Origin of the sequence: Mycobacterium sp. DBP42 (genome assembly GCF_005924235.1) — a bacterium.
Lineage (GTDB): Bacteria > Actinomycetota > Actinomycetes > Mycobacteriales > Mycobacteriaceae > Mycobacterium > Mycobacterium syngnathidarum.
Map to the genome: position 1 here is coordinate 228,564 of NZ_VCMY01000004.1, position 55,701 is coordinate 284,264.

Here is a 55,701-nt window from a genome sequence, read left to right on the forward strand (position 1 = left end):
GTCACATGGTGCGACTGCTGCGGCACGTCTACAACGTGTCGGGCATACCGCGACTGACCTCCGACGCAGACACCGGGATCGACGTCAACGTGGCGTCCACCGGGAACCTCCACGATCGACTCACCGCACTGGGGTACACCGCTGAGTGCGGCAACCGCTACGAGCGGGGTGAGCAAGCGGTCGACCTCTTAGTTCCCACCGCAGCCAAACCAGGCAAGCGGATCATCGGCGAACGAGCCTTCGACGGAGCGCCAGGGCTGCGGTTGGCGCTCGCCCTACCGCCGATCGAAGTCGCCGTCACAGCCCGACTCACCGACGGCGACACGGTTGAGTTCGAAATTCCGGTTCCCGACGTCGAGGCAGCATTCGTGTTGAAGATGCTGGCACGTACCGTTCGCGACTCCGAACGTGACCTCCAGGATATCGAGACACTACTGGAGATCGTCGCGTCACAACCCGATTACCACGCTTCGCCGTGGCGCCTGGGCGACCCCAAGATCACAAAGGCCGGCGAGCGCGGCGACGCTGCGCGTGTGGCAGCGCAGATGATCTCCAGTCCGCCGACGAGGGTGCCGGCCAGAGTGCGGGCGCTGCTCCGGCGCCATGTCGCCATCGTGTCGCGATGACGCACCAGCAGACAGTCGTTCGTTTCCGTGCGGCTACGCCGAGCGAAACGGTTTCGGTCTCGACGGAGCCGGCAAATGCTGAGCCGGAGCATTGACATGGCTGCTGGCTGCGCGGGTCCCCACGCCGGTGGCAATAACGGCTAGGTCGTTGTCGGCGGAGCGGCGTAGTCTAGTTACATGGATGTAGTTCCCGCGACGCCTGCCAACCTTGATAATGGTACGTCCTCGCCGGGACCTGGCGAATTCGCCGCGCAGGTCTATCCAGCAGCCGAGCGCGAGGCGGCTGGCCCGCGCCCCGAGCGCTTCCAGGTCCTCGCTCTCGATGGAGGGGGCGCCAAGGCGTTGTTCACTGCGCATGTGCTTGCACGTCTGGAGCAGGATCTGGGCGTTAGGATCACCGATTCCTTCGACCTCATTGCTGGCACGTCGGCGGGCGGCATCGTCGCACTGGGTCTCGGTGCGGGCCTCACGCCGAAGGAGATTGTCTCCCACTACGAAGAACTGGTCGAGAAAGTCTTTCCGGCGTCGAGGCGGCGAGGATGGCGCCGACCACGGCAGCTGAGATCGCCCATCTATGACGCAGAGGCGCTGCGGCAAGCGTTGACCGGCGTCCTCGGAGCCCGACTCCTTGGCGACAGCACGAAGCGACTCGTCATTCCCGCGTGGGATGTACAACGCGGGGCCGTGCACATCTTCAAGACTCCGCACCACACACGGCTGACCCGCGACTGGCGCATACCGATGGTGGACGTTGCACTGGCGACCTCGGCGGCGCCGCTGTACTTCCCCGCGGCGTACGTCGACGGACACAGGCTCATTGACGGCGGAGTATGGGCCAACAACCCGGCTGTCGTCGCGATCGCCGAGGCCGTCAGCATGCTCGGTGTTCCTCTCGACGCGATTACCGTCCTCAACGTCGGCACCATTGATCAGCTGACCGATCACCCCAAGCGCTTGGACCGCGGCGGACTCTTACACTGGGCAAGACCGATTGCCCCGCTGATCCTTAACGCCAGCAGCCGTGGCGGACAGGGCCTCGCCGAACACTTGATCGGCAAATCCAACTACACGCGCTTCGACGCTCTAGTGCCCGGCGGCCTCTACGCACTGGACTCGGCGGACCCAAAGGACGTGGCCGGCCTCGCTGCCTCAGTCAGCCGAGAACTCAGCCCTAGCTACACCGCGAAATTCGCTGACCACCAGGCGCCCGCATACACACCGGTGAACGGACGCCGACACCGCGACGATCCGGGCAGCATTTCACACACGGAGGCCCCCAATGCAACTCGCTGACCACTTCAACGTCTTGCTGAAAGACACGGTCAATCTCAGCCAGTTCAAACTGGACCTACTCAACCAGCGCGTCGAAGCCATCTACAAGGCACTCAAAGCCGACGTCGAAATCGGTGCGCTGATCACCGGCAAGACGCCGCAAGGCTCCTGGGCACACCGCACGATCATCAACCCCGTCGGTGACAACGAGTTCGACGCCGACTTCATGCTCGACATGAGCCAGAACCCGGACTGGGCCGACAACCCCAAGACCTACATCGATGAGGTCTACGCAGCCCTGCATCGGCACAGCACCTACGGCACCATGCCGCACTCACGTAAGTGCCGCTGCGCGCGGCTCGTCTACGCCAACTCCATGCACGTCGACATCGTCCCTCACCTCAACCTGGCCGACGGTCGAGAGGTCATCGTCAACCGCGACGACAACGAGTGGGAGCTGACGAACCCGCAGGGTTTCACCGATTGGATGAAGAAACAGGACTCTATCGCCAGCGGGAACTTACGCAAAGTGATCAGACTCATGAAATACCTTCGTGATCACAAGAATTCGTTCACCGGCACACGTTCAGTCCTGCTGACCACCATGCTGGGGGAGCAGGTAACAGACTTGCGCAAGCTCCTGGACCCGAGTTACTACAGCAACGTCCCCACAACTCTTCTTCATGTCGTGCAAGACCTCGACACCTGGTTGCAAGCGAACCCGATCAAGCCCTCCATCGCCGACCCGTCCGGTTCCGGCGTGACGTTCGACCACCGGTGGGGACCAGACCCCGAGAGCGCTCAGGCGACCTACAGCTACTTCCGTGACCGAATCCACGTGCATGCCGCCGACATCGAAGCGGCCTACGAGGAGAAAGACAAAGACCGCAGTGTCCAGCTGTGGCAGAACATCTTCGGCGACGGATTCAAGGCGCCGGCCACAACAACCGCTAGCGCGAAGTTTCCAGCAGCCACCTCTGCCGCGGACTCAACAGTGGGGCGCTCTGGTCGGGCAGGGTGACCAGACGCCACCAGCCCACGCTGACGGGCTGGCAGAAGCATCTCCTCGCCGAACTCAAAGCGCTAGCGCAACAACGTCCCAACGAAATCCAGGTCCGAGGAAGACCCACGCTCGACGCTAGCGGCGAGGCGTCGCTCCGCATCTCGCTACGCACGGCCGCCATCCCGCATCATCCGGGTGGCCTGCAACTTCAAGAGACCGAGGAGTTCATCCTTCAGCTTCGCCCCTCTTCGTACTCGCTACCGGCTATCGACGTTGATCACACTCGGTTTCTCGGCTACCCCCATGTGCTCGCGGGTCAACGACTATGCATCTATTTGGATCCTTCACGGGAATGGCAGCCGACGCTTGGTGTGGCCGGCCTACTCACCCGCCTTTGGGACTGGCTCGTCGACGCGGCCGCCGGAAACTTCGACGCCGCCACCGCCATGTACCACGCTGTTGGCGGAGTGCCGCATCAGGCACATGACACACCGACGATCGTTACCCGAGAACCCGGACCGGCGAAGCGCCACCAAACGGCTCACCTGATCGCCCGGTCAACGCACCGATACGACCTGACGTACTCGCCTGGAGCTGCCGGGCATCGCGTACCGGTAATTACCCTGGCCACCGCGCTGCCGTTCGGTGCCGCATCCACATTCGCGCTACTGCTTGCTCTCCTGGACGACCCCTACCTTGACCGCCTCGAAGGACGGGCTCCCCGGATCGCACCGCAATCGCCGGCGTTCCTCACCGCCCTCCTGGCGAGTGCGTTACGAAATCACCACGACGCCGAGCAATACTTCGTCCTCGCCGTGCCGCACCCCGCTGGAGGCCCACCCCACCTCTTGGGCGGACGGCTCCCCACCCCAACGGCGAATGCGCTCCGCGAGGTCGCGCAGCAACGGGGTGTGGGGGTTGTTCTCGACCCCGCGAAGATCAACACTGAAATCCCGATTGAGTGGTGCAGGATGTCCGACGAACGACCCGAAGTGACAACCCGCCGCGACGACGGCCGCCCCGTGAACGGATTTCAACGAAAGACTGTCCACATCTGGGGCTGCGGCGGGCTCGGATCATGGATCGCCGAATTCATCGCTCGCGCAGGAGCATCGGAGATCACCGTGTGCGACCCTGGCATCGTCACCGGCGGCTTGCTCGTCCGACAAAACTACGTCGAAGACGACATTGGCCGTTCCAAAGCCGAGGCACTCGCTGGACGGCTCCGCGCGATCCGTGATGACCTGACGGTCACCGTCGCAGAAGGGCACCTCCCAGAAGACCACACGTCATGCCTGGCAGCGGATCTCATCATCGACGCCACAGTGAACAACGGCATCACGAGCTGTCTCGATGCGTTGGCAACTGCGCCGACGCGAAAGGCATTGATCGCTCAGGTCGCCACAGACGCTCGCTCTGGCACGCTCGGCCTAGCCGTGCTGTGCGCCGCAAGCGCAACAGCGACAGTTTCCAGCATCGATCAAGACGCTGGCCGAACAATCCAGGGCGACAGCGGACTTGAGCTCTACCACACGCTGTGGCAAGAACCCAGCGATGACGAACTTATACCAACCAGGGGCTGCTCGGTCCCCACATTCCACGGCTCGGCAGCCGACCTCGTAGCGGTCGCAGCCACACTCGTCAACCTGATCGGAAGCCACCTCCAACAACCGGACTCCGCGGTTTCGGGCACACACCTCATCGCTCTGCCGCACGCGGCCAGCGGCCCCCGACACCACTTCCTCCCCGGTGTAACGCACCCCATGGATCACACAGCAGGGACAGAATGAGGGCAACGGAACGTCAACGCAATGCCCCATCAGAGGGCGTCATTGTCGAGCGTCTTCGCACCGAGGCAACCAACTGGATCAACGCCGTGGCGCTCCAATCAGGACGCATCGACCGACGCTTCAACAAGCGGCACGCCGACCACGTGGAACTCCAAACTCTTGAACGTGACCTGCACTTCTTCCTGTTAGCGGCGGTACGCCTGGCCGTGGCAGTCTGATTTGGCCCCAGGGGGACGGCTTGATTTGGCCCCGGTCGGGTGGTCGCGGGGTGTTGTTGTGACGGCCTGATTTGGCCCCACTTCGGTGACACGCCGTGTCGGTTATGACGGCTTGATTTGGCCCCACCTCAGCGTGGTCGGTGTCCGGATGGTCCGGATTACCGGTCGCGGAGGTCAGGCGTGCGAAGGGTGTCACGGGTGCAGCAGTTCGAGGCGATCCGGCGGGATCACCGGGTCGAGGGGCTTTCGATCCGGGGGTTGGCTGACAAGCACGGGGTGCATCGGCGCACGGTGCGCCAGGCGTTGGCCTCGGCGGTGCCGCCGGCGCGTAAGACCGCGGCGCGGGTGGCCCCTCGGTTGGAGCCGTTCAAGGCGGCGATCGACGCCATGTTGCTCAGCGATCTGGATGCCCCGAAGAAGCAACGCCATACTGCGCGGCGAGTGTTAGCCCGGCTGGTCGATGAGCATGGCGCACAGGGCTTGTCGTATTCGACGGTGCGTGATCATGTCCGCAAACGCCGCCCGCAGATCCTGGCCGATGCGGGTCGGCCCCTGGAGTTGGGGTATGTGCCCCAGACCTATGAGCCCGGCGCTCAGGCCGAGGTCGACTTCCACGACCTGTGGGTGATCCTGGCCGGAGTCAAGACCAAGACCACGTTGTTCACGATGCGGTTGTCCTACTCGGGGCGAGCAGCACACCGGGCCTCGATCACCGCCGGGCAGGAGGCGTTCCTGGAAGGCCACGAATACGCCTTCGCCCGGTTCGGCGGTGTACCGACCGACAAGATCCGCTACGACAACCTCAACAGCGCGGTCACGGCGGTCCTGTTCGGGCGATCCCGCCAGGAGAACGACCGCTGGATCGCGTTTCGCTCCCACTACGGGTTCGAGGCCTGGTACTGCCAGCCCGGCCACGAGGGCAGCCACGAGAAGGGCGGGGTTGAGGGCGAAGGCGGGCGTTTCCGCCGCAACCATTGCGTGCCGATGCCGGTGGTGGCCTCCATCGACGAACTCAACGCTGTGCTGGCCGCCGCTGATGAGGCCGATGACGCTCGCCGGGTCGGCAACCGGTCGACCAGCGTGGCCCAGGACTTCGCGGTGGAGAAAACCCTGCTGGGTCCGTTGCCCAGAGAGCCGTTCGATACCGCCCTGAGCCTGACCCCGCGGGTGGACCGCTACGCCCAGATCATGGTGCGCTGCAACCAGTACTCGGTGCCGGCCCGGTTCATCGGTCATCGGCTGCGGGTCAAGCTGTCGGCCTCCACGGTCACCGCCTATGACCGCAACCAGGTGGTGGCCCGCCACCAGCGGGCCATCGGTAAGGGCGCCAAAGTTCTTGACCTGGACCACTATCTGGAAATCCTGCTGCGCAAACCCGGCGCCCTGCCTGGAGCGACCGCGCTGGCCCAGGCCCGGGCGGCCAGGGTGTTCACTGCCACCCACGACCGGTTCTGGGCTGCGGCCCGCAGAGCCCACGGCGACGCCGCCGGGACCCGCGCCCTGGTCGAGGTGCTGCTGCTGCATCGCCGCTTGGACCACGCCGACGTACTGGTCGGGATCACCGCGGCCCTGGCCGTGGGTTCGGTCAACCCCGACGTCGTGGCCCTGGAAGCCCGCAAGGCCGCCGAGCACCGCGGCAGGACACCCAGCCCACACAACGATCAGGACACCGACGTGGTTGTCGATCTCATCCGGCGTCGCGCCGAGTTGCCCGCTGACACCCGGGCGCTGCCTTGCCTGGACAAATACGACGCCCTGCTCGGAAAGGAAAGCTCATGACCGCACGCCACGGCATGACCGAGTCGGCCGCGACCGCCGCCATCGACCAAGGCTGCCGCGTGCTGCGCCTGCCCACCATTCGTGAGCGCTTCGCCGAGATCGCCGCCACCGCCGAACGCGAACACCACACCTACCTGGGGTTCCTCGCTGAACTGGTCATCGCCGAATGCGACGACCGCGACCACCGCCGTGCCGAACGCCGCACCCGTGACGCCGGGTTTCCCCGCCCGAAACGGTTGGAGGACTTCTCTTTTGAAGCTAACCCCGCGATCAACCCGGCCCTCATCGGTCAACTCGCCAGCTGCCACTGGGTCAAGGCCGGCTACCCGCTCTGCCTGATCGGCGACTCCGGCACCGGCAAGAGCCACCTGCTCATCGGCCTCGGCACCCGCGCCGCCGAATCCGGCTACCGCGTCCGCTACACCCTGGCCAGCAAGCTGGTCAACGAACTCGTTGAAGCCGCCGACGACAAACACCTCACCAAACTCATCACCCGCTACGGCCGCGTCGACCTGCTGCTCATCGATGAACTGGGATACCTGCAGCTCGACCGACGCGGCGCCGAGTTGCTGTTCCAGGTACTCACCGAGCGAGAGGAACGCTCCGCGATCGCGATCGCCTCCAACGAGCCCTTCTCGGCCTGGACCAAGACCTTCACCGACCCCCGACTCTGCGCAGCCATCGTCGACCGTCTCACCTTCGCCGGCCAGATCATCGAAACCGGCAGCCACTCCTACCGACTGGCCCACGCCCGAACCACCCAGCCCCCCAAACCAGCCGGAGCCAAATCGAGCCGTCCTAGTGGGGCCAAGTCAAGTTGACATTGCCAGTACGCCTTCGCCGCTGTATCGAGCAGGTGTCTCGATACCAGTAAAGAAAGTTCTCACATCGCAGGTCAGCGACGGTCAGGCTATTGGTCCGGCCTGCCGCTCGCGGCGTCTCGATGCGGCGAGCAGCGAGGGCAGCTGCGCCTCGTCGTGATGCCAGCGCTGTGGCCTGCGACTTAGTTCCGGCGCCGGTCGTGGGTGCATGCATGCGTGGCGGCGGACGGAGGGCGGAGCGCAGGGAGCGGCGCGGACGGGAGCGCCAGCGGACGGGAGCAGAGCGAGCGTAGCGAAGCCTGCTGGTGGCCGCCGGTTCCTGCGGGTCGCGGGTGTCCAGGATCTGCGCCATCAGCCGCGACGGGGCTGCGGCATGGTGCTGGGGCTCGTAGGCTGGCGGTTGTGAGCGTAGTTTTGGCGCAGCGTGCACGGCGCGAGGCCGAGGCGCGGCTGGCTGAGCAGCCGCGGCGGTTGGCGCATGTCCGGGGGGTCGCGACGACTGCCGAGCGGTTGAGCCGGCGTTTCGATGCTCAAACGGCGGACTGTCTGGTCGCGGCGGGGTGGTTGCACGATATCGGTTACGCACCGTCGGTGCGCCGGACCGGTTTTCATCCCCTTGATGGAGCGGAGTTCGTGCGATCGGCGGGTTTCGGGGAGCTGGTCGCTTCCTTGGTGGCCTTTCATACCGGAGCGCACGCGGAGGCTGCCGAGCGGGGCTTGTCGGGTTTGTCCGCGTTCAGCGATCCGCCCAGCAATGTCCTTGATGCGTTGACTTTTTGCGATCTGACGACTGGACCTGACGGGGCGCCGATATCACCGCGAGATCGACTACGCGACGTGTTGGCGCGTTATGGATCCGAGGACCCGGTGCACCGGGCGGTCGACGCGGGCCGCGACGAATTGTTGGCGGCGGTCCGGCGAGTACGCGACTGGCTGTAGCCCAGCGGTCAGCCGAGGTAGGGGCTGTCGCGGCGTTGCAGGTAGTGCTCGACGCGCAGTCGCATCGACGGATGCATATCCAGGCCAGCGATGTCGTCGGGGGCAGTCCAGGCGATGTCGGTGCTTTCGTGGTCGATGGCGAGGGTCCCGCCGAGCACCGTGGTGGCGAACAGTAGCGAGAATTGTTGGCGCACTTCGCCATCGGTGAACGCGACCACGTGGTGGGGGTTGGTGTAGACACCGACCAGACCCGTGACTTCGACGTCGAGCCCGGTTTCTTCTTTGACTTCCCGCACGGCGGTGTCGGCGATGGTTTCGCCGATGTCGTGTCCGCCGCCGGGTAACGCCCACAGGGTGTTGTCGCGGCGTTTGATCAGCAGAATACGACCTTGTTCGTCGGTGACGATGGCCGAGGCGGACGGAACGACACTGTTGGGCGCCGGGGCGTTGGGGTCATTGTAGTAGTCGGTGCGCATCGGGGGTCAGCCTTTCGCGGTCAGCGGTCTGGCGCGGTTCCAGACCTGGGTGAAAGCGTCTTCGAGGGTGGTCCAGAGCCTTGGCTCATGGTGACGTGACAGAACCAGCACAGGGTTGTTGCGCCCGGGTGAGCCGTAGATGTGGAAGTTGACAATCATGGCGTCATCGACCCGAAAGATCGACGTGTAGAGCGCGGTGTCGTGGGTGCGAATGTCCAGCCCCGGGGTACAAGCGTGAGGGGCGAGCAACTCCACCGACGTGCGGCAGCGGGCGATGACAGCCTCGCCGATCCCTTCCTCCTCACCGCGCAAGATCGTGGTCGCAGTGTCGGGATCCCCGACGAGAAACCGCACCGACACACCGCGGGCGGCGGCGGCGAGCAGGGTGTCGAGGAATCCGTCGAGGGTGTCGAACAGGAACGTGGCCGCGAGCACGAGGATGTCGATGCCGGTGGTGGCGTCGGCGAAATGCTGCTGCCACGTCGTGATCGGCAGCTGAGTACGGCTGGCATACAGGGTCGCGGTGAATGGCCCACCCGCAGACGCTGTTGTCACTGCACGGGGGGTAGCGGCCGGGTACTGCTTGGGCCACAGGTCATGCGGAGTGCAGTCGAGCACCTCGCTGGCGCTGCGGGCGTTGTGTTCGCGAATTCTGTAGTCGCTATCGGCCAGCCAGCGTCGCACCGACTTGATATCGACACCCACCGCGGTGGCGAACCGCTGCGAGGACAGACCTTTGGCCTGTAGCCGCTGCGCGAGGCGATCGTTGGGAGTGATGGCGGCCTCGGTGCCGTCCTGCTCGTCCATCGTGTCAGCGCACATCTTCCCGTGTCGTCCGTATCCATCCTTCAGCGCGTGGTGTCTAGTTTGCCATGCGATTGCCGCCACCCTGCGGCGATAGTGTCGGTGTGATGTCCGTGGGTATGTCCGGCCGTGTCCGAAATGCCCGTGGATGTGTCGGAAATGTCGGCACATGTCTCTCGCAACGTCCGTGATGTCCACGTGAACTGAATCCAGCGCCGGACCGGCGTCAACATCTCACGAAAGGACTAGTAGGACAATGCGTTTGAGAATCGATACGTCTGGAACTCGTTTTATCGTCACCCGCGCTCCGGAGCCACGGCTGAACTTCGAAACCGGCGCCCCGAAAGTCGACACCGCCACCGGGATGCCGATGTACGCCACCCAGGTCCTCGCGCTGGATGACTCCGGCGGCGAAGTACTCAATGTCACCGTGGCAGGAGACCCCAAAGTTACAGTCACGCAGTCTATTTCGGTGGTTGGTCTGGTGGCCATCCCGTGGGCCCAAGGTGATCGCAGCGGGGTGGCGTTCCGCGCTGATGCCCTCACCCCCGCCACCGCCAGTGGTGCTGCGCCGAGTGAGCAGACACGCCCGCAGAAGTAACCCCAAGCGGGTGTGGGGTGCGGTGAACCGATCACCGCACCCCGCCACCCCGGGCATTGCTGTTGACCACACGCTCACGGAGGGCATCTCTCATGACATCGAACAATAAGAACACCACCAACAGTGGATCAGGCGATGACGACTGGTTCGGAGAACTGGTCATGTCGCTGTTCACCGCAGCCGGGTATGTGCTCTGGTGGGCGGTGCTGTTCCCGGCGATCAACGTGCCCATCATCGCCAGCCTCGTGCTTGCCATCAGCCACGGCCCACGCGTGGGCCTGATCTGCGCGATCGTGTGCAGTGCCGGGTATGCGGGCTGGGCCTGGCTCCAACCGGGGTCATTTCGCGCCTGGGTGACCGAACCGGTACGGCGGCGCTGGCTCACGTGGTCGCGCTACACCCGCACCTGGGAATCGACCTGCACCTTGCACGGCCTGACGGCCACACTCGGCGGCCGCACCCTCACTCCCACCCTGCGCACGGTGACAATCGGTAAAACCACCGATGTGCTGGCGGTGCGCATCGTCACCGGCCAGTCCGTGGCAGATTGGCATAAACAGTCCGACGCGCTGGCCGCCGCGTGGCGCGCCGACCGCATCAGCATCACCGCCACCTCGCCTGGCGAACTGCGCATCACTTTAATGCGGGCAGACGTGCTCGCTGAACCGATCGTCCTGCCCATGCCCGCCCCGGCAACCCCGGTGGACCTGGCGCTGGTGCGGGTCGGGATCACCGAAACGCGGCATTGGTGGCAAGTGCCGCTGCTCGGTCACCATGTGCTGATCGCCGGGGCAACCGGCGCAGGTAAAGGCTCAGTGCTGTGGTCGTTGATCGCCGGCATCGCCCCCGCGGTGAAGACCGGACTGGTGCGGTTATGTGTCATCGACCCCAAAGGTGGCATGGAACTCGGTGCCGGAGCACCCCTGTTCACCGTGTTCACCCACGACGCCACCGACACCACCCTGGAGCTGCTACGCCAGCTCGTCACGGTGATGCACGCCCGGGCGAATCGTCTGCGCGGCCACACCCGACTACACACTCCCACGACGTCGGAGCCGTTGTTCGTGGTAGTGATCGATGAAATCGCAGCACTGAGTGCGTATGTGACCGACCGCAAGGTCCGCACCGAAATCGAACAACTCCTGGGCCTCCTGCTCTCGCAAGGCCGCGCAGTCGGCATCAGCGTCGTCGCCGCGGTGCAAGACCCCGCCAAAGACACCCTGCCGTTAAGGCAGCTGTTCACGGTGCGGATCGGGTTGCGCCTGACTGAAGCCACCCAAACCACTATGGTCCTGGGACAGGGAGCACGCGATGCCGGCGCCGAATGTGACCGCATCCCCGACGCGACACCGGGTGTTGGCTACATGATGGTTGACGGCACCGCCTACGCCCAGCGGGTGCGGGCCTTCCACGTCACCGACCACGACATCACCGCGCTGGCCACTCGGTTCCGCCGACCCCCGAGCCGACCGAACAAGACCCACCATCCACACAACACCGATACCGGGCACACCGTGGGTGAGGGCAGCGGTGAATAGCTCCATGACATCGGCGCAGCTTGCCCTGCCGGGTGTTCCGGATACAGTTGATACCACCCGAGTGGTCGAGCAGATGGTGCGCCGGGCCGCGTCGATGGGATACCAATCCTGGTGGCGACGAGCAGAATCCGTCGGATTCTGCGCTCACCCCATCCAGCTGATCGGTACCGATGAGTACGGGCGTCAGCGGGTGGTGTGGACGCGGTGCAACAACCGTCGCGCCCACATTTGCCCGTCGTGTTCAGATCTCTACGCCCGCGACACCTGGCAACTCGTGCACGCCGGCGCTGCGGGAGGCCACCACGGCATGCCCACCGCGGTGGGCGATCATCCGCAAGTTTTCCTCACCCTGACTGCCCCCAGCTTCGGGGCCGTCCACACCGCCACGACGTCGGGGGACAAGAAAGCGCAGGTATGCCGAGACCAGCACCGGATCGGCGGCTACCGCCGCTGCCCGCATGGAAAACAATTGTGGTGCAGCATGTCCCATGATCATGGCGACGAGCGGGTCGGTCAGCCGCTCTGTCCGGAGTGCTACGACTATGCCGGGCATGTCCTGTTCGCCTGGCATCTTCCCGAACTGTGGCGACGCTTCACCATCACCATGCGGCGCACCCTCCGCAAAGAACTGAAAGCCACCGGTGTGGATCCGGATGCGGTGCGGGTGAGCTTCATCAAAATCGTCGAACTGCAAGCCCGCGCCATCCCACACATCCACGCCCTGATCCGCCTGGACCCCCAAGACGACCCCGATCAGACCGATTGGGAATCACCCATCGGTGCAGTCGAACTCGCCACCATCATCCAACACGCCGCCCGCACCGTCACGCTCACCATCGACGATCCGACCGCTGATACCGATGCGCGGACGATGCGTTTCGGCACACAGATCGACACCCAACCCCTCGCCGCATCCGCAAAACCAGTGAAAAGTGCTCCACCAGAACCAGAACCAGAACCAGGGTCAGGCTCAGGACGGTCCATGTCTGGCCGGCTGGTGGCACGCTATCTCGCCAAGTATGTCACCAAATCCTTGGTAGACCTCGGAATCAGCGCGCGCCGCCTATCTACGGAAGCCATACCCGACCTGGACGTGTCAGAGCATGTGCGGACCATCCTGACCACCATCAGCGATCTCGCGGACAAAGGACTGTCCGGCATCGGGCGGTGGTTGCACACCCTCGGATTCCGCGGCCACATCACCAGCAAATCCCGCCGTTATTCCACTACCATGACCGTGCTGCGCGAACAGCGCGCCATTTGGACGCGTGAAGAACGCTTGAAAAGCACTGCATACCAATACGATCCCAACTGTGACTTCGCCGGTCGCGATGATCTGGTGGCGTGGGAGTTCGAACGTGCCGGCCTCGGCAGCCTCGGCGATCGCAGTCTCGTCTATTCCGCGGCCCTCCAACGCATCCACTCCCGCCTCATCGGACTGGTAGAAGCACGTCGCCAAGCCCACAACGAACAATGGGATCCGCTAGGGGCAAGCGATGGCTGAAAGATGCCCGACTACGACACATGCTCGCTCCGAGTGTGACGTTCGAGTCGATGCTCCGAACATGTCAGAGGGAGGTGTTGAAATTGACCTGCCGAACCGGTATCGGCTCCCGCGCGAGGCCAACCGCGCGCTGGTAAACGTCATACTGGCTATGCGGGACCGGACGCCTAGATCAGGGAGGGGAGTGGCATGAGCCTCAGGTTCGCCTTCTATGGCCGAGTGAGTACCGAGGACGCCCAAGATCCGGAGGCGAGCCGCAGCTGGCAGAAACGTCGTGCCATCGATCTGATCAGTCCGCATGGCGGCGTCCTCGCCGCCGACTACTTCGATATAGGCCAGAGCCGGTCGCTTCCCTGGAAACGCAGGCCGGAGGCTTCACGTCTGCTCGCAGATGTCACTTCTCGTGGCCGTGGCTTCGATGCCGTCGTGATCGGGGAACCTGCTCGCGCGTTCTACGGACCGCAATTTGCGCTCACCTTCCCGGTGCTCACGCACTACGGGGTCGGCCTATGGGTGCCTGAAGTTGGCGGAGCGGTTGATCCCGGATCCGAGGCACACGACCTCGTGATGACGCTCTTTGGCGGAATGAGCAAGGGAGAACGTGCGCGAATCCAGATGCGCGTGCGTACCGCGATGTCGGCACTCGCGCAGGACACAACCAGATACCTCGGCGGTCGCCCACCGTACGGTTATCAACTCGTCGATGCCGGCCCGCACCCAAACCCCGCCAAGGCAAGTCTTGGGCAGCGTCTTCACCGCCTGGAGCCTGACCCCGAGACCGCCCCGACCGTCGAGCGGATCTATCGCATGTATGCCGATGGTGCTGGCTTGCGCTTCATCGCACAGCAGCTCACCGACGATGGAGTGCCATCACCGAGCCAATACGACCCGGCACGGAACCGGCATCGTGACCCACGTGGATGGTCCCATTCGGCGATCCGCGCCATTCTCGACAACCCTGCGTACCGCGGTATCCGTGTCTGGGGCAAGCAGGAGAAGTATGAGGTCCTTTTGAACCCCGATGATGTCGCCGCGGGATATGAGACTCGCATGCGGTGGCGCGATCGGGCCGACTGGATCGCACCCGATCGACGCACGCACGAAGAGCTGATCCCTGATGAGCTGGCGCAGGCTGTTCGTCTCCGGATGCAGGCGCGGCGTGGTCCCGGTCGCGTGTGCAGCAGAGAATCGACAGTGCCGTATGCGCTGCGTGGGCTGCTGTTCTGCGCCGCATGTGGACGGCGAATGCAGGGCGCCGCCCGGCCGGGGAAGCAAACAACGCGGATCCTCTACCGTTGTGAGTTCGGCAAGTCACGTTCTGTACCTGTGGACCTGAGTGATCATCCGCGCACCGTCTATCTCCGCGAAGACGCAGTGACAGCGCGACTCGACGAATGGATCGCCACTCTGGCCGATCCAGAAGACCTCGCACGCGGGCAAGACGTGGACCCGGCGGCCGGACCTGGCTACGCCGCCTTGCAGCGCCAGCTGAGCGAGGCGAATGCCAAAGTGGCTGCCTTGATCACCGCCGTGGAGTCTGGCGTGGCCGTTGAGGATCTAACTGCTGCGTTGCGTCAACGTACCGCCGAGCGCGACGAGCTGAGGGCACGCGTTGAGCGAGTGGAGCGGCCCCGCGCCATGTGTGCCGCCGAGATCAGTGAGTTAGTTAAGGAGTTAGGCGGACTGTCGGTCATCCTCGGCGCGGCAACCGGAGCTGAGCGCGCCGAGGTGTACGCAAGCTTGGGCCTGCGTCTCGACTACGACCCGCATCTTCGGCGAGTCACGGCGACTGCCGACCTGAGTCGTGTCGCCGGATGTGTCCGAGGGGGGACTTGAACCCCCACGCCCGTTAATAGGGCACTAGCACCTCAAGCTAGCGCGTCTGCCATTCCGCCACTCGGACCTGCCAGCCTCGCGGGCTGGGCGCCTAAGGTTATCGGATTGGGTGCCCAAGACCCAAACCGGTGCCCCGGAGTGAATCGGTGGTACCAATGGACTCTGTGACGGTCCCCGCCTCCAGCGCGGACGAGGTAGTCGATCTCGTCAGTGCGCTCATCCGATTCGACACCTCCAACACAGGTGACCCGGCAACCACCAAGGGTGAGGCCGAGTGCGCCCACTGGGTGGCCGAGCAGCTGCAGGAGGTCGGCTACGAGACCGAGTATGTCGAGGCCGGTGCGCCCGGCCGGGGCAATGTGTTCGCCCGGTTGCCCGGCGCCGACTCTGGCCGCGGCGCGCTGATGATCCACGGTCACCTCGACGTCGTGCCGGCCGAGCCCGCCGATTGGAGCGTGCACCCGTTCTCCGGTGCGGTCAAGGACGGCTATGTGTGGGGCCGTGGCGCGGTCGACATGAAGGACATGGTCGGCATGGCCATCGCGGTGGCCCGGCACTTCAAGCGTTCGGGCATCGTCCCGCCGCGTGAGTTGGTGTTCGCGTTCGTCTCCGACGAGGAGCACGGTGGTACCTACGGCGCGAACTGGTTGGTGGACAACCGCCCAGATCTGTTCGAGGGCGTCACCGAGGCGATCGGTGAGGTGGGCGGGTTCTCGCTGACCGTGCCCCGCAAGGACGGCGGCGAGCGACGGCTCTACCTGATCGAAACCGCCGAAAAGGGACTCTCCTGGATGCGGCTGACCGCACGCGGCCGGGCCGGGCACGGGTCGATGGTGCACGACGACAACGCCGTCACCGCCATCGCCGGTGCGGTGGACCGGCTGGGCCGGCATCAGTTCCCGCTGGTGCTCAACCCGGCCGTGGAGCAGTTCCTCACCGCGGTGGCCGAGGAGACCGGCTACGACTTCGACGTGAACTCGCCGGATTTGGACGGCACCATCGCCAAACTCGGTGGCGTGGCCCGGATCGTCTCGGCCACGCTGCGTGACACCGCCAACCCCACCATGCTCAAGGCCGGCTACAAGGCCAACGTCATCCCCGCCTCGGCGGAAGCCGTGATCGACTGCCGGGTGCTGCCTGGTCGCAAGGAGGCCTTCGAGCGCGAGGTCGACGCGTTGATCGGCCCCGATGTCACCCGCAGCTGGGAGCGGGACCTGCCGTCGTACGAGACCACGTTCGACGGTGACCTGGTCGACGCGATGAACGCGGCGATCCTGGCGCTGGACCCCGAGGCCCGCACGGTGCCCTACATGCTCTCGGGCGGCACGGATGCGAAGTCCTTCCAGCGGTTGGGGATTCGCTGCTTCGGATTCGCGCCGCTGCGCCTGCCGCCCGATCTGGATTTCGCGGCCCTGTTCCACGGCGTCGATGAGCGGGTACCCGTGGACGCACTGCAGTTCGGGGCCGGCGTTCTGGAACACTTTTTGCGGAACTGCTGACCGCACGACTAACGACGAGAGGGAACCATGAGCACATCTCCGTACGACAGCCTGCCGAAGCTGCCGACGTTCACCCTGACCTCCGAATCGGTCACCGACGGGCAGCCGCTGGCCAATGATCAGGTCAGCGGGATCATGGGGGCCGGTGGTTCGGATACCTCGCCGCAGCTGAGCTGGTCCGGTTTTCCGGCCGAAACCAAGAGTTTCGCGGTGACGGTGTACGACCCGGACGCCCCGACGGCCTCGGGTTTCTGGCACTGGGCGGTGGCCGATCTGCCTGCCTCGGTGACCGAGTTGCCCGCCGGCGCCGGTGATGGTGGCGACCTGCCCGGCGGCGCGGTCACGCTGGCCAACGACGCCGGCCTCAAGCGCTACATCGGTGCCGCCCCGCCGGCCGGTCACGGCCCGCACCGCTACTACATCGCCGTGCACGCGCTGCCGGTGGAGTCACTGGAACTGCCCGAGGGGGCCACCCCGGCCTACCTGGGCTTCAACCTCTTCGGGCAGGCCATCGCCCGCGCCGTCATCCACGGCACCTACGAGCAGAACTAGTCCCGAGGGCGCGGTGGAGGTCAGCGCGCAGCTGATCCCACCGCGTCGCTCAGCGATGCGAAGCCGCCGGCGCGCAACCGCTCGGCGATGCCGTCGTGGATCTGTTTGGCCCACAACCCGCCGCCGTAGATGAATCCGGTGTAGCCCTGCAACAGGGTGGCCCCGGAGGTGATCCGTTCCCACGCGTCGTCGGCGGTTTCGATGCCACCGGCGCTGATCAGTACCAGCTTGTCACCCACCCGCGAGTACAGCTGCCGCAGCACCTGCAGGGATCGGTGTGCCACCGGGCGCCCCGAGATTCCGCCGGTGCCCAGGTCGGCGACACCGGGTGTGGCCAGGCCCTCCCGGGATACGGTGGTGTTGGTGGCGACGATCCCTGCCAGCCCCAATTCGACTGCCAGGTCGGCGATTTCGTCGATATCGGCATCGGAGAGATCGGGGGCGATCTTGACCAGGACGGGCTTGTCGGTCTCGGCCTTGACTGCGGCCAGGATCGGCCGCAGCGATTCCACGGCCTGTAGATCCCGCAGTCCGGGGGTGTTGGGTGAGCTGACGTTGACCACGACATAGGCGGCCAGCGCGCTGACCAGCCGGGTGCTCTCGGCGTAGTCGGCCACCGCGTCGGAGGGCGGGGTCAGCTTGGTCTTGCCGATGTTCACCCCGATCGGGACATCGGGGGTGTGCTGGGCCAGCCGGATGGCCAGGGCGCCGGCGCCCTCGTTGTTGAATCCCATCCGGTTCAGCAGCGCGTGGTCTTCGGGCAGCCGGAACAACCGGGGCTCGGGGTTGCCCGGTTGAGGTTGCGCGGTGACGGTGCCGACCTCGGCATACCCGAAGCCCAGGGCACCCCAGGCCTCCAGCCCGCGGCCATCTTTGTCGAATCCGGCAGCCAGGCCCATCGGTCCGGCGAACCGGACGCCGAACACCGTGCTGGCCAGTACCGGATCGCTGGGCGCCAAGCGCCGCGCCAGTGCGCGGCGCAGGATCGCGGGACCGGTGACCGCACGCAGGACGGCGAAGACCCACAGGTGAATCCGTTCCGGCGGGACCAGAAAGAACGCCCGCCGCAAGGCCGCGTAGATCACAGCGAAGGCGCCTTGGGCGTGCCCGGCATGGATGACGCAGTTTTCTTGCGGCGCAACAGCACCCGTCGGCTCCCATCTGTGTATGCCCGCACCCGGGTCAGTTCCCAGCCGCGGTACTCGGCCTCGATCGACAAGCGGATCGAGGCGCTGATCCTGGTGACATCCGGCGGTAGCCGCAGCGGTATCCAGTCGTATTCCTCGGACAGATCCTCTGCGACGACTTTGTCCCATCCGGGAGGCATGCGGCCCTGCTGGATGGTGGTCATCGGCGACCCGATGCGGTGCGGATCACCTGCACACCGGCTCCCGAGCCGGACACCACGTAAAGGGTGTCCGTCTTGTCGTCGTAGGCCAGGGAGTTCGGTTGCTGCACGGTTCGATAACGCACCTTTTCCACCGGTATGCCGGTGGAGAGATCGTAACCAATCACGGTGTTGGCCGCGGTCTGCGACACCCAGGCCAACTGGGCGGATCCGGCCAGGCCGTAGGGGGCGGCGGGCACCGGGTAGCGCTGCCGCATGATCAGCGGATCGGCGCCGAACACGAGTAGCTCGTCGCCGCGGGTGTCGGCGACCAGGACGCGTCCGCGCGCATCGGCGGCCATGGTGGTGGCGCCTTCGCCGGCCCGCAAGGCTTGGGCGGCTTTCGTGCCGCTGGCGTTGACGGCCGTCACCGAAGTTTGTCCGCGATCCAGAACTACGGCGGTATTTCCTTGTGTGACAAGTGAATCCACCCGGGCGAAGATCTTGAGCCGGGCAGCCACGGTGTGGTCGCCGCCCAGGGTGTAGACAGCTCCGTCGGCGGTGCCGAGCACCGGATTGCCGTCGGCGCGCAGCGCGATCGCGGTGAAATCCACGCCCTGGGCGCCGTCCACATCGATCCTTGCGGGCTTGGCCGAGGCCACGTCGACCCGGAAGTATCCGCCTCGTGTGGACGCCAGGACGTTGCCCTTGCCGTCGACGCTGAGCGCCGTGGCCGCGGGCAGCAACGTCACGTCGCGCCGCTGTTGCCTCCCGGACAACAGGCTCAGGGTCGACTGACCTTCGGCCCCTGGGGTCAGAACGACCAGCGTTCCGGTTGCTGGGTCGAACACGGCGCCCGCGGCGTGCCCGCTCAATTCCCGGATCTCGCCGTCCGGGGTGGCCGCCACCGGCGGTGAAACTGCGGCCTGAGCGGGCTCGATGGTGGGCGGTGGAGCGTCGGCGGGGTTGGACGTACAGCCCGCGGTGAGCAGCAGGGCCAGCGCAAAAAGGCCGGCGCGAACTGGCTGACCTGCAGGAATTGGGCGCAACGGATGGCTCTCGATCGGAAACGGATATCGGTGACGTGCAGGAATCCAGTTTAGGCATGGCCGTCGGTCGGAAATGGTCGCGTCTGCAACCAATGCGGCATAAGTCGAGGTATGGTTCGACCATGACCCTCGCCGCAGACCGGGAACTCGACAACCGAGAGTTTGCTATGGAGGATATTTCCACTGGTGTACACGCTAGTGGGTTTGGCCAAGTTGGCGATGGCCGGAGTTTTTCGTTCCACATCGAGCGTCAGCAGCTGATGATCGAGATCTACCGCCCGCGGCTGTCCGGGCCGGTCCCGATCGACGACGATGTGGTTGCCGTGGCCACCCGCAAACTGACCGATATCGACCTGACTGATGAACGCAGTCTGTCGGCAACGGTGCGCGACGCGGTCGCCGACGCGCAGCCGGTTTCGCGCGCCGGTCGCTGAGGCATCCCTGGAGCACTTGCCACGGTACGGTCGTCGTCGTGACTGACGTCGGTGCCATGTCCTGGCTGCAAGTTGTCGTGTTGTCGATTGTCCAGGGGCTCACCGAGTTTCTGCCGGTCTCGTCCTCTGGGCACCTGGCGATCACCTCGCGGGTGTTCTTCGACGACGACGCGGGTGCCTCGTTCACCGCGGTCACGCAGTTGGGAACCGAGCTCGCGGTCCTGATGTACTTCGCCCGGGACATCGGACGCATCATCAAGGCCTGGTTCGCCGGTCTGACCAACGCGGCGCACCGGTCGGCCGACTACTGGCTGGGCTGGTGGGTGATCATCGGCAGCATCCCGATCGGTGTGTTCGGGCTGTTGTTCAAAGACGAAATCCGTACCGGCGCACGCAATCTGTGGTTGGTTGCCACTGCGCTCATCGTGTTCTCGGCGGTGATCGCCGTGGCCGAGTACTACGGCAGGCAGGTTCGTCGCGTCGAACAGCTGACCTGGCGTGACAGCATCATCGTCGGCCTGGCCCAGTGTCTGGCCCTGGTGCCTGGCGTGTCCCGATCGGGAGCGACCATCAGTGCCGGCCTGTTTCTGGGGATGGAACGCGAGCTGGCCGCCCGGTTTGGTTTTCTGCTGGCGATCCCCGCGGTCTTCGCCTCGGGCATTTTTTCGCTGCCCGATGCGTTCCACCCGGTCGGGGAGGGGATGAGCGCCAGTGGCGCCCAGCTCCTGGTGGCTACCGTGATCGCTTTCGTCGTCGGCTTCGCGGCCATCGCCTGGTTCCTGAAATTCCTGGTGTCGCACAGCATGTACTGGTTTGTCGGCTACCGGGTGGTGCTGGGTGCGGTGGTGCTGGCGCTGCTGGGTACCGGGGTGGTCGCCGCACAATGACGGAGGAGTCGAAATGACGGTGATTCTGCTGCGACATGGCCGTTCGACGTCGAACACGGCGCATACCCTCGCGGGTCGCAGCCAGGGCGTCGACCTCGACGAGCGCGGCGTCGAGCAGGCGGCCGGCGTGGTCGCGCGGATCGGGGAACTTCCGGTGACCGCGATCGTGCATTCGCCGCTGCTGCGCTGCGAGCGCACGGTGGCACCGCTGGCCGAGGCGCTCGCGCTGCAGCCGATCGTCGACGAAAGGCTCACCGAGGTGGACTACGGCAGCTGGACCGGTCGGGCGATCGGGGAGCTGGTCAAGGAGCCGCTGTGGGCGGTCGTGCAGCAGCAGCCCAGCGCGGCGGTGTTCCCCGACGGCGAGGGGCTCGCTCAAGTGCAGGCTCGCGCGGTTGCCGCGGTGCGGGAACGGGACCGAGCGCTGGCTCAGCAGCATGGCGCCGACGTGTTGTGGGTCGCCTGCACCCACGGCGACGTGATCAAGGCGGTGCTGGCCGATGCCCTCGGCGTGCACTTGGACGGGTTCCAGCGCATCACCGCGGACCCGGCGTCGATGAGCGTGATCCGCTACACCGAGCTGCGTCCTTTCGTGATGCACATCAACCACACGGGCACCCAGTTGAGCGCCGGGCTGGCGGCCAAACCCGCCACCGACGCGGTGGTGGGTGGGTCCACCAACTGACCAGTGAGACCGCTACCGGTATTTTGGAAGGTGTCATGGCCCGCGCAATTCATGTATTCCGCACTCCCGACCGTTTCGTCGCCGGGACAGTCGGCCAACCCGGCAACCGAACGTTTTACCTGCAGGCTGTCCACGACAAACGGGTGATCTCGGTCATCCTGGAAAAGCAGCAGGTGGCCGTGTTGGCCGAGCGGATCGCTGCCTTGTTGACCGAGATCAATCGCCGCTTCGGCACACCGATCCCGCCCGACACCGGCGAGGTGAGTGATCTGCTGCCGCTGGTCACCCCGGTCGACGCCGAGTTCCGCGTCGGGACGATGGGGCTGGGCTGGGATTCGGAAGCGCAGACGGTCGTGGTCGAGCTACTCGCGGTGTCCGAGGGGGAGTTCGACGCCTCGGTGGTGCTCGACGATGCCGAGGACGGCCCCGACGCGGTGCGGGTGTTCCTCACCCCGGAGTCGGCACGGGAGTTCGCCACCCGGTCCAACCGGGTCATCTCGGCCGGACGTCCACCCTGCCCGCTGTGTGATGAGCCGCTGGACCCCGATGGTCACATCTGCGTGCGTACCAACGGCTATCGGCGCGGTGAGGTGGCCGGGTCCGAAGATGACGCAGATTCCTGACGGCGACGACGGCTCGGTACTGGCCGACGGCGAACTGACGGTGATCGGCCGGATCCGGTCGGCGAGCAACGCCACGTTCCTGTGCGAGGCGACTTCCGGTGAAACCCAGGTGCACTGTGTGTACAAGCCGATCCGGGGCGAGGCGCCGCTGTGGGACTTTCCCGACGGCACCTTGGCCGGCCGTGAGTTGAGTGCATACCTGATCTCGTCCGCCTTGGGCTGGGATATCGTGCCCCGCACGATTATTCGGGATGGCCCAGCCGGTCCGGGGATGCTGCAGCTGTGGGTGGATCAGCCCGGGGACCAGGTGGGCGACGAGCCCGACGCCGGTCCCGATCTGGTGGATCTGCTCCCGGCCGGACACCTCCCGCCGGGATTCCTGCCGATCCTGCAGGCCTACGATTACGCCGGCGACGAGGTGACACTGGTGCACGCCGACGATCCCCGGTTGTTCCGCATGGCGGTGTTCGACGTGCTGATCAACAACGCCGACCGCAAAGGTGGTCACATCCTGGCCGGGCTCGACGGGGCTGTCTACGGGGTGGACCACGGAGTGAGCCTGCATGCCGAGGACAAGCTGCGGACCGTGTTGTGGGGCTGGGCGGGCAAGCCTGTCGACGATGAAACTCTGGCCGATGTCGCCGCGCTGCGCGCCGGTTTCGCCGGTCTGGCAGAGCAGTTGTGCGGTCACGTCACCGACCTGGAGATCGCCGCGTTGCGATCCAGAATCGTTGGGCTACTGCACAATCCGGTGATGCCGACACCCGATCGGCATCGGCCGATCCCGTGGCCGGCCTTCTAGCGGGCCCGGCCGAACCCTTCGAACGGATTCCACGACTGGCTACCGCGCACCGCGTGCAGGTAGTAGGCGTAGTTCGCCGTCGACATCGCCAGCGCGCCGATGGCTATTCCGACGGACCGCCCGATCGTGTCGCTGACATCGAGGACCGTCAGCACCACTCCCGCGGTGATCGCGATTCCCAACAGTGTCAAACCCTTGCGCCACATACCCTTTACGAAGAAATAGAGCGGGCCGAACAGGAACGCCAGGATGTTGGAGGTGAGCCGCAGCTTGGCCATGAAGCTGAGATTGCGGTACGCGGCCTTGGCCTCGGGTGAGGCGCTGGGCAGGCCGTAGGCGTTGAAGAAATCGAACTTCCAGCGCCACGAGTCGGACAGGTTGTCGACAGGGGTCTGCTCGGTCATGGATCTCCTCTGTAGCGGCGGCGGGACCTGACAATACCGGCGCAACCGGCCCCGCCAACGCACCAATTCGGTGCGCCGACGATACTTGGTCGATGCACGCGACCGACGCCGACCTGGCTGCCGCAGTGGCCAAGGAGGCCGGCGAGCTGTTGCTGGCAGTCCGCGAACAAGTCGGTTTCCACGATCCGTACTACCTCGGTGACGAAGGGGACCGCCGTTCCAACGCGCTGATCCTGGACCGCCTGGCCCAGGCCCGTCCCGGTGATTCGGTGCTCAGCGAGGAGGCGGTCGACGACCTGTCCCGCGTCGATGCCGACCGGGTCTGGATCGTCGACCCCGTGGACGGCACCTACGAGTTCTCCCTGCCCGGCCGTGAGGACTGGGCGGTGCACATCGCCCTGTGGCAGCGTTCGGTGGGCGCCGAGGGCGGCCTCTCGGATGCGGTGGTGGCCCTGCCCGCCCGGGGCGAGGTGTACCGCAGCGACACGATCACGCCACCCGGGCCGCGCCGGCCCGGCCCCTTGCTGATCACCGCGAGTTCGAACCGACCTCCGGCAGTGCTGTGGCGGATGCGTGAGCAGCTGGACTTTCGGATGGTGCGCATCGGCTCCGCCGGGGCCAAGGCGATGGCCGTGGTGCGCGGTGACGTCGACGCCTACATTCACGCGGGCGGTCAGTGGGAGTGGGATTCGGCCGCGCCCGCGGGGGTGGTGCTGGCCGCGGGCCTGCACGCGTCCCGGTTGGACGGCTCGGAGTTGCGCTATAACCGCGCCGACCCGTACCTGCCGGACTTTCTGATGTGTCGCAAAGAGCTGGCGCCGATCCTGCTGGAGGCGATCGGGGTGGCTCGATGATGCGGGAATGGAATCCAGGGCGGTGTTGTCTGACTTGGGAGAACTGTGTGGGACCGACCGGCGGGAGGCCGTCCTGAGCGAGCACCTTAGAGTCGAGGCCATGCGATCGTGGTCGGCACCGTCAGTCCCGGTGCTGGAGGGGAGTGGTCCGCAGCTGCGGCTGTACGACAGCGCCGACAGGCAGGTACGCCCGGTGACCCCCGGGTCGACCGCCACGATGTACGTGTGTGGCATCACGCCGTACGACGCCACCCATCTCGGTCACGCCGCGACGTATCTGACCTTCGATCTGGTGCATCGGCTCTGGCTGGACGCCGGGCACACGGTGCACTACGTGCAGAACGTCACCGATGTGGACGATCCGCTGTTCGAACGGGCCGACCGCGACGGGATCGACTGGCGTGACCTCGGCGACCGGGAAACCCAGCTTTTCCGCGACGACATGACCGCCCTGCGCGTGCTGCCGCCGCAGGACTACGTGGCCGCCACCGACGCGATCTCCGAGGTGGTCGAGCTGGTGGAGAAGATGCTGGCCTCCGGCGCGGCCTACGTGGTCGACGACCCCGATTACCCGGACGTGTACTACCGCGCCGACGCCACCGTCCAGTTCGGTTATGAGTCGGGCTATGACCGCGCGACCATGCTGCGGCTGTTCGGCGAGCGTGGTGGTGACCCGGACCGCGCCGGTAAGGGCGACGAACTCGATGCGCTGTTGTGGCGGGCGCAACGGCCGGGTGAGCCCAGTTGGCCCTCGCCGTTCGGCGCAGGCCGGCCCGGTTGGCACGTCGAGTGCTCGGCCATCGCGCTGACCCGTATCGGCTCGGGCCTGGACATCCAGGGCGGCGGCAGCGACCTGATCTTCCCGCACCACGAGTTCTCCGCCGCGCACGCCGAATCGGTCACGGGGGAGCGGCGTTTCGCCCGCCACTACGTGCACGCGGGCATGATCGGCTGGGACGGTCACAAGATGAGCAAGAGCCGCGGCAATCTGGTGCTGGTATCGCGCCTGCGCGCCGACGGTGTCGATCCGTCGGCAGTGCGGCTCGGGCTGTTCGCCGGGCACTATCGCAGTGACCGGTTCTGGAGCGACGAAGTTCTCGCCGAGGCCGACGCCCGGCTCAAACGTTGGCGTGCGTCCGCCGCGCTGCCGGCCGGGCCGGATGCCACCGACGTGGTGGCCCGGGTGCGTCAGTACCTGGCCGACGATCTCGACACGCCGAAAGTGCTTGCCGCACTGGATGGTTGGTGTAGCGACGCGCTGGCCTACGGTGGTCATGACACCGGCGCGCCGCGACTGGTGGCCGATACCGTGGACGCGCTGCTCGGCGTCGAACTCTAGGGCCTCGTCGCACGCGCCCCGGTGGGGTACGTTGCGGCAATGGGTTCTGTGAACGGCAAAGTCGTCTTCATCACCGGCGGAGCACGCGGTATCGGCGCAGAGGTGGCGCGCCGGCTGCGCACCAGGGGCGCAAAACTGGTGCTCACCGACCTCGACGAGGCACCGCTGAGCGCGTTGGCCGCCGAACTCGGTGCCGAGCATGTGCTGACGGCGCTGGCCGATGTGCGCGATCTGGCCGCCATGCAGAAGGCTGCCGACGCCGCGGTCGAGCGATTCGGCGGCATCGACATCGTGATGGCCAACGCCGGGATCGCCAGCTTCGGTTCGGTCATGCAGGTGGATCCCGAGGCGTTCAAGCGGGTCGTCGACATCAACGTGGTGGGGGTGTTCAACACCGTCCGTGCGACCCTGCCCGCGGTGATCAAGCGCCGCGGGTATGTGCTCGTGGTGTCCTCCCTGGCGGCGTTCACCTCGGCGCCCGGGCTGGCGGCCTACCACGCCTCCAAGGCCGGCGCCGAGTACTTCGCCAACACCTTGCGCCTGGAGGTGGCCCACCTCGGCGTCGACGTCGGCTCGGCCCACATGAGCTGGATCGACACCCCGTTGGTGCAGGACGCCAAGTCGGATCTGTCGGCATTCCGGGAGATGCTGTCCAAGCTGCCGCCACCGCTGAACCGGACCACCACCGTCGACGCCTGTGGCGCGGCCTTCGTCAAGGGCATCGCGGGACGCAAGAAGCGCATCTACAGCCCGGCGTGGGTGGGGGCGTTCCGCTGGATCCGGCCGTTCGTCACCACGCCGCTGGCCGAGCGCGACATCCTCAAGTTCACCCCGACGCTGCTGCCCAAACTCGACGCCGAGGCCGCCGCGCTGGGCCGGTCCACCAGTGCCCGCATCGAGGCGCTGGAGAAGCCGGAAAACTAGCGACCTCTACGCCGCAGATAGCGCTCGAATTCCGCGGCCAGCGCGTCGCCGTCGATCTTGCCGAGCGCCTCGTGCATGTCGACTTCGGCGTCGCCGCGCTGTTCCAACGAGGCGACGTACTCCGCGATCTCCTCGTCCTCGTCGGTCATCTCGGTGACGGCCTGCTCCCACTCCTCGGCGGCCGCAGGCAGGTCGGCCAGCGGCACCTCGACGTCCAGCACGTCCTCGACCCGGCGCAGCAGGGCCACGGTCGCCTTGGGGTTGGGCGGCTGCGAGACGTAGTGCGGCACGGCGGCCCAGAAGGTCACGGCCGGGATGCCGGCCTGCACGCAGGCGTCCTGGAACACCCCGGCGATCCCGGTCGGGCCCTCATAGCGGGTCTCTTCCAGACCGAAGAACTTCGCCGAATCGGCTGAATAGGCCGAGCCCGACACCGGCACGGGCCGGGTGTGGGGTGTGTCGGCCAGCAGCGCGCCCAGGATCACCACGGTCTGCGCGTTGAGTTTGTCGGCGATGGCCAGCAACTCGGCGCAGAAGGTGCGCCAGCGCATGTTGGGTTCGACGCCGTGCATCAACACCACGTCACGGTTGCTGCCCGGGGGACGGCAGTGCGAGATCCGCATCGACGGCCACACCAGCTCGCGGGTGACGCCGTCTACCTGGCGGATCACCGGGCGATTCACCTGATAGTCGTAGTACGACTCGTCGTCGATTTCGACGATCGGTTGGGCTTCCCAGATCGCATCCAGGTGGTCCAGCGCGTCACTGGCCGCGTCGCCGGCGTCATTCCAGCCCTCGAAAGCCGCCACGATGGTGGCTTCCTTCAAATCGGGCAGGTTCATCGGCCGGCCGGCGTTCGGATACGACGGGGTCACACCTAAAGCGTAAGCCTTGGCGGGTGTCGATGAGCCCGTTGTGCGGGCGGGTCGCGGCGGTGCCGAACAGCGCTGTTCGATAGACCGACTACGCTGTTGAGGTGACTGCCGCTGACACGTCTGCCCGCGACACCGACCCGCTCGACACCTTGTCGATGCGCGTTGCGGCCGGCGCCGGCGCGGTCGAGATGAAATACGGTCAGCTGCAATCTGGTTAGCCCTCGGGGTCGGGGTCCATCGCGGCGAGGAGTTGGGCGTCCACATGTCTGTCGAATGACGACGTAGACTCGTCTGGTCGAGAGGCGTTGCAACGGTTCCGGGTTTCTGCCCGTAGCCGCCACGCTCGGCAGAGTCAAGGACGCCTTCCGTTACGGAAGGGACGTACGTGACCATCGTTAAGTCGAACAGCGCGACGACGAACACCTTCGCGCCCAACATCCGCCCGGACTGCACTGACGAACTGGCAGCTTCTCTGCGTCGGCGGATCATGGTGATCGACGGTGCGATGGGCACGGCCATCCAGCGGGACCGGCCGGACGAGGCGGGTTACCGCGGCGAGCGGTTCAAGGACTGGCCGAATCCCGTCCAGGGCAACAACGACCTGCTCAACCTGACGCAGCCACAGATCATCGAGGACATCCACCGCGAGTACCTCGAGGCGGGCGCCGACATCTTGGAGACCAACACGTTCAACGCGAACGCGGTTTCGCTCTCCGACTACGGCATGGAGGAGCTGAGTTACGAGCTCAACTACGCCGGTGCGGCCCTGGCGCGGGCTGCCTGCGACGAGTACAGCACCGCCGACCAGCCCCGGTATGTGGCCGGGGCGCTGGGGCCGACGACGCGGACCGCATCGATCTCGCCGGACGTCAACGACCCCGGAGCTCGCAACGTCTCCTACGACCAACTGGCCGCCGCCTACCTCGAAGCCGCCAACGGACTGGTCGACGGTGGTTCCGACATCATCATCGTCGAGACGATCTTCGACACGCTGAACGCCAAGGCCGCGGTGTTCGCCATCGAAACGCTGTTCGAGCAGCGCGGACGCCGCTGGCCGGTGATCATCTCGGGCACCATCACCGATGCCTCCGGCCGCACCTTGTCCGGCCAGGTCACCGAGGCGTTCTGGAATTCGATCCGGCACGCCAAGCCGATAGCGGTCGGCCTCAACTGTGCTCTGGGCGCACCTGAGATGCGGCCCTACATCGCCGAGATGTCGCGAATCGCGGACACCTTCGTCTCGTGCTACCCCAACGCGGGCCTGCCCAACGCCTTCGGCGAGTACGACGAGTCCCCGAAGCGGCAGGCCGGCTACGTCGCCGAGTTCGCCGAGGCCGGCCTGGTCAACATCGTCGGTGGTTGCTGCGGAACCGCGCCTGCGCACATCGCCGAAATCGCCAAGGTCGTGGACGGTGTGCCGCCGCGCGCGCTGCCGGAGATCTCAGAAAATCAAGCGGCGACTCGTTTGGCCGGTTTGGAGCCGCTCAACATCACCGAGGACTCCCTTTTCGTCAACATCGGCGAGCGCACCAACATCACCGGCTCCGCCCGGTTCCGGAACCTGATCAAAGCCGAGGACTACGACACCGCGCTGTCGGTGGCCCTGCAGCAGGTCGAGGTCGGTGCGCAGGTCATCGACATCAACATGGACGAAGGCATGATCGACGGCGTGGCCGCGATGGACCGGTTCACCAAACTGATCGCGGCCGAGCCGGACATCAGTCGTGTGCCGGTGATGATCGACTCCTCGAAGTGGGAGGTCATCGAGGCGGGCCTGAAGAACGTGCAGGGCAAGCCGATCGTCAACTCGATCTCCATGAAGGAGGGCGAGGAGAAGTTCATCCGCGAGGCCCAGCTGTGCCGCAAGTACGGCGCCGCCGTCGTCGTGATGGCCTTCGACGAGCAGGGACAGGCCGACAACCTGGAACGCCGCATCCAGATCTGCGGGCGCGCCTACCGGATCCTGACCGAAGAGGTCGGCTTCCCGGCCGAGGACATTATCTTCGACCCGAACTGTTTCGCGTTGGCCACCGGCATCGAGGAACACGCCACCTACGGCATCGACTTCATCGAGGCCTGCGCCTGGATCAAGGAGAACCTGCCCGGGGTGCACATCTCCGGCGGCATCTCGAACGTGTCGTTCTCGTTCCGGGGCAACAACCCGGTCCGCGAGGCGATCCACGCGGTGTTCCTGTACCACGCCATCAAGGCCGGCCTGGACATGGGCATCGTCAACGCCGGCGCGTTGGTGCCCTACGACTCGATCGACCCCGAGCTGCGGGACCGCATCGAGGACGTCGTCCTGAACCGGCGCGAGGACGCCGCCGAACGGCTGCTGGAGATCGCCGAGAGGTTCAACACGAAGAACTCCGGCGAGGGCGACGATCGCGCCGCGGCGGAGTGGCGCAGCCTGCCCGTCCGCGAGCGGATCACGCACGCCCTGGTCAAGGGCATCGACGCCCACGTCGACGACGACACCGAGGAGCTGCGGGCCGAGATCGCCGCCGCGGGCGGCCGTCCGATCGAGGTGATCGAGGGCCCGTTGATGGACGGCATGAACGTCGTCGGCGACCTGTTCGGTGCGGGCAAGATGTTCCTGCCGCAGGTCGTGAAATCGGCCCGGGTGATGAAGAAGGCCGTCGCCTATCTGTTGCCGTTCATCGAGGCGGAAAAGGCGGACACCGCCGCCTCCGGCGGAACAGCGAGCAAAGACACCAACGGCACGATCATCATGGCGACCGTCAAGGGCGATGTCCACGACATCGGCAAGAACATCGTCGGGGTTGTGCTGCAGTGCAACAACTTCGAGGTGATCGACCTCGGTGTGATGGTGCCCGCCCAGAAGATCCTGGACGCGGCCAGGGACCACAACGCCGACATCATCGGACTGTCCGGCCTGATCACCCCGTCGCTGGACGAGATGGTCAACTTCGCCGTCGAGATGGAACGCGAGGGGCTGGAAATCCCGCTGCTGATCGGTGGCGCGACCACCTCGCGCGCCCACACGGCCGTGAAGGTGGCGCCGCGCCGCAGCGGTCCGGTGGTCTGGGTCAAGGATGCGTCCCGCTCGGTGCCGGTGGCCGCCGCGCTGCTCGACGACAAGCAGCGGCCGGCCCTGCTGGAGGCCACCCAGAAAGACTATGCAGCGCTTCGGGAACGGCACGCCCAGAAGAACGAGCGGCCGATGCTGACGCTGGAGAAGGCCCGTGCGAACCGGACCCCGATCGAATGGGACGGCTACACGCCGCCGGTCCCCGCACAAGGTGTGGGAATTCGCGATTTTCATGATTACGACCTCGCCGAACTGCGCGAGTACATCGACTGGCAGCCGTTCTTCAACGCCTGGGAGATGAAGGGGCGGTTCCCCGACATCCTCAACAACCCGGCGTCGGGTGAGGCCGCCCGCAAGCTGTACGACGACGCCCAGGAAATGCTCGACACCCTGATCAAGGAGAAGTGGCTGCGTGCCAACGGGGTGATCGGGTTCTTCCCGGCGAACGCGGTCGGCGACGACATCGAGGTCTACACCGACGAGACCCGGACCGAGGTGCTGACCACGCTGCGAAACCTGCGCCAGCAGGGCGAGCATCGCGACGGTGTCCCGAACCGCAGCCTCGGCGACTTCATCGCGCCCAGAGATACCGGGGCACCGGACTATATCGGCGCTTTCGCCGTCACCGCCGGCCTGGGCAGCCAGGACAAGATCATGGAGTTCAAGGCAGCCCTCGACGACTACAGCGCGATCCTGCTGGAGTCGCTCGCCGACCGGCTGGCCGAGGCGTTCGCCGAACGGATGCACCAACGGGTCCGCGAGGAGTTCTGGGGTTACCAGCCCGACGAGGATCTGGACAACGAGGAACTCATCGGCGAGAAGTACGTGGGCATCCGCCCGGCCCCCGGCTATCCGGCGTGCCCCGAGCACACCGAGAAGGTGACGCTCTTCCAGTTGCTGGATGTGCAGGAGCGGACCGGAATCGAGCTGACCGACTCGATGGCGATGTGGCCAGGTGCTGCCGTCAGCGGGTGGTATTTCTCGCACCCGCAATCGCAGTACTTCGTCGTCGGCCGGATGGCGCAGGACCAGGTCGCCGACTACGCGAGGCGCAAAGGCTGGACCCTGGCAGAAGCCGAGCGCTGGCTGGCACCGAATCTCGGCTACAACCCGGAGGACTGACCCAGCCCCGAAACCGGTTGCGCTGGAACCTTTCCGGTTCCGGCGCATTGGTTCTGGCTAGGCGAACAGGTCCCGGTTACGGGCTGCCCACTGCGCCACCGATTCCGCCGGTGTGCCCGTCAACTGCCCGACGTTGTCGTTGGCCGCCTGGGGCTCCAGGTCGCCGTCGAGGAGGTCGAGATACCAGTGGGCGCCGTCGCCCATGACGGGGCGCAGCAGCGCCTCGGCTTCGGCGCGGTTGCACCGCTGCATGTCGACCGGGGTGCCGATGCCTGCACCGATTTGTCTGGCGATGTCGGCGCGTGACAACGCGACCGGCCCGGTGAGCTCATACATCGCGCCCAGGTGGGCATCCCGCGGCGCTGTCAACAGATGGGCCGCCACCCGGGCGATATCGTCCATCGACACCGGCGCCTCGACATGCTCCGGATTGACGTCGCGGACCGTGCCGGTCTTGATCTGCGGGGCCCACATCGTGAAGTTCTCACAGAACTCGCCGGGGCCGAGTTGGGTGTGTGCCAGACCGGAGGCGGCGACCGCCTGGGCGTACTCGGCCCAGTGCGCGTCGCCGGACAGCGCCACCACGTACTGCACACCCGCCCGCACCATCATTTCGAGCGTCCGGTCGATGGTCGCGGGGAATGGAGCCAAGTACACGCATTCGACGCCTTCGAATGCCGACGGCAGCGTCTCCGGTTTGCCCAGATAGCCGGTGATTGTCGTCACAGATTTCGGTAGCGCTGCCTTCTGCGGGTTTGCGGTCAGTGCGCGGACGTCCCCGATATCGCTGCCGCCCAAACGAATTAGTTCGTCCACGACACGCCTGCCGATGTTTCCTGTGGCTCCCGTCACCAATACCGTCATGATGCCAGGCTATCGGCGCCCTCCGACAATGCCAGAATGGCTGTCATGCGTGCGGTGCTCTGGGATATGGACGGCACGCTCGTCGACTCCGAAAAGCTCTGGGACATCGCCATGCACGCGCTCTACACGCGTCTGGGCGGGGTGCTCACCGCTGAGGTGAGGGAATCGACGGTCGGCGGTTCGTCCGAGACCGTCATGCGGATCGTCTATGAGGATCTGGGGCTGGAGCCCGAAGCCGCTGCGATGGCCGCATCGGCCGATTGGTTGCACGACTACACCGGCGAGCTCTTCGAGCAGGGATTACCGTGGCGGCCGGGTGCCCAGGAGATGCTCGACGGCCTCACCGCCGCGGGAGTCCCGATGGCCCTGGTGACCAACACCCGCCGGGATCTGGCTGAACGGGCCTTGAACAGCATTGGCCGCCACTACTTTTCGGTGACCGTCTGCGGTGACGAGGTCGCCAGCGGCAAGCCGGCACCTGACCCGTATCTGCGGGCGGCCGATCTTCTCGGCGTCTCCACCACGTCCTGCCTGGCGATCGAGGATTCGGTCGCCGGCACGGCGTCCGCCGAGGCCGCCGGCTGCCCGGTATTGGTGATACCCAACGATGTCGAGGTGCCCGGCGGTCCGCTTCGTCGGCACGTTTCTTCGCTGGCGCATCTCGATGTCGACGGGCTTCGCGCGGTGTATCACGAACTGAATTCCCAAGCCGGAGAACGCACCGCCTGATCGGGCCCGTGTGATTCAATGTGAGCCTGATCACGCGTTGCTGCGGAAGGGCGTTCCATGACTCACGGACCGGTCGACGATCCTGCATCGGCCCTGGATTACGAGGAATCCGAGCACAGCGGCCGAGTGGTCCGGATCGCGTCGGTGGCCGCATTGGGCGGGCTGCTTTTCGGGTATGACAGCGCGGTGATCAACGGCGCGGTGGCCGCGCTGCAGGATGAATTCCAGATCAACAACGTAGTTCTGGGTTCAGCGGTGGCTTCGGCGCTGCTCGGGGCCGCGGTGGGCGCGCTGACCGCGGGTCAGCTCGCCGACCGGATCGGCCGGCGGTCGGTCATGAAGCTCGCGGCATTGTTGTTCTTCATCAGCGCGATCGGTACCGCCGTCGCCACCCACATCTGGCTGGTGGTCATCTTCCGCATCATCGGTGGCCTCGGTGTCGGGGTGGCCTCGGTCATCGCGCCGACGTACATCGCCGAGACGGCCCCGCCTCGCATCCGTGGGCGACTGGGCTCGCTTCAGCAGTTGGCGATCGTCACCGGAATCTTCCTGTCCTTGTCGATCGACTACCTACTGGCCCATTTGGCCGGCGGCTCCCGCGAGGAACTGTGGTTCGGGCTTGCGGCCTGGCGGTGGATGTTCCTGGTGATGGCGATACCGGCACTGGTGTACGGCTTGCTGGCCTACACCATCCCGGAGTCTCCTCGCTACCTGGTCGCCAAGTTCCGGATTCCGGAGGCACGCAAGGTTCTTTCGATGCTGCTCGGCGAGAAGAACCTGGAGATCACCATTCACCGGATCGAAGACTCGCTGAAATCCGAGAAACCGCCGTCCTGGCAGGATCTGCTCAAGCCGCGGGCCTCCGCGGGCAGGTTCGCCGCCTGGGTTCGGCGCTACGTGTGGCTGTTGCTGTTGCTGTGCATCGTGTTGGCTGTCCTCTCGGTTTCATTGGGCTTGTGGCTGCTGGCGGTGGTCTTCGCCGCGCTCGGCATCGGGGCGGCCGTCATCAGTGGGCTGTACGGAATCGTCTGGATTGGGTTGGGACTGTCCATATTCCAGCAGTTCGTCGGCATCAACGTGATCTTCTACTACTCGAATGTGTTGTGGGAGGCCGTCGGATTCGAGGAGAGCCAGGCCTTCACCATCACGGTGATCACGTCGGTGACCAACATCGTCACCACGTTGATCGCCATCGCGTTGATCGACAAGATCGGGCGCAAGCCGCTGTTGCTGATCGGCTCCACCGGTATGGCGATCACCCTGGGCACCATGGCCGTGATCTTCGGAACCGCCCCGCAGGTCGACGGTCAGCCTCAGCTCGACGGTGCGGCCGGGCCGATCGCGCTGATCGCGGCGAACCTGTTCGTGGTGGCCTTCGGCATGTCGTGGGGCCCGGTGGTCTGGGTACTTCTGGGCGAGATGTTCCCCAACCGCATCCGGGCGGCGGCGCTGGGCTTGGCGGCTGCGGGCCAGTGGGTGGCGAACTGGCTGATCACCGTGTCCTTCCCGGAGTTGCGGAACGTGCTCGGCGTGGCCTACGGCTTCTACGCGCTGTGTGCGTTTCTGTCGTTGCTTTTCGTGTGGAAGTGGGTCGGGGAAACCAAGGGCAAACACCTTGAGGACATGCACGCGGAGGCGTTGAGGGCGTAGTGCTCGCCGGCAGCTCAATCGGCCGGGAGTGGGGGAGGCTCGTAGTCGTCTGAATACGGACCGCAGCCGACGCCGCGGGCGATCTCGACGGCCGCCTCGATCAACTGATCCGGTGCGAGGTCACGGTGGGCCAGATAGACCTCACACCGTCCGACAACCACCCACGTACTGGACAATTGCGGCTGCACCAGGGCGAATTCGTCCGGTGCGGAGCGTTGTGCCGCGTACGTTCCCGGGGTGAGTTCGCCGCCGTAGCGCAGTTCTTCGACTTCGGCGGCGAAGTCGTCGACGGGGTGGATCGACACGGTCAGCCTCGGCGCCGAGGCCACGTCGTCGCCCCAGGACGCGGACAGGCAATCGAGCGGAAGGATCGGGTTGGCCAGACGATTGTTCTGGACCAGGCCGTCCATCGTCAGGTGTTTGGACAGGATCGCGTGGATCGCGGTGACCCGGGCAGTGTAGGTCGGCAGCTCGTCGCCGACTGGTTCGCTCACCCTTCTATTGCACCGCACGAATCGACCCCTGCCGAGCATGAAACAATTCATGCCTGTGAAGACCTTCGAGGCCCTGTTTGCCGAACTCAGCGACAAAGCGCGCACCAGACCTGCCGGTAGCGGCACGGTCGCCGCACTTGACGCCGGCGTCCATGGGCTGGGCAAGAAGATCCTGGAGGAGGCCGGCGAGGTGTGGCTGGCCGCCGAGCACGAGAGCGACGAATCGCTCGCCGAGGAGGTCAGCCAGTTGCTGTACTGGACCCAGGTGCTGCTGATCTCCCGGGGCCTGACCCTTGACGACGTCTACCGGAAGTTGTGAGCCGTGGCCGAACAGATGTTGCGCGTCGCGGTGCCCAACAAGGGCTCGCTCAGCGATGCGGCCGCCGAGATCCTCTCCGAGGCCGGGTACCGGCGCCGGCGCGACCCCAAGGACCTGACCGTCGTCGATCCGGTCAACAACGTCGAGTTCTTCTTTCTGCGGCCCAAGGACATCGCGATCTATGTGGGTTCGGGGCAGCTCGATCTGGGCATCACCGGACGGGACCTGGCCGCGGATTCTGACGCCCCGGTACGCGAGCGCCTGTCACTGGGCTTCGGCAACTCCACCTTCCGGTACGCCGGCCCGGCCGGGCGCGAGTGGACCCCCCAGGATCTGGCCGGCAAGCGGATCGCCACCTCGTTCCCGAACCTGGTGCGCAAGGACCTTGCCGCGCAGGGGATCGAGGCTTCGGTGATCCGATTGGACGGAGCGGTGGAGATCTCGATCCAGCTCGGCGTCGCTGACGTAATCGCCGACGTGGTCGGCTCGGGTCGCACGCTGGGACTGCACGACTTGGTGGCATTCGGTGCACCGCTGTGCGAGTCGGAGGCGGTGCTGATCGAACGCGATGGCCCCGACGGCGACGACAATGCCTCCGCGCGGGATCAGCTGACGGCCCGTGTGCAGGGCGTGGTGTTCGGCCAGCAGTACCTGATGCTGGATTACGACTGCCCGCGTTCGGTTCTGGAGCAGGCCACCGCGGTGACACCGGGCCTGGAGTCACCGACCATCGCCCCGTTGGCGGACCCGGATTGGGTGGCCGTGCGGGCTCTGGTGCCGCGCCGTGACGTCAACGCCATCATGGATGAGATCGCCGCGATCGGCGCCAAAGCGATACTGGCATCAGATATTCGGTTCTGCCGTCTCTAGCGCGCGGATACCGCACTCCTTGATCGGCGCGTGCCGTGGCACGTTGCGTGTTAGCGTCCGGGTGACAATTTCAGGCCTCGGAGGTCGGCGTGACGCATTTTCTGGTTCTGTTGTTGGCTCTTCTCATCGGCGTGGTGGCCGGGTTGCGGGCGTTCACCGCGCCGGCCGCGGTGGCGTGGGCCGCCGCGCTGGACTGGATCAACCTCGACGGCACCTGGGTCGAGTGGTTGGCGCATCCGGTCACGGTGACCGTGTTGACCATTCTCGCTGTGGTGGAGTTGGTGACCGACCAGCTGCCGCGGACGCCAAGCCGTAAGACACCGGTACAGTTCATCGCCCGCCTGATCACCGGTGCGTTCGCCGGTGCGGTGATCGGCACCGCGTGGGGCTACACGTTCACCGCGCTCGGTGCGGCACTCGTCGGTGCCGTGCTCGGCACCCTGGGAGGCTACGAGGCGCGAAAGCGGTTGGTCGGCCGCAACGATGGCCATGATCTGCCGGTCGCCCTGTTCGAAGACGCGGTCGCCGTACTCGGCGGTTTCGCGGTCGCGGCCCTGACCTCCGTGCTCTAGCGCATGGCGGCTGCGCAGAGTTTCGACGCAATCGTCATCGGCGCGGGTCAGGCCGGGCCGCCGCTGGCGGGCCGATTGACCGCGGCGGGGCAGACCGTCGCAGTGATCGAGCGCAAGCTGGTCGGCGGCACCTGCGTCAACTACGGCTGCATTCCCACCAAAACCCTTGTGGCCAGTGCGCATGCCGCCCACCTCGCGCGGCGCGGCGCGGATTTCGGTGTGGGCACAGGCGAAATCGACGTCGACATGGCCAAGGTCAAGGCCCGCAAGGACGAGATCATGCTCGCCGATCGCCACGGAGTCGAGGACTGGCTGCAGGGCATGGACGGGGCGACGCTGATCCGCGGCCACGCACGTTTCGTCGACCCGCACACCATCGACGTCGACGGCTGGTTGCTGCGAGCTGACCGGATCTTTCTCAATGTCGGTGGCCGGGCGGTGGTCCCGGAGTTCCCCGGCCTGGACGGCATCGACTACCTGACCAACGTCGGCATCTTGGACCTCGACGAGGTGCCCGAGCACCTGGTGATCGTGGGCGGTAGTTACATCGCGCTCGAGTTCGCGCAGATGTACCGCCGGTTCGGGGCCCGGGTCACGGTGATCGAGAAGGGCCCGCGGCTGACCTCCCGCGAGGACGAGGATGTGTCGGCCACCATCGCCGAGATCCTGCGCGCCGAGGGGATCGACGTGGTGCTCAACGCGACCGGTATCCGCTTTGCCAAGCGGGACAGCGGTTTCGAGGTGACGCCCCGCGACGGTGCGGATCCGATCGCGGGGACACACCTGCTGCTCGCGGTGGGACGGGCGCCAAACACCGACGACCTCGCGCTGGAGAACGCCGGTGTGGATCTCGACCAGCGGGGCTACGTCGTGGTCGACGATCAGCTGCGCACCACAGCCGAACACATTTGGGCGATGGGGGACTGCAACGGCAAAGGCGCGTTCACTCACACGTCCTACAACGACTTCGAGATCGTCGCCGCGAATCTGCTCGACGACGATCCGCGCCGGGTCAGTGATCGCCTCACCACCTATGCGCTCTATATCGACCCGCCGCTGGGCCGGGCCGGGATGACGGTTGATCAGGTGCGGAAGTCCGGCCGAAAAGCGTTGGTGGGCAAGCGCCCGATGACCAGGGTCGGTCGTGCGGTGGAGAAGGGCGAGACCCAGGGCTTCATGAAGGTGGTGGTGGATGCCGAGACCGAGGAGATTCTGGGAGTGGCCATCCTCGGCGTCGGTGGGGATGAGGTGGTGCACTCGGTCCTCGACATCATGACGGCCAAACTGCCCTACACCGCGATATCGCGCACGATGCACATCCACCCCACCGTCAGCGAGCTGGTACCTACGATGCTGCAGGAGCTGAAGCCGCTGGACTGAGCGTGCGGCCGATATTGAGCTGACGGGTCACCAGCGCGACCCGGTGCCCTAGGTGGCGGCAGGTGCGCACGTCGGAGGGGTGCACCTGATCGGGGTTGGCGTCCACGTTGGTCTGGGCGCCGGCGCCCAGAAAGAAGCCGAGCCGGTTGAGATCGTCCTCACTGCTGAACGAGGTGTTCCAGCCGGTGCTCAAACCCAGATTCACCCAATGCATGTGGTGCTGGGCGGCGAAGACCGCCAGTGAACTGAGCGTGTTGAGCTTGTCGCCGCTCTTGCCGCCGGAGTTCGTGAAACCGGCCGCCACCTTGTCGCGCCACCTGCCTTCCATGCACCGGGCGCCGGTCTTCTCGGCGAAGGCCTGAAATCCCGCCGACACGTTGCCCATGTAGGTGGGGCTGCCGAAGATCATGGCGTCCACGTTGTCCAGCACGTCCCAATCCCGCTCGGTCATGGTTTCGACGTGCATGACGGTGGCGTCGGCTCCGGCGTCGGCGGCGCCGGCCGCGACCGCGGTGGCCAGGGTCGCCGTGTGGCCGAATCCGGAATGGTGGACCACCGCGACGGCGGGTGCGGCGATGTCAGTTCCGTTGTGGGGCATCTTCGTTTCCTTTTCGTGGGGTCCATTGGGTGCCGAGTGATTGAGCGACGTCTTGATAGCGCCGGGCCCAGTCGGGGAGGGGGGCGCCGGCGAGGAATGCCTCCAGTCGGTCGAGGTAGGCGTGGGTGCCGGGGTGGAATCCCTGACCGTCGGAGACCGTCAGGCCGCGGTGGCTGAAGCGGAGCAGGGTGCCGTCGCCGTCGGGGATGAGCTCATAACGCACGACGCCGGGTTCAGGTGCGGACAGGATCGGCTGGTTCCATTCGTGCTCGAAAACCCTTGGCGGGTCCCATACCCGGATCCGCCCGGTCATCGTCTTCTGTTGTGCCGGGATCGGCGGCGAGTGGGGAATCATCTCGATTGTGCCGCCTTCGCCGGCCTCGATCGTCGTTTCGCCCATCCATTGGTTGCGTTGTGCCGGATCGGTGATGGCGGCCCACACCGCCTCGACCGGATAGGGCAGCCGCCGTTCGAAGTTCAGCGCGGCCCGGTCGCCCTCGACGGTGAGTTTTCCTTCGCGGCTGGTCATTTCGTCTCCTTGTGTGTCGACTTGAGATGACGTTCCAGGGCGTCGAGATGATCGGCCCAGTAGCGCCGATACCGTTCGATCCAGTCATCGATCTGCATCAGGCCGTCGGCGCGCAAGGCGTAGATGCGGCGTTGCGCGTCGGGCCGGACCTCGACCAGGCCGACCTCACGCAGTATCCGCAGGTGTCGTGACACCGTGGGCTGGGTCAGTCCGGGCAAGGTGGCCACCAGCTCACCTGCGGTGCGTTCACCGTCGACCAGGGCGTCGAGCAACGCACGGCGGCTGGGTTCGGCGACCGCTTCGAACACGTCCATGCCTTGAGTATTGCACTGCGTCTATATAGACGCAAGGGAATATATCTGCTGAAGCGTAATACCAGCGCCTACGCGCAACCCGCCAATGCAGGGTCGCGTAGATTCTTTGAGGACCAATCCGAGCACCTGACACAGCAGCATTCAACGAAGGCCATCATGTCCGAGGATCAGAACGCAGACGTTCCACCGAATCACCTCTCCATCGACCCGCGGAGCGCCTTCTACGACGAAGAGGTGCTTCTCCGCGACGTGGGTATCCGCTTCAACGGCGTCGAGAAAACCAATGTCCACGAATACGACGTGGCCGAGGGCTGGGTGCGTGTTGAGGTCCCTACCGCGAAGGATCGCCGCGGAAATCCTATGGTCGTCAAGCTCAGCGGCACGGTTGAACCTTATTTCCGGTCGCCCCAGTAGGGGCGCGGTCTAGTTGCCGGATCGGAGCGCGGCGCGTTGCAGGCGTAGCTGGCCGATCTCCGCGGCGTTCTTGGTCAACTCGACGTTCAACCACAACACCATGTCGGCCAGTGACCGGCCGGAATCGGGTCCCCACGGAAACGTCGCGGGCCCAAGGAGATCCGTGTCTGTCAACGACTCCAGCAGGCTGCGCCACTGAGCGCTGAGCGCATTGATCCGCTGCACGGCAGTGCCGGGCCCGGGCCAGTCGATCTCGGAGCGTGGCGGTGGTGTTCGGCCCTGGGCCTGCGCCACCGCGCTGGTCCACCAAAAGATCATGTGCCAGGTGAGCCAGCCGATGGTCGGTACCGGAATCGGGTCGGGCTCGGTGTCTGCCCAGTCCGGCCACCATCGACCCGCAACGTCCCGGTGCACCGTCCACACCCGAGGGCCGGGCTCCCACAGGTGATCCTCGTCGGTCAGCGCCGACAGGTGCAGGTCGGTCAGCGCCCAGGCCAGGTCGAACTGACGGCGCAGCTGCGCGATCACGGTGCCCGCATCACCAGCAGCGTCTGCGCGGACGTGCCGATAAACCCTTTGCGGTCAAAGATTTCCGCTGTTGTCACGCCGATCCCATCGGGTCCGATGGAGCCGCGGGCCCGCACCGCGAAGTCCGAGCCCTCCGGCAGGCGGTGAAGGTGTACGGCGGTGTCGGTGTTCATGAAGACGAACTTCTCCGGATCCAGCGCCGCGCCGATACCGTTCGCCGAATCCACCACGAGCGCCAGGCGCTGAAGAGCCGTCGTCTCCTCGTCGTCGACCACCGGCGTCAGCGGACTCATCCACGCCACGGCCGCCTCGCCCTCGGCGGTGCGCTGCCGTCGCCACGACACGCTCTCCAGGTAGCCCGGCGCGCCTTCCCAGTTGTGTGCCACGTCGGCCGCCTCGCCCTCCACCAACGGCGGGAAGCGATCGGTGACCACGTCACTGGTGTCGCTGGGCGCCAGCAACCAGGCGGTCACCCGGGCCACCGCACGCCAGCTGCCGTCGGGCCGGGCCGCCTCCATCTCCGAGACCACCATCGAGATCCGTGATCCCGGCCGGTCCACCCAGGCCCGAACCCGCACCGGCGCAACCGGAATCGCGCCGAGGATGTCCAGCGTCAACCGTCCGACGCGCAGCCCCGAACCCGCGGTCAACTCCTCGATGGACTTGGTCAACAACGCCAGCGGCGGCGAGCCGTGCTGAATGGCCGGATCCCAGTTGCTCCGGGTGTCGGCGGTGGATTCGAACAGCTGGTACTCACCATCGGCACCGAGCCGACGGTAATGACACCCGATCATGCAGCTCCTGATTCTGGCCACCCGGGATACGGCGGCGGGGTGCCGCCGAACGCCGGGCACAAACTCTGATGTGCGCACCACGAGCACAACTTCGACGGGTTGGGCCGGAAGTCGCCCGTGGCGCCGGCCGCTTGGATGGCCTTCCAGATCGCCATCAGCGTGCGCTCGAAGCGCAGCAGCTCGTCGTGCTCGGGGGAGTAGTCGAGCACCTGACCGTCGGCCAGATACAACAGCCGCAGCCGCGACGGCATCACCCCGCGCGAGCGCAGTAACGCCACCGCGTAGAACTTCATCTGGAACATCGCCTTGAACTCGGCCTGCGCCCGTGCCTCGGGCGGGGCCTTGCCGGTTTTGTAGTCGACGACGCGCAACTCGCCTGACGGTGCGACATCGATGCGGTCGACGAAACCACGTAGCAGGGTGCCGTCGGCCAATTCGACCTCGAGGCGGTGCTCACAGCACTGCGGATCGAACCGCGTCGGATCCTCCAGTCGGTAGTACCCCGACAGCAGGGCCCGGGCCTCGGCAAGCAGCGTGGCCGGGTATTCGGTGTCGGCCAGCTCGGGCTCGGCCGCCACCACCTGCTCCCACGCCGGCTCGACCAGTGTCAGCGCGGTGTCATGCACCCGCTCGGCCGCGGGCAGCCCGTACAGCTGCTCCAACGCGGCGTGCACGAGCGAACCACGCAGCTGGGCGGTGGACCGAGGCTCGGGGAGCCGGTCGATGGCGCGGAACCGGTACAGCAGCGGGCACTGCTTGAAATCGCCGGCCCGCGACGGCGACAGCGCCGGGCGGCGCGGTAACGGGGCCGGTTCGTCGTTCACATCCGTAAGCCTAGGACGCAGGCCCGACAATCTTCCGCAGCCCCGCGCACCTGGCCCAGTGGGTGTACTGGCAGGCTGGACGTCCGTGGCAGCGAAGAGACCGACCGGACCGTTTGCCGTTGGCGACCGGGTGCAACTCACCGACGCCAAGGGGCGGCGCTACACGATGGTGCTCAACCCCGGCGGCGAGTTCCACACCCATCGCGGCATCATCGCCTTCGATGACGTGATCGGGCTGCCGGAAGGCAGCGTGGTCAAATCCACCAACGGCGATCAGTTCCTGGTGCTGCGTCCTCTTCTGGTCGACTACGTGATGTCGATGCCGCGCGGCGCACAGGTGATCTACCCGAAGGACGCCGCGCAGATCGTCCACGAGGGCGATATCTTCCCGGGCGCCCGGGTGTTGGAGGCAGGCGCCGGCTCCGGCGCGCTGACCTGCTCGCTGCTGCGCGCGGTCGGCCCCGAGGGACGCGTGACATCCTACGAGATCCGCGACGACCACGCCCCGACCGCCGAGAAGAATGTCATCACCTTCTTCGGTGAGCGGCCCGACAACTGGGACCTGGTGATCGGTGACCTGGCCGACTACGACGGCCCGGAGATGGACCGCGTGGTGCTCGACATGCTGGCACCCTGGGAGGTGCTGCCGGCAGTCTCCAAAGCGTTGGTGGCCGGCGGTGTGTTGATCATCTACGTCGCCACTGTCACCCAGCTGTCGCGGGCCGTGGAGGCCCTTCGCGAGCAGCAGTGCTGGACCGAACCTCGGGCCTGGGAGAGCATGCAGCGCGGTTGGCACGTGGTGGGCCTGGCGGTGCGCCCGGAGCACAACATGCGCGGCCACACCGCGTTTCTGATCAGCGCCCGCAAACTCGCACCGGGTGCGGTGGCGCCAATCCCGCTGCGCAAGAAGCGTCAGCTTGCGGTGGAGTCTCAGATGGCCGGCGAGTCCGAGCCGGACGACTGACGGATCAGTCGTCGCTGTGGTGCAGGCCCCGACGGGTGGACAGCAGCTCGAGTTCGGGGCGACCGGCCACCATCCGTTCGGCGGCGTCGAGCACGTCGATCACGTGCGCCCGATCGGCGGCGACCAGGGCGACCCCGATGCCGGCTCGGCGATGTAGATCCTGAGCTCCGGTCTCGGCGGCCGACACGGCGAGCTTGCGGTGCAGCTCGGCGATCACCGGCCGGATCAGCGAGCGCTTCTGTTTGAGCGAGTGCACGTCACCAAGCAGCAGGTCGAACTCCAGCCAGCCGATCCACATGGCGGCTCAGCGCGTCGGAGCGTCCGGCGAACCCGCCGCCGATCCCATCTCGAGCAGAAGATCGGCGGTGTGCCGGGTCAGCTGCCAGCCGTCGCCGTGCGGGGTGAATTCCATCGGGAAACTGAAGTGGCGGTCCGAATCCTCGCCGCCGGCAGTCACCTTGACGGTCGCCACCACGTTGGCAGGCTCGGTCTGGGACCAGGCCAGGTCGGTGGCTTCGAAGGCCAGGGGGCTGAATCCGTTGTCGGCCAGGGCGCGGCCGAACTTGTCCAGCGCGGCGGCGTCATCGGCGGTGCCCTGTTCGACCAGGACGACCTTTTCCGCGCCGGGGACATTGACGTCGGCAAGCCGGTCCAGCACGCCGGTGAGCGCTTCGGGAGCGGGCAGTGGCGCGGCGGGCGGTGCGGCCGGCGCCGTGGTGGTCAGCGCACTCGTCATCGGGTGCGAGGTTTTGGCCGGATGGTCGCCGCTGCTGCACCCACATAGCCCGAGTGCCGCCACGACCGTGGCGGCACTCAGGACTGCGATGCGGGTGCGGTTCAACTACCTACTCAGCCGACGGAGGACAGCAGGTTGAGCGCGGAGCCCTTGGAGATCTGCCAGCCGGTCGGGCTCGGGCCCGCGACGAACTGGATGTTCTGGGTGGCGGTGCCACCGAGGGCCGAGGTCGCGGTGACGTCGGCGTAGGCCACGCCGCCCTGGTCGTCGATGTTGGCGATGTTGAAGGTCAGCGGGAACTTTCCTTCAGCGGCGGCCCTGTTGTAGGCGCGGTCCGCGGCGATGCTCTCGATGCGGCCGATACCGCCCTGGATGTAGGGGGCCTTGCCGCTGAACGAGCCGCCGCTTGCCAGCGCCTGCAAGGTCTGCACCAGCGGGGCCTCCAACTGCGGCGCGGGGGCGGCCGGCAGCGGCGCATCGAACACCACCGGCTGGACGGCGGGCGCGGCCGACATGCCGCTGGATGCAATAGATGTCACACCCACCGCTGCTCCGCTCACCACGGCTGCGGCTGCGGCTGCGGTGAGAAAGCCGGTAACGAGGGTTTTCGGGGTCACGACTGTCCTTTCGATCGGACCAACTGAACTTAGAGGCTAACAGTGGTGCTGGTGTGTCTCTTTCCTAGAGCACACACAATGGCTGAATCGCCGGTAGCGTTGAAGTTGTTACTGCACCAACTTGCGGTGCGGGAGGGAGCGCAATATGAGTGAGTCAGAGCGTTCGGAGGGCCATGCCGAGAGCTTCTCGGCCGGCTACTCACAGCCCATGTCCAGCGATGATGCCGCCGAGCTGGAATCGCTGCGCCGTGAGGCTGCGCTTCTGCGTGAGCAACTGGAAAACGCGGTAGGGCCCCAGAGCGGGCTGCGCAGTGCCCGCGACGTCCACCAACTCGAGGCGCGGATCGACTCGCTCGCGTCGCGCAACGCCAAGCTCATGGACACCCTCAAGGAAGCCCGCCAGCAGCTGCTCGCCCTGCGTGAGGAGGTGGACCGGCTGGGTCAGCCGCCCAGCGGTTACGGCGTGCTGCTCGGCACCCACGAGGACGAGACCGTCGACGTGTTCACCTCGGGCCGCAAGATGCGACTCACCTGCTCGCCGAACATCGAGACCGCCTCGCTCAAGCAGGGGCAGACGGTCCGGCTCAACGAGGCGCTCACCGTGGTCGAGGCCGGCAATTACGAGGCGGTCGGTGAGATCAGCACGTTGCGGGAGATTCTGGCCGACGGCAACCGCGCCCTGGTGGTCGGTCATGCCGACGAGGAACGCATCGTCTGGCTGGCCGAGCCGCTGATCGTGGCCGAGGATCTGCCCGAGGCCGCCGAGGCTGTGCTCGACGACAGCCGGCCGCGCAAACTGCGCCCCGGTGATTCGCTGCTGGTCGACACCAAGGCCGGATACGCCTTCGAGCGCATCCCGAAGGCCGAGGTCGAGGATCTGGTGCTCGAGGAGGTGCCGGATGTCAGCTACAACGACATCGGCGGCCTGGGCCGGCAGATCGAACAGATCCGCGACGCCGTGGAGCTGCCGTTCCTGCACAAGGAGCTCTACCGCGAGTACTCGCTGCGTCCGCCCAAGGGCGTGCTGCTCTATGGCCCGCCCGGTTGCGGTAAGACGCTGATCGCCAAGGCCGTGGCGAACTCGCTGGCCAAGAAGATGGCCGAGGTCCGTGGCGATGACGCGCGCGAGGCCAAGAGCTACTTCCTCAACATCAAAGGCCCCGAGCTGCTGAACAAGTTCGTCGGTGAGACCGAGCGTCACATCCGGTTGATCTTCCAGCGCGCCCGCGAGAAGGCGTCCGAGGGCACCCCGGTGATCGTGTTCTTCGACGAGATGGACTCGATCTTCCGCACCCGCGGCACCGGCGTCAGCTCCGACGTCGAGACAACCGTTGTGCCGCAGCTGCTTTCGGAGATCGACGGTGTGGAAGGGCTGGAGAACGTCATCGTCATCGGCGCCTCCAACCGCGAGGACATGATCGACCCGGCGATCCTGCGGCCCGGCCGCCTGGACGTCAAGATCAAGATCGAGCGGCCGGACGCCGAATCGGCGCAGGACATCTTCAGCAAGTACCTCACCGAGGCCCTGCCGGTGCACGCCGACGATCTCGCCGAGTTCGGCGGTGACCGCGCGCTGACGATCAAGACGATGATCGAGAAGGTCGTGGACCGGATGTACGCCGAGATCGACGACAACCGGTTCCTGGAGGTCACCTACGCCAACGGTGACAAGGAAGTCATGTACTTCAAGGACTTCAACTCCGGGGCGATGATCCAGAACGTGGTCGACCGCGCGAAGAAGAACGCCATCAAGAGCGTCCTGGAGACCGGTCAGCCCGGCCTGCGCATTCAGCACCTGCTGGATTCGATCGTCGACGAGTTCGCCGAGAACGAGGACCTGCCCAACACCACCAATCCCGATGACTGGGCGCGGATCTCGGGCAAGAAGGGCGAGCGGATCGTCTACATCCGCACCCTCGTCACCGGCAAGAGCTCGTCGGCCAGTCGCGCGATTGACACCGAATCCAACCTGGGGCAGTACCTGTAGGCGGTGTCTCGGGCTACCCGCTTCGAGCCCTCAGGGTTGCGCCGTGTGGGTGCGGTACCGGTCGCGCGCCACGAGGGTCAGTCGTAGGTCGTCGAGCAGTGGGTCGAAGAACCGGTTCCGCTGCTCGACGTCCGAGACCGCCCTGGCGCTCAGGTACATGAACGTCAATGCGGCCAGGAACATGGTGGTCTGGATCAGCGCCTGAGGAACCGGGAACGTCATTCCCAGCAGTTGGCCATCTGCGGACCCGTTGCGGGTCCAGGCGGCCAGCAGTTCGGGGCTGAGCACGATCAGGCCCAGCACGAAGAAGATCAGTGCCGTGACGATGGCGACGGTCAAGATCTGCACTATTTGCGAGAGTAAGAGCACGAACACCACATTGAGTCGTTCGGGCTTCGACAGCCCTACCCGGCGCGGCCGATCGGCCATGTCGGCGAACGGTGTGCCGCTCAGGCGCCCGTCGTCTTCGGGTTCTTTGGCATCGGGCCGAAGGATCGGCCGCACTCGCTCCAGCGTGCTGGAGCCCAGGAACACCGTGGCGACCGCGAAGAGGAACGCCAGCGCCAGCCAGAGGCGGGTCCGGCTCAACGTCGATGCCATCACCCACACGTAGGTGTTGAAGAACACCAACACCGTCAGCAGGACCACCGGCAGTGCCCGGACGAACAGGCTGCCCACCGATGCCAGGTTCGAGATCGTCACCTGGGCCGCGAAACTCATTATCGATCCGATTCCTGTTGCAGTGCAAAGCAATACCGCCGCAATGACCAGCAATTCGATGACGAGGTTGACGCCGCTACGGGCGGTCATCCCACCGTAGAACCCACTGGCCACGGTCAGCAGCACGGCCACCGTGGAGGCCGCTCCGGCACTGCGTGAGGTCCCGAGCCGCGCGACCGCCCAGCCGATGATCGCGGCGATGGGCAACACCAGCAACAGCACCGCAAGCACAAACCACTCGGTGCGTGTGGGGCTGCCGTCGATGGCAATGGTGTGCTTGCCGGTCACTGCGACCACCAGCACCGAGCTCAACGTCACCCATGCGTAGGCGGCCAGGGCCGGCGCGGACCGGGCCCACACCGACCGCACCAGCGCGCCGGGACGCAGCACCGCGGGTAACCCGTTGGCCAAGAACCAGCGTTCGGCCTCGACGTGGTCGGCGAATTTTGACGTCACCTCGAATACTGCACCAAGCAATCACTGCTTCGGCAAGCACTGGTGCCGAGATCGGTGCAGTGTGTCGTGGGTCTCACTCTGCTGCCCACGGATCCCATGGTGTTGCCCGGACCACAGCGCGGAGACTGAAGAGAATGAGGTGAGGGAAAAGGCCATGTGCATTCCCGCGCCCTATCGGGAATGCGCCTGCCAGCGATTATTAAAACTTGATTGGAATTTCTGAGTGGCTCGGTGACTGGACAAATGCCGGGCGCGCGCGGTCGGTTTTGCCGGCGCGATCGCCGGTGGTGACCCGAGGCACCCGGTGCTGCGAGGGTGGTACACGCGCGCCAATGTAACGATCAGATAACAGCGCTAACAATTTTCTGAGATTGACGAATCGCGAAGTTAATGCAGGTCAAAGCAGGTGAATGCAGACGGAATATCGGTCCTGACGCGGTGTCGGCGCTTGATCCCGGCACTGCGGTGTGCTTACGTCGAGGGCACCGATGGCTTGAAACTGACGATGATCGCTGAGAAGTTCGGTGGTGACTTTTAACTCGATATGCGTGTTTTAGAAAGCGTTCCGGGACGCCATTCCCGGGAAGAATTCCTGCGCGCCCCGCGGGGTACCGATGCGATTGGCATCCGTGACCTCGCCGAAGCGACCGGGGTGCTGGATGTGAATTCCACCTACGCCTATCTGTTGCTGGCAACCGATTTTGCTGCGTCGTCAATCGTGGCCGAGCGCGACGGTGAGCTGCACGGATTCATCACGGGCTACCACCCGCCGCCACGGCCGGACGTCCTGTTCGTCTGGCAGGTCGCCGTGGCCCCCTCGGCCCAGGGCGGGGGACTGGCCTCCACGATGCTCGACGCACTCGTGCACCGGGTCCGCACACAGCGCGACGGCCGCCCGATCACCGTCGAGGCGACGGTGGCGCCAGGCAACGCAGCCTCACGCGCGTTCTTCGGGGCCTTCGCGCGCCGGCACGGTGTCCCGCTCGTCGAGGACCCGCACTTCGAGCGCAACCTCCTCGACGCCGACGGGGCGCACGAGGATGAGCCGATTCTGCGGATGGGGCCCATCACCACTCCGCTCTCGCGCTGAAATCAGTTATCTGATAACTAGTTTGATTCGATTGGAAGGATTATCCCTTGCTGCTCGCTACGACAGCTCCGTTGACCGAGTCTGACCTTCCCGACGTGTTCAGCTCGGTCGAGTCCGAGGTCCGCAGCTATTGCCGCAGCTGGCCCACCGTCATGAACCGTGCGGCCGGCTGCTGGGTGACCGACACGGCGGGCCGTACCTACATCGACTTCTTCGCCGGGGCGGGTGCGCTGAACTACGGCCACAACAACCCCGCGCTGAAGGAGCCGTTGCTCGAATACCTGGCCTCCGACGGAATCGTCCACTCGCTGGACATGGCCACTGCGGCCAAGCAGAAGTTCCTGGAGACCTTCGAACAGCTGATCCTGCGCCCGCGCGGGCTGGACTACAAGGTCCAGTTCCCCGGCCCCACCGGCGCGAACTCGGTGGAATCGGCGCTCAAGCTGGCCCGGAAGGTGACCGGCCGCGAGTCGGTTATCAGCTTTACCAACGCATTTCACGGCATGACGCTGGGTGCGTTGTCGGTGACCGGCAACTCGATGAAGCGAGCCGGGGCGGGCATCCCGCTGGTGCACGCCACCCCGATGCCGTACGACAACTATTTCGGCGGGGTCACCGAGGACTTCCAGTGGTTCGAGCGCGTGCTCGACGATTCGGGCAGCGGGCTGAACCGGCCCGCCGCGGTGATCGTCGAAACCGTCCAGGGTGAGGGCGGTCTGAACGTCGCGCGGATCGAATGGCTGCGTGCACTGGCCGAGTTGTGCCGTAAACGCGACATCTTGCTGATCGTCGACGACGTCCAGATGGGGTGTGGCAGGACCGGGCCGTTCTTCAGCTTCGAGGCGGCCGGCATCGTGCCCGATATCGTCACGATATCGAAGTCGGTCAGCGGCTACGGCCTGCCGATGGCGCTTACGCTGTTCCGCCGCGACCTCGATGTGTGGACACCGGGGGAGCACAACGGAACCTTCCGTGGCCACAACCCGGCGTTCGTCACCGCCACCGCGGCGCTTGAGACGTATTGGCAGAACGACGAATTCAGTGCCGAGACGGTGGCGAAGTCTGAGCTGACGCGGGGCCGCCTCGACGAGATCGCGGCCGCTCACGACGGTGTGACCGCTCGTGGCCGCGGATTGGCCCAGGGCCTCAAGTTCGACCAGACGGAACTGGCCGGGCAGGTGTGCCGGGCGGCGTTCGACCGTGGTGCCCTGATGGAGACCAGCGGACCTTCCGACGAAGTGGTCAAACTGCTACCGCCGCTGACGGCTTCGCCCGCCGAGTTGTCCGAGGGGCTCGACATTCTTGCCGAGTCTGTCGCCGTCACGCTGGCCTGAGGGAGACATTGACATGATTGTTCGCACCACTGCCGAGATCACCGGGACCGACCGTGATGTGGCCGATGCCACCTGGCGCTCCAAGCGCATCATCTTGGCTGGCGACGGCGTCGGTTTCTCGTTCCACGAGACCACCATCGAAGCCGGTTCGGTCAACGAGTTCCACTACCAGCATCACGTCGAGGCGGTGTGGGTGATCGAGGGCACCGGCACGCTGACCGATCTGGAGACCGGGCAGCAGTATCCGCTGGCCGACGGAACCATGTATCTGCTCAACAACCACGACCGCCACCGCGTCACGTGCGATGAACAGCTCCGGATGTTGTGCGTCTTCAACCCGCCGGTTACCGGGCGGGAGGTGCATGACGAGAACGGCGTTTACCCGGCGCCGCAGTCGGTCGCATGACGGCACAGCAGGACACCGAACTATCGGTGATGAGTGCAGTGACCGACGATCGGTACCCGACGCGGCTGGAGCATGCGATCGAGCCGATACCGCGCCACGAGCCGGTGGTGTGGGGCAGCGTGGCCGATGGCCCGCTGAGTCAGCCCCATCTCGACGGCTTCTCCGACTACGGCTATCTCGTTGCGCCCGAGACGGTGTCGGACGATTGGCTGCCGCCGCTGCGGCACGAACTCGACCGGATCGCAGCGGATCTCGACACTGATGATCCGCGGGTGATCCGTGAGCCCGGCGGCACGATCCGGTCCATCTTCGAACCGCATCTGCTGAGCGACCTGGTGGCCAAGGTGGTCCGGCTGGACACGGTATTGCCGGTCGCGCGTCAGCTGCTCGGCGGCGATGTGTACATCCACCAGGCGCGGATCAACCTCATGCCGGGGTTCACCGGGAACGGGTTCTACTGGCATTCGGACTTCGAGACCTGGCATGCCGAGGACGGAATGCCGGCGATCCGTGCCGTCTCGTGCTCGATCGCGCTTACCGAGAACTACCCGTACAACGGGTCGCTGATGGTGATTCCGGGGTCGCATCGCACGTTCTATCCGTGCGTCGGTGCCACGCCTGAGGACAATCACGACACCTCTCTGGTGGCGCAGAACATCGGCGTGCCCGACGAGACGACCCTGACCAAGGCCGTCGACGAGCACGACATCCACCAGTTCACCGGTCCGCCCGGAACCGCACTGTGGTTCGACGCGAATCTGCTGCACGGCTCGGGGTCCAACATCACACCCCTGCCGAGGTCGAATGTCTTCCTGGTGTTCAACTCGGTGGACAACGCGCTGACCGAGCCGTTCGCCGCCCCGAAGCCTCGGCCGGAATACCTGGCGGCTCGGAGTACAGACGCCGTCACCTAGGCTGGCCCCATGCAACGGATTATCGGAACAGAGGTCGAATACGGCATCTCATCGCCGTCCGATCCGACCGCCAATCCGATCCTGACCTCGACTCAGGCGGTGCTGGCATATGCGGCGGCCGCCGGCATCCAGCGCGGCAAGCGCACCCGGTGGGACTACGAGGTCGAAAGCCCGCTGCGCGACGCCCGCGGCTTCGACCTGTCGCGGGCGTCCGGACCGGCCCCGATCGTCGATGCCGACGAGGTGGGCGCGGCCAACATGATCCTCACCAACGGTGCCCGGCTGTATGTGGACCATGCGCACCCGGAGTACTCGGCACCCGAGTGCACCGATCCGATGGATGCGGTCATCTGGGACAAGGCCGGTGAGCGGGTGATGGAGGCCGCGGCTCGCCACGTCGCAAGCGTGCCCGGCGCGGTCAAACTGCAGCTGTACAAGAACAACGTGGACGGCAAGGGAGCCTCCTACGGGTCGCACGAGAACTACCTGATGAGCCGGCAGACGCCGTTCTCCGCGGTGATCGCCGGGTTCACGCCGTTCCTGGTGTCCCGGCAGGTGGTGACCGGCTCGGGCCGCGTCGGCATCGGACCCTCCGGCGACGACCCCGGCTTCCAGTTGTCCCAGCGGGCCGACTACATCGAGGTCGAGGTCGGCCTGGAGACCACGCTCAAACGCGGCATCATCAACACCCGTGACGAGCCACATGCCGACGCTGACAAGTACCGGCGGCTGCACGTCATCATCGGTGATGCCAACCTGGCGGAGACGTCGACCTACCTCAAGGTGGGCACCAGCTCGCTGGTGCTCGACCTGATCGAAGAGGGCCCGCAGTTCGGGCTCGATCTGTCCGATCTGGCGCTGGCCCGTCCGGTGCACGCGGTGCACGTGATCAGCCGCGATCCGTCGCTGCGCGCGACGGTGGCGCTGGCCGACGGTCGCGAGATGACCGCCCTGGCGCTGCAGCGGGTGTACCTGGAGCGGGTGGCCAAACTGGTCGACATCAAGGACGCGGATCCGCGGGCCTCGCATGTCGTCGAGACCTGGGCACACGTGCTCGACCTGCTCGAACGCGATCCGATGGAATGTGCCGAGATTCTGGACTGGCCGGCCAAGCTGCGGTTGCTGGAGGGATTCCGCCAGCGCGAGAACTTGGGCTGGCAGGCGCCGCGGCTGCACTTGGTCGATCTGCAGTACTCCGACGTGCGGCTGGACAAGGGCCTGTACAACCGGCTGGTCGCGCGCGGTTCGATGAAGCGCCTGGTCACCGAACAGCAGGTGATCGAGGCGGTGGACAATCCGCCGACCGACACCCGCGCGTACTTCCGGGGCGAATGCCTGCGCCGGTTCGGTTCGGATATCGCCGCGGCCAGCTGGGACTCGGTGATCTTCGACCTCGGCGGCGATTCGCTCGTTCGGATTCCGACGCTGGAGCCACTGCGCGGCAGCAAGGCGCACGTCGGCGCCCTGCTGGACTCGGTGGACAGCGCCGCCGAACTCGTCGAGCAACTCACAAACTGACCATTTCCGGCGGTGAGCTATCCCGGGCAATCCGGGTGCCGACCGGTACTGTGGAAGGACCGGTTGGGCGGTTAGCCCTACCGATGACAATTGCAGGAGGCAGCGATGGCTCAAGAGCAGACCAAGCGTGGCGGTGGCGGCGGCGAGGACGACGACCTCCCGGGTGCATCGGCCGCCGGCCAGGAGCGTCGCGAGAAGCTGGCCGAGGAGACTGACGATCTGCTCGATGAGATCGACGACGTGCTGGAAGAGAACGCAGAAGACTTCGTGCGCGCATACGTTCAAAAGGGCGGCCAGTGACCTGGCGCGAAAACTTGTCTCTGCCCCAACCCCTCTCCGGTACTCCCTCTGTAGCAATGGATCTGTCGTCCTTCTCTGAACTGCTGCGTCGACAGGCCCCCGAACTGTTGCCGGGTAACCGTGTCGCCGACGGCACGATCAACCCGACCAACGCGGTGCCGCACGGAACGACCATCGTCGCGATCAAGTACCCCGGCGGCGTACTGATCGCCGGTGACCGCCGCGCTACCCAGGGCAACATGATCGCCGGTCGCGACGTGCAGAAGGTCTACATCACCGACGACTACACGGCGACCGGCATCGCGGGCACCGCTGCCATCGCGGTCGAGTTCGCTCGCCTATACGCGGTGGAACTCGAGCACTACGAGAAGCTCGAGGGTGTCGCCCTGACATTCGGCGGCAAGGTGAACCGGCTGGCGATCATGGTGCGCGGCAATCTCGGTGCGGCACTACAAGGTTTCGTGGCGCTCCCGTTGCTGGTGGGCTTCGATACCGACGCGCCCGACGCCGAGAATGCGGGTCAGATCGTGTCGTTCGATGCCGCGGGCGGCTGGAACATCGAGGAGGAGGGTTACCAGTCGGTGGGCTCCGGCTCGATCTTCGCCAAGTCGTCGATCAAGAAGCTCTATCCGCAAGTGGTGGATGTGGATTCCGCGCTTCGGGTGGCCGTCGAGTCGCTCTACGACGCAGCCGACGACGATTCGGCCACCGGCGGTCCCGATCTGGTGCGCGGCATCTATCCGACCGCGGTGACGATCGGTGCCGAGGGCGCCGAGGTGGTCACCGAGGAACGCATCGCCGAGCTGGCCCGCGAGGTCATCGCGCGCCGGACCCGGACGGGCGGTGAGGGGTAAATGAGCTTCCCGTATTTCATCTCGCCCGAGCAGGCGATGCGTGAGCGTTCCGAATTGGCGCGCAAGGGCATTGCCCGCGGTCGCAGCGTGGTGGCGCTGGCCTATGACAGCGGCGTGCTGTTCGTGGCGGAGAACCCGTCGCGGTCGCTGCAGAAGGTCAGCGAGCTCTATGACCGGGTCGGTTTCGCTGCCGTCGGCCGGTTCAACGAGTTCGACAATCTGCGGCGCGGCGGTATCCAGTTCGCCGACACCCGCGGCTACGCCTACGACCGCCGCGACGTTACCGGCCGTCAGCTGGCCAACGTGTATGCGCAGACGCTGGGCACGATCTTCACCGAGCAGGCCAAGCCCTACGAAGTTGAACTGTGTGTGGCCGAGGTGGCGCACTACGGCGAGACGAAAGCTCCGGAGCTGTACCGGATCACCTATGACGGGTCGATCGCCGACGAGCCTCATTTCGTGGTGATGGGCGGAACCACCGAGCCGATCATCACTGCATTGAACGAGTCGTACGCGGAGAATGCCGACTTGGGCGCCGCGGTCAAGATCGCGATCGAGGCACTGAGTGCGAGCGGCAACGGCTCCGAGCCGCGCATACTCGGACCCGCAACCCTCGAGGTCGCGGTTCTCGACGCCACGCGGCCGCGCCGCTGCTTCCGCCGGATCACCGGGGCAGCACTGGAAGCTCTTCTGCCTGAACCAGATTCGGCTTCAGATTCGGATTCCGAACCGGCTGAGTAGCCGCGATGGTCGAGCCGGTCAGCCCCGTAGCGCCAGTGCTGACCGGCGCCAGGATTCTGCGCCAGAACTGGGTCGACCTGACTTTTCTGCACTGGCCGGTTGCCCCGGGCCGAATCACGCACCTCTTTCCGGCCGGAACCGCCCCTGACACCTTCGACGGGGCGAGCTACGTCGGCGTGGTGGCCTTCCGGATGACGGGCACCGGCTTCGGCCAAGGGCCCGGACTGCTCGGCAGTTTCCTGGAGACCAATGTGCGGTTGTACTCGGTTGATCGCACCGGGCGTCGCGGCGTCGTGTTCCTGAGCTTGGACACGCCGAGGGTCGATGTCGTGCTTGCGGCCCGTGCCGCGCTGGGAGTCCGCTATCGGTGGGCCCGGATGTCGTACCACCGGGCCGGGGACCGGCACGTCTACACGACGGCGGTGCGTTGGCCGCGAAGCCGGGCCCGTAGCCGCATCGAGGTGGAGGCGGGCGATCTTCTGACGCCGGGGCAGCTCGACCATTTTCTGACTGCGCGCTGGGGTTTACACGTCGCCCATGCCGGACGCAC

General features: G+C 65.9%; 60 protein-coding genes and 1 tRNA gene (2 of these 61 running past the window's edge). 41 read left to right on the forward strand and 20 right to left on the reverse strand.

The genetic code is table 11. The features are described 5' to 3' along the window. The 8 genes from E0T84_RS07065 to E0T84_RS07100 all read left to right on the forward strand — a co-directional run. Window positions 1–626, forward strand: partial view of a nucleotidyl transferase AbiEii/AbiGii toxin family protein gene (locus tag E0T84_RS07065; protein WP_011560566.1) — the 3' portion only. 118 nt of this gene lie to the left of the window's left edge; the window shows 626 of its 744 coding nt (coding positions 119–744); its start codon lies off the left edge, out of view; it ends in the stop codon at window positions 624–626. A 177-nt stretch (window positions 627–803) separates the two neighbouring features. After that, window positions 804–1,919, forward strand: a complete 1,116-nt coding sequence (locus E0T84_RS07070) for a CBASS cGAMP-activated phospholipase (protein WP_011560565.1) — start codon at window positions 804–806, stop codon at window positions 1,917–1,919. Continuing rightward, the gene (locus E0T84_RS07075) at window positions 1,906–2,919 is read left to right on the forward strand and encodes a cyclic GMP-AMP synthase DncV-like nucleotidyltransferase (protein ID WP_005110610.1); all 1,014 of its coding nucleotides are present in this window, start codon (window positions 1,906–1,908) and stop codon (window positions 2,917–2,919) included. The genes E0T84_RS07070 and E0T84_RS07075 overlap by 14 nt, the downstream gene beginning before the upstream one ends. Further along, complete coding sequence (locus E0T84_RS07080; RefSeq protein ID WP_011768281.1) at window positions 2,916–4,691, forward strand: ThiF family adenylyltransferase; 1,776 nt, start codon at window positions 2,916–2,918, stop codon at window positions 4,689–4,691. The genes E0T84_RS07075 and E0T84_RS07080 overlap by 4 nt, the downstream gene beginning before the upstream one ends. Next, on the forward strand, window positions 4,688–4,909 hold the full coding sequence (locus tag E0T84_RS07085) for a hypothetical protein (protein ID WP_025239365.1): 222 nt from the start codon (window positions 4,688–4,690) through the stop codon (window positions 4,907–4,909). The genes E0T84_RS07080 and E0T84_RS07085 overlap by 4 nt, the downstream gene beginning before the upstream one ends. Window positions 4,910–5,098: 189 nt before the next feature. After that, a complete protein-coding gene (istA, locus tag E0T84_RS07090) occupies window positions 5,099–6,688 on the forward strand; it encodes an IS21 family transposase (RefSeq protein WP_100522084.1) in 1,590 nt (529 codons plus the stop codon). Then, the gene (gene istB, locus E0T84_RS07095) at window positions 6,685–7,509 is read left to right on the forward strand and encodes an IS21-like element helper ATPase IstB (RefSeq protein ID WP_025239092.1); all 825 of its coding nucleotides are present in this window, start codon (window positions 6,685–6,687) and stop codon (window positions 7,507–7,509) included. Before istA ends, istB begins: the two co-directional genes overlap by 4 nt. A gap of 402 nt (window positions 7,510–7,911) precedes the next feature. After that, window positions 7,912–8,448 carry an HD domain-containing protein gene (locus tag E0T84_RS07100; RefSeq protein ID WP_005110615.1) on the forward strand — a complete coding sequence of 179 codons (537 nt, stop codon included), beginning with the start codon at window positions 7,912–7,914 and terminating at the stop codon, window positions 8,446–8,448. An 8-nt stretch (window positions 8,449–8,456) separates the two neighbouring features. Here the strand turns inward: E0T84_RS07100 and E0T84_RS07105 are convergent, their stop codons facing one another. Further along, window positions 8,457–8,924: an NUDIX hydrolase gene (locus tag E0T84_RS07105; RefSeq protein ID WP_005110618.1), complete on the reverse strand. Its 468-nt coding sequence runs from the start codon at window positions 8,922–8,924 to the stop codon at window positions 8,457–8,459. 6 nt (window positions 8,925–8,930) lie between these two features. Continuing rightward, window positions 8,931–9,731 (reverse strand): hypothetical protein, encoded by an 801-nt coding sequence (locus E0T84_RS07110; protein WP_011560562.1) that lies wholly within the window; start codon window positions 9,729–9,731, stop codon window positions 8,931–8,933. Between the two features lie 253 nt (window positions 9,732–9,984). Here E0T84_RS07110 and E0T84_RS07115 point away from each other — a divergent pair, with 253 nt between their 5' ends. The 4 genes from E0T84_RS07115 (at window position 9,985) to E0T84_RS07130 (ending at window position 15,207) form a co-directional block, all read left to right on the forward strand. Further along, window positions 9,985–10,329: a hypothetical protein gene (locus E0T84_RS07115; RefSeq protein ID WP_011560561.1), complete on the forward strand. Its 345-nt coding sequence runs from the start codon at window positions 9,985–9,987 to the stop codon at window positions 10,327–10,329. Between the two features lie 92 nt (window positions 10,330–10,421). After that, complete coding sequence (locus E0T84_RS07120; protein WP_011560560.1) at window positions 10,422–11,867, forward strand: FtsK/SpoIIIE domain-containing protein; 1,446 nt, start codon at window positions 10,422–10,424, stop codon at window positions 11,865–11,867. A 4-nt stretch (window positions 11,868–11,871) separates the two neighbouring features. Continuing rightward, window positions 11,872–13,371 (forward strand): replication initiator, encoded by a 1,500-nt coding sequence (locus E0T84_RS07125; RefSeq protein ID WP_011560559.1) that lies wholly within the window; start codon window positions 11,872–11,874, stop codon window positions 13,369–13,371. 189 nt (window positions 13,372–13,560) lie between these two features. Then, the gene (locus E0T84_RS07130) at window positions 13,561–15,207 is read left to right on the forward strand and encodes a recombinase family protein (RefSeq protein WP_011560558.1); all 1,647 of its coding nucleotides are present in this window, start codon (window positions 13,561–13,563) and stop codon (window positions 15,205–15,207) included. Here the strand turns inward: E0T84_RS07130 and E0T84_RS07135 are convergent. Beyond that, a tRNA-Leu gene (locus E0T84_RS07135) sits at window positions 15,189–15,274 on the reverse strand. The genes E0T84_RS07130 and E0T84_RS07135 overlap by 19 nt on opposite strands. An 88-nt stretch (window positions 15,275–15,362) precedes the next feature. Between E0T84_RS07135 and E0T84_RS07140 the strand changes: the two genes are divergently transcribed. Continuing rightward, window positions 15,363–16,706 carry a M20/M25/M40 family metallo-hydrolase gene (locus tag E0T84_RS07140; RefSeq protein ID WP_171054932.1) on the forward strand — a complete coding sequence of 448 codons (1,344 nt, stop codon included), beginning with the start codon at window positions 15,363–15,365 and terminating at the stop codon, window positions 16,704–16,706. Window positions 16,707–16,733: 27 nt separating this feature from the next. Continuing rightward, the gene (locus tag E0T84_RS07145; RefSeq protein ID WP_070188690.1) at window positions 16,734–17,258 is read left to right on the forward strand and encodes a YbhB/YbcL family Raf kinase inhibitor-like protein; all 525 of its coding nucleotides are present in this window, start codon (window positions 16,734–16,736) and stop codon (window positions 17,256–17,258) included. A 20-nt stretch (window positions 17,259–17,278) separates the two neighbouring features. On the opposite strand, the gene E0T84_RS07150 is transcribed toward E0T84_RS07145, so the two are convergent. Genes E0T84_RS07150 through E0T84_RS07160 form a run of 3 tightly spaced genes read right to left on the reverse strand, consistent with a single transcriptional unit; the run spans window position 17,279 to window position 19,634 of the window. After that, window positions 17,279–18,340 (reverse strand): quinone-dependent dihydroorotate dehydrogenase, encoded by a 1,062-nt coding sequence (locus tag E0T84_RS07150; RefSeq protein ID WP_171054945.1) that lies wholly within the window; start codon window positions 18,338–18,340, stop codon window positions 17,279–17,281. Continuing rightward, entirely contained in the window at window positions 18,340–18,609 is a 270-nt protein-coding gene (locus E0T84_RS07155) for a DUF5703 family protein (RefSeq protein WP_070188692.1), read from the reverse strand. The genes E0T84_RS07150 and E0T84_RS07155 overlap by 1 nt, the downstream gene beginning before the upstream one ends. Further along, complete coding sequence (locus E0T84_RS07160; RefSeq protein ID WP_138744095.1) at window positions 18,606–19,634, reverse strand: YncE family protein; 1,029 nt, start codon at window positions 19,632–19,634, stop codon at window positions 18,606–18,608. Before E0T84_RS07160 ends, E0T84_RS07155 begins: the two co-directional genes overlap by 4 nt. A gap of 122 nt (window positions 19,635–19,756) precedes the next feature. Between E0T84_RS07160 and E0T84_RS07165 the strand changes: the two genes are divergently transcribed. The 5 genes from E0T84_RS07165 to E0T84_RS07185 are packed head-to-tail and all read left to right on the forward strand — an operon-like array spanning window position 19,757 to window position 23,065. Further along, window positions 19,757–20,068, forward strand: a complete 312-nt coding sequence (locus tag E0T84_RS07165) for a hypothetical protein (protein ID WP_070188693.1) — start codon at window positions 19,757–19,759, stop codon at window positions 20,066–20,068. A gap of 56 nt (window positions 20,069–20,124) precedes the next feature. Continuing rightward, window positions 20,125–20,955, forward strand: coding sequence for an undecaprenyl-diphosphate phosphatase (locus E0T84_RS07170; RefSeq protein WP_138744162.1), 831 nt, complete (start codon window positions 20,125–20,127; stop codon window positions 20,953–20,955). Window positions 20,956–20,968: 13 nt separating this feature from the next. Further along, window positions 20,969–21,640 carry a histidine phosphatase family protein gene (locus tag E0T84_RS07175; RefSeq protein WP_138744096.1) on the forward strand — a complete coding sequence of 224 codons (672 nt, stop codon included), beginning with the start codon at window positions 20,969–20,971 and terminating at the stop codon, window positions 21,638–21,640. A gap of 35 nt (window positions 21,641–21,675) precedes the next feature. Further along, entirely contained in the window at window positions 21,676–22,263 is a 588-nt protein-coding gene (locus E0T84_RS07180; protein WP_070188695.1) for a DUF3090 domain-containing protein, read from the forward strand. Further along, the gene (locus E0T84_RS07185) at window positions 22,247–23,065 is read left to right on the forward strand and encodes an SCO1664 family protein (protein ID WP_138744097.1); all 819 of its coding nucleotides are present in this window, start codon (window positions 22,247–22,249) and stop codon (window positions 23,063–23,065) included. Before E0T84_RS07180 ends, E0T84_RS07185 begins: the two co-directional genes overlap by 17 nt. Here E0T84_RS07185 and E0T84_RS07190 read toward each other — a convergent pair. Further along, window positions 23,062–23,469 (reverse strand): DUF2628 domain-containing protein, encoded by a 408-nt coding sequence (locus E0T84_RS07190; protein WP_070188697.1) that lies wholly within the window; start codon window positions 23,467–23,469, stop codon window positions 23,062–23,064. The genes E0T84_RS07185 and E0T84_RS07190 overlap by 4 nt on opposite strands. Before the next feature lie 92 nt (window positions 23,470–23,561). Here E0T84_RS07190 and E0T84_RS07195 point away from each other — a divergent pair, with 92 nt between their 5' ends. The 3 genes from E0T84_RS07195 to E0T84_RS07205 all read left to right on the forward strand — a co-directional run bounded on the left by E0T84_RS07195 (window position 23,562) and on the right by E0T84_RS07205 (window position 26,586). After that, window positions 23,562–24,323, forward strand: a complete 762-nt coding sequence (locus tag E0T84_RS07195; protein ID WP_138744098.1) for a 3'(2'),5'-bisphosphate nucleotidase CysQ — start codon at window positions 23,562–23,564, stop codon at window positions 24,321–24,323. Window positions 24,324–24,423: 100 nt separating this feature from the next. Beyond that, a complete protein-coding gene (gene mshC, locus E0T84_RS07200) occupies window positions 24,424–25,662 on the forward strand; it encodes a cysteine--1-D-myo-inosityl 2-amino-2-deoxy-alpha-D-glucopyranoside ligase (RefSeq protein WP_138744099.1) in 1,239 nt (412 codons plus the stop codon). Window positions 25,663–25,701: 39 nt separating this feature from the next. Continuing rightward, window positions 25,702–26,586, forward strand: a complete 885-nt coding sequence (locus E0T84_RS07205) for an SDR family oxidoreductase (RefSeq protein WP_138744100.1) — start codon at window positions 25,702–25,704, stop codon at window positions 26,584–26,586. Here E0T84_RS07205 and E0T84_RS07210 read toward each other — a convergent pair. After that, on the reverse strand, window positions 26,583–27,461 hold the full coding sequence (locus tag E0T84_RS07210; protein ID WP_138744101.1) for a PAC2 family protein: 879 nt from the start codon (window positions 27,459–27,461) through the stop codon (window positions 26,583–26,585). The genes E0T84_RS07205 and E0T84_RS07210 overlap by 4 nt on opposite strands. 385 nt (window positions 27,462–27,846) lie before the next feature. Here E0T84_RS07210 and metH point away from each other — a divergent pair, with 385 nt between their 5' ends. Next, a complete protein-coding gene (gene metH, locus E0T84_RS07215) occupies window positions 27,847–31,635 on the forward strand; it encodes a methionine synthase (RefSeq protein ID WP_138744102.1) in 3,789 nt (1,262 codons plus the stop codon). A gap of 57 nt (window positions 31,636–31,692) precedes the next feature. On the opposite strand, the gene E0T84_RS07220 is transcribed toward metH, so the two are convergent. After that, window positions 31,693–32,499, reverse strand: a complete 807-nt coding sequence (locus tag E0T84_RS07220) for an NAD(P)H-binding protein (protein ID WP_138744103.1) — start codon at window positions 32,497–32,499, stop codon at window positions 31,693–31,695. A 45-nt stretch (window positions 32,500–32,544) separates the two neighbouring features. Between E0T84_RS07220 and E0T84_RS07225 the strand changes: the two genes are divergently transcribed. Both E0T84_RS07225 and E0T84_RS07230 read left to right on the forward strand, forming a co-directional pair. Next, on the forward strand, window positions 32,545–33,228 hold the full coding sequence (locus E0T84_RS07225; protein ID WP_138744163.1) for an HAD family phosphatase: 684 nt from the start codon (window positions 32,545–32,547) through the stop codon (window positions 33,226–33,228). 57 nt (window positions 33,229–33,285) lie between these two features. After that, window positions 33,286–34,878 (forward strand): sugar porter family MFS transporter, encoded by a 1,593-nt coding sequence (locus E0T84_RS07230; protein ID WP_070188704.1) that lies wholly within the window; start codon window positions 33,286–33,288, stop codon window positions 34,876–34,878. A 14-nt stretch (window positions 34,879–34,892) separates the two neighbouring features. On the opposite strand, the gene E0T84_RS07235 is transcribed toward E0T84_RS07230, so the two are convergent. Then, window positions 34,893–35,372 (reverse strand): hypothetical protein, encoded by a 480-nt coding sequence (locus E0T84_RS07235; protein WP_138744104.1) that lies wholly within the window; start codon window positions 35,370–35,372, stop codon window positions 34,893–34,895. Window positions 35,373–35,409: 37 nt separating this feature from the next. Between E0T84_RS07235 and E0T84_RS07240 the strand changes: the two genes are divergently transcribed. From E0T84_RS07240 to E0T84_RS07255, 4 genes are all read left to right on the forward strand, one after another. Further along, a complete protein-coding gene (locus E0T84_RS07240) occupies window positions 35,410–35,691 on the forward strand; it encodes a phosphoribosyl-ATP diphosphatase (RefSeq protein WP_070188706.1) in 282 nt (93 codons plus the stop codon). A 15-nt stretch (window positions 35,692–35,706) separates the two neighbouring features. Further along, a complete protein-coding gene (hisG, locus tag E0T84_RS07245) occupies window positions 35,707–36,561 on the forward strand; it encodes an ATP phosphoribosyltransferase (RefSeq protein WP_138744164.1) in 855 nt (284 codons plus the stop codon). Window positions 36,562–36,650: 89 nt separating this feature from the next. Continuing rightward, a complete protein-coding gene (locus E0T84_RS07250; RefSeq protein ID WP_138744105.1) occupies window positions 36,651–37,133 on the forward strand; it encodes a DUF4126 family protein in 483 nt (160 codons plus the stop codon). A gap of 3 nt (window positions 37,134–37,136) precedes the next feature. Next, window positions 37,137–38,513, forward strand: coding sequence for an FAD-containing oxidoreductase (locus tag E0T84_RS07255; RefSeq protein ID WP_138744106.1), 1,377 nt, complete (start codon window positions 37,137–37,139; stop codon window positions 38,511–38,513). Here the strand turns inward: E0T84_RS07255 and E0T84_RS07260 are convergent. The 3 genes from E0T84_RS07260 to E0T84_RS07270 are packed head-to-tail and all read right to left on the reverse strand — an operon-like array spanning window position 38,479 to window position 39,954. After that, window positions 38,479–39,111: a flavodoxin family protein gene (locus tag E0T84_RS07260; protein ID WP_171054933.1), complete on the reverse strand. Its 633-nt coding sequence runs from the start codon at window positions 39,109–39,111 to the stop codon at window positions 38,479–38,481. The genes E0T84_RS07255 and E0T84_RS07260 overlap by 35 nt on opposite strands. Beyond that, complete coding sequence (locus tag E0T84_RS07265; protein ID WP_138744107.1) at window positions 39,092–39,640, reverse strand: SRPBCC family protein; 549 nt, start codon at window positions 39,638–39,640, stop codon at window positions 39,092–39,094. Before E0T84_RS07265 ends, E0T84_RS07260 begins: the two co-directional genes overlap by 20 nt. Further along, entirely contained in the window at window positions 39,637–39,954 is a 318-nt protein-coding gene (locus E0T84_RS07270; RefSeq protein WP_138744108.1) for a helix-turn-helix transcriptional regulator, read from the reverse strand. Before E0T84_RS07270 ends, E0T84_RS07265 begins: the two co-directional genes overlap by 4 nt. 156 nt (window positions 39,955–40,110) lie before the next feature. Between E0T84_RS07270 and E0T84_RS07275 the strand changes: the two genes are divergently transcribed. Beyond that, a complete protein-coding gene (locus E0T84_RS07275) occupies window positions 40,111–40,368 on the forward strand; it encodes a DUF3297 family protein (protein ID WP_138744109.1) in 258 nt (85 codons plus the stop codon). A 9-nt stretch (window positions 40,369–40,377) separates the two neighbouring features. Here E0T84_RS07275 and E0T84_RS07280 read toward each other — a convergent pair whose 3' ends face one another. The 3 genes from E0T84_RS07280 to E0T84_RS07290 are packed head-to-tail and all read right to left on the reverse strand — an operon-like array spanning window position 40,378 to window position 42,514. Then, the gene (locus E0T84_RS07280; RefSeq protein WP_138744110.1) at window positions 40,378–40,896 is read right to left on the reverse strand and encodes a DinB family protein; all 519 of its coding nucleotides are present in this window, start codon (window positions 40,894–40,896) and stop codon (window positions 40,378–40,380) included. Beyond that, window positions 40,893–41,690 (reverse strand): thioesterase family protein, encoded by a 798-nt coding sequence (locus E0T84_RS07285; protein ID WP_138744111.1) that lies wholly within the window; start codon window positions 41,688–41,690, stop codon window positions 40,893–40,895. Before E0T84_RS07285 ends, E0T84_RS07280 begins: the two co-directional genes overlap by 4 nt. Continuing rightward, on the reverse strand, window positions 41,687–42,514 hold the full coding sequence (locus E0T84_RS07290; protein ID WP_138744112.1) for a RecB family exonuclease: 828 nt from the start codon (window positions 42,512–42,514) through the stop codon (window positions 41,687–41,689). The genes E0T84_RS07285 and E0T84_RS07290 overlap by 4 nt, the downstream gene beginning before the upstream one ends. An 85-nt stretch (window positions 42,515–42,599) precedes the next feature. Between E0T84_RS07290 and E0T84_RS07295 the strand changes: the two genes are divergently transcribed. After that, a complete protein-coding gene (locus tag E0T84_RS07295) occupies window positions 42,600–43,478 on the forward strand; it encodes a tRNA (adenine-N1)-methyltransferase (RefSeq protein WP_138744113.1) in 879 nt (292 codons plus the stop codon). A gap of 4 nt (window positions 43,479–43,482) precedes the next feature. On the opposite strand, the gene E0T84_RS07300 is transcribed toward E0T84_RS07295, so the two are convergent. The 3 genes from E0T84_RS07300 to E0T84_RS07310 all read right to left on the reverse strand — a co-directional run bounded on the left by E0T84_RS07300 (window position 43,483) and on the right by E0T84_RS07310 (window position 44,831). Then, window positions 43,483–43,776: a DUF503 domain-containing protein gene (locus E0T84_RS07300; RefSeq protein WP_138744114.1), complete on the reverse strand. Its 294-nt coding sequence runs from the start codon at window positions 43,774–43,776 to the stop codon at window positions 43,483–43,485. Window positions 43,777–43,782: 6 nt separating this feature from the next. Further along, on the reverse strand, window positions 43,783–44,214 hold the full coding sequence (locus E0T84_RS07305) for a hypothetical protein (RefSeq protein ID WP_249383587.1): 432 nt from the start codon (window positions 44,212–44,214) through the stop codon (window positions 43,783–43,785). 113 nt (window positions 44,215–44,327) lie between these two features. Then, a complete protein-coding gene (locus E0T84_RS07310) occupies window positions 44,328–44,831 on the reverse strand; it encodes a hypothetical protein (RefSeq protein WP_070188717.1) in 504 nt (167 codons plus the stop codon). Between the two features lie 145 nt (window positions 44,832–44,976). On the opposite strand from E0T84_RS07310, the gene arc reads away from it, so the two are divergent. Beyond that, window positions 44,977–46,818, forward strand: coding sequence for a proteasome ATPase (gene arc, locus E0T84_RS07315; protein WP_138744116.1), 1,842 nt, complete (start codon window positions 44,977–44,979; stop codon window positions 46,816–46,818). A 30-nt stretch (window positions 46,819–46,848) separates the two neighbouring features. Here arc and E0T84_RS07320 read toward each other — a convergent pair whose 3' ends face one another. Then, complete coding sequence (locus E0T84_RS07320) at window positions 46,849–47,994, reverse strand: hypothetical protein (RefSeq protein WP_138744117.1); 1,146 nt, start codon at window positions 47,992–47,994, stop codon at window positions 46,849–46,851. Between the two features lie 544 nt (window positions 47,995–48,538). Here E0T84_RS07320 and ectA point away from each other — a divergent pair. The 9 genes from ectA to E0T84_RS07365 form a co-directional block, all read left to right on the forward strand. Continuing rightward, window positions 48,539–49,084, forward strand: a complete 546-nt coding sequence (ectA, locus tag E0T84_RS07325) for a diaminobutyrate acetyltransferase (protein WP_070188720.1) — start codon at window positions 48,539–48,541, stop codon at window positions 49,082–49,084. A gap of 47 nt (window positions 49,085–49,131) precedes the next feature. Next, the gene (gene ectB, locus E0T84_RS07330; RefSeq protein WP_138744118.1) at window positions 49,132–50,418 is read left to right on the forward strand and encodes a diaminobutyrate--2-oxoglutarate transaminase; all 1,287 of its coding nucleotides are present in this window, start codon (window positions 49,132–49,134) and stop codon (window positions 50,416–50,418) included. A 13-nt stretch (window positions 50,419–50,431) separates the two neighbouring features. After that, on the forward strand, window positions 50,432–50,824 hold the full coding sequence (locus tag E0T84_RS07335; protein ID WP_070188722.1) for an ectoine synthase: 393 nt from the start codon (window positions 50,432–50,434) through the stop codon (window positions 50,822–50,824). After that, window positions 50,821–51,738 (forward strand): ectoine hydroxylase, encoded by a 918-nt coding sequence (thpD, locus tag E0T84_RS07340; protein WP_138744119.1) that lies wholly within the window; start codon window positions 50,821–50,823, stop codon window positions 51,736–51,738. The genes E0T84_RS07335 and thpD overlap by 4 nt, the downstream gene beginning before the upstream one ends. Window positions 51,739–51,747: 9 nt before the next feature. After that, entirely contained in the window at window positions 51,748–53,256 is a 1,509-nt protein-coding gene (gene dop / locus E0T84_RS07345) for a depupylase/deamidase Dop (RefSeq protein ID WP_138744120.1), read from the forward strand. A 105-nt stretch (window positions 53,257–53,361) separates the two neighbouring features. Then, window positions 53,362–53,556 (forward strand): ubiquitin-like protein Pup, encoded by a 195-nt coding sequence (locus E0T84_RS07350; protein ID WP_003880265.1) that lies wholly within the window; start codon window positions 53,362–53,364, stop codon window positions 53,554–53,556. 56 nt (window positions 53,557–53,612) lie between these two features. Further along, a complete protein-coding gene (prcB, locus tag E0T84_RS07355) occupies window positions 53,613–54,410 on the forward strand; it encodes a proteasome subunit beta (protein WP_138744121.1) in 798 nt (265 codons plus the stop codon). Continuing rightward, window positions 54,411–55,151, forward strand: a complete 741-nt coding sequence (gene prcA, locus E0T84_RS07360; RefSeq protein WP_138744122.1) for a proteasome subunit alpha — start codon at window positions 54,411–54,413, stop codon at window positions 55,149–55,151. A gap of 5 nt (window positions 55,152–55,156) precedes the next feature. Next, window positions 55,157–55,701 carry the 5' portion of a YqjF family protein gene (locus tag E0T84_RS07365; RefSeq protein WP_138744123.1) on the forward strand. 199 nt of this gene lie beyond the right edge of the window, so only the first 545 of its 744 coding nucleotides appear in the window; the start codon lies at window positions 55,157–55,159; its stop codon lies off the right edge, out of view.

Coding starts and splice junctions, on each gene's coding strand:
- E0T84_RS07070 (WP_011560565.1), top strand. CDS start 804: ATGGATGTAGTTCCCGCGACGCCTGCCAACCTTGATAATGGTACGTCC.
- E0T84_RS07075 (WP_005110610.1), top strand. CDS start 1,906: ATGCAACTCGCTGACCACTTCAACGTCTTGCTGAAAGACACGGTCAAT.
- E0T84_RS07085 (WP_025239365.1), top strand. CDS start 4,688: ATGAGGGCAACGGAACGTCAACGCAATGCCCCATCAGAGGGCGTCATT.
- istB (WP_025239092.1), top strand. CDS start 6,685: ATGACCGCACGCCACGGCATGACCGAGTCGGCCGCGACCGCCGCCATC.
- E0T84_RS07105 (WP_005110618.1), bottom strand. CDS start 8,924: ATGCGCACCGACTACTACAATGACCCCAACGCCCCGGCGCCCAACAGT.
- E0T84_RS07110 (WP_011560562.1), bottom strand. CDS start 9,731: ATGGACGAGCAGGACGGCACCGAGGCCGCCATCACTCCCAACGATCGC.
- E0T84_RS07115 (WP_011560561.1), top strand. CDS start 9,985: ATGCGTTTGAGAATCGATACGTCTGGAACTCGTTTTATCGTCACCCGC.
- E0T84_RS07120 (WP_011560560.1), top strand. CDS start 10,422: ATGACATCGAACAATAAGAACACCACCAACAGTGGATCAGGCGATGAC.
- E0T84_RS07125 (WP_011560559.1), top strand. CDS start 11,872: ATGACATCGGCGCAGCTTGCCCTGCCGGGTGTTCCGGATACAGTTGAT.
- E0T84_RS07130 (WP_011560558.1), top strand. CDS start 13,561: ATGAGCCTCAGGTTCGCCTTCTATGGCCGAGTGAGTACCGAGGACGCC.
- E0T84_RS07140 (WP_171054932.1), top strand. CDS start 15,363: ATGGACTCTGTGACGGTCCCCGCCTCCAGCGCGGACGAGGTAGTCGAT.
- E0T84_RS07145 (WP_070188690.1), top strand. CDS start 16,734: ATGAGCACATCTCCGTACGACAGCCTGCCGAAGCTGCCGACGTTCACC.
- E0T84_RS07155 (WP_070188692.1), bottom strand. CDS start 18,609: ATGACCACCATCCAGCAGGGCCGCATGCCTCCCGGATGGGACAAAGTC.
- E0T84_RS07165 (WP_070188693.1), top strand. CDS start 19,757: ATGACCCTCGCCGCAGACCGGGAACTCGACAACCGAGAGTTTGCTATG.
- E0T84_RS07170 (WP_138744162.1), top strand. CDS start 20,125: ATGTCCTGGCTGCAAGTTGTCGTGTTGTCGATTGTCCAGGGGCTCACC.
- E0T84_RS07175 (WP_138744096.1), top strand. CDS start 20,969: ATGACGGTGATTCTGCTGCGACATGGCCGTTCGACGTCGAACACGGCG.
- E0T84_RS07180 (WP_070188695.1), top strand. CDS start 21,676: ATGGCCCGCGCAATTCATGTATTCCGCACTCCCGACCGTTTCGTCGCC.
- E0T84_RS07185 (WP_138744097.1), top strand. CDS start 22,247: ATGACGCAGATTCCTGACGGCGACGACGGCTCGGTACTGGCCGACGGC.
- E0T84_RS07190 (WP_070188697.1), bottom strand. CDS start 23,469: ATGACCGAGCAGACCCCTGTCGACAACCTGTCCGACTCGTGGCGCTGG.
- E0T84_RS07195 (WP_138744098.1), top strand. CDS start 23,562: ATGCACGCGACCGACGCCGACCTGGCTGCCGCAGTGGCCAAGGAGGCC.
- mshC (WP_138744099.1), top strand. CDS start 24,424: ATGCGATCGTGGTCGGCACCGTCAGTCCCGGTGCTGGAGGGGAGTGGT.
- E0T84_RS07205 (WP_138744100.1), top strand. CDS start 25,702: ATGGGTTCTGTGAACGGCAAAGTCGTCTTCATCACCGGCGGAGCACGC.
- E0T84_RS07220 (WP_138744103.1), bottom strand. CDS start 32,499: ATGACGGTATTGGTGACGGGAGCCACAGGAAACATCGGCAGGCGTGTC.
- E0T84_RS07225 (WP_138744163.1), top strand. CDS start 32,545: ATGCGTGCGGTGCTCTGGGATATGGACGGCACGCTCGTCGACTCCGAA.
- E0T84_RS07230 (WP_070188704.1), top strand. CDS start 33,286: ATGACTCACGGACCGGTCGACGATCCTGCATCGGCCCTGGATTACGAG.
- E0T84_RS07240 (WP_070188706.1), top strand. CDS start 35,410: ATGAAACAATTCATGCCTGTGAAGACCTTCGAGGCCCTGTTTGCCGAA.
- hisG (WP_138744164.1), top strand. CDS start 35,707: ATGTTGCGCGTCGCGGTGCCCAACAAGGGCTCGCTCAGCGATGCGGCC.
- E0T84_RS07255 (WP_138744106.1), top strand. CDS start 37,137: ATGGCGGCTGCGCAGAGTTTCGACGCAATCGTCATCGGCGCGGGTCAG.
- E0T84_RS07260 (WP_171054933.1), bottom strand. CDS start 39,111: ATGCCCCACAACGGAACTGACATCGCCGCACCCGCCGTCGCGGTGGTC.
- E0T84_RS07265 (WP_138744107.1), bottom strand. CDS start 39,640: ATGACCAGCCGCGAAGGAAAACTCACCGTCGAGGGCGACCGGGCCGCG.
- E0T84_RS07270 (WP_138744108.1), bottom strand. CDS start 39,954: ATGGACGTGTTCGAAGCGGTCGCCGAACCCAGCCGCCGTGCGTTGCTC.
- E0T84_RS07275 (WP_138744109.1), top strand. CDS start 40,111: ATGTCCGAGGATCAGAACGCAGACGTTCCACCGAATCACCTCTCCATC.
- E0T84_RS07285 (WP_138744111.1), bottom strand. CDS start 41,690: ATGATCGGGTGTCATTACCGTCGGCTCGGTGCCGATGGTGAGTACCAG.
- E0T84_RS07300 (WP_138744114.1), bottom strand. CDS start 43,776: ATGTGGATCGGCTGGCTGGAGTTCGACCTGCTGCTTGGTGACGTGCAC.
- E0T84_RS07305 (WP_249383587.1), bottom strand. CDS start 44,214: ATGACGAGTGCGCTGACCACCACGGCGCCGGCCGCACCGCCCGCCGCG.
- arc (WP_138744116.1), top strand. CDS start 44,977: ATGAGTGAGTCAGAGCGTTCGGAGGGCCATGCCGAGAGCTTCTCGGCC.
- ectA (WP_070188720.1), top strand. CDS start 48,539: ATGCGTGTTTTAGAAAGCGTTCCGGGACGCCATTCCCGGGAAGAATTC.
- E0T84_RS07335 (WP_070188722.1), top strand. CDS start 50,432: ATGATTGTTCGCACCACTGCCGAGATCACCGGGACCGACCGTGATGTG.
- thpD (WP_138744119.1), top strand. CDS start 50,821: ATGACGGCACAGCAGGACACCGAACTATCGGTGATGAGTGCAGTGACC.
- dop (WP_138744120.1), top strand. CDS start 51,748: ATGCAACGGATTATCGGAACAGAGGTCGAATACGGCATCTCATCGCCG.
- E0T84_RS07350 (WP_003880265.1), top strand. CDS start 53,362: ATGGCTCAAGAGCAGACCAAGCGTGGCGGTGGCGGCGGCGAGGACGAC.
- prcB (WP_138744121.1), top strand. CDS start 53,613: ATGGATCTGTCGTCCTTCTCTGAACTGCTGCGTCGACAGGCCCCCGAA.
- prcA (WP_138744122.1), top strand. CDS start 54,411: ATGAGCTTCCCGTATTTCATCTCGCCCGAGCAGGCGATGCGTGAGCGT.